The organism is Rhodococcus sp. P4_B6, assembly GCF_056402215.1.
In genome coordinates this window covers 1-41,716 of record NZ_JBFUHV010000107.1, presented here as the reverse complement: position 1 = coordinate 41,716, position 41,716 = coordinate 1, and the positions used below count along the sequence as shown (strand labels likewise).

Genomic DNA, 41,716 nt, shown 5'->3' with positions numbered 1-41,716 from the left:
CCGCAGGTCCGCGAACCACGACGTTCCGACCGTCACGAAGTGGGCGAGGATCGTCGGCAGCGACAACCAGTTGATGATCTTGTTCGAACCGGACAGCGCCGTCATCCAGCCGAGCCCGACACCGGCGACGGCCGATGCGGCGGCGAAGACGACCGCGAACACGGCGAATCCCGCGCCGGCGGTCTTCGCGAACGACGCGAGCGGCGACGCGGGTGTGCGCCCTTCCGCCTCGGCCTTCTCCTTCTCGTGGAGCATCCAGATCCACACCATGAAGGGCAGCGCGGCGCCTGCGGTCGCCTTGATCGCGACCGCCACCGCGACGAGCGCGATGCCGGCCAGATGGCGGCGCTCGAGGACGAGCGCGATGCCGGCGATCATCAGGCCGACCATCAGCAGTTCGTTGTGGACACCGCCGATGAGATGGACGAGGACCAGCGGATTGAGCACGGCGAGCCACAGCGCGATGGCCGGATTACCGCCGAGGTGCCGCGCGAGGTGCGGAACGCCCCAGACCATCAGCGCGAGCCCGGGCAGCATCGTCACGCGCAGCAGCATCGTCCCGGCGATCACGTTGTCGCCGGTGATCGCGGTGATGCCCTGACTGAGCAGCAGGAACAGCGGACCGTACGGCGCGGTGGTGGTGGTCCACACGTTGCTGACGTTGTCGAGGAGGATCCCGGGGTTGACCACCGGACCGACGGCGTAGGGGTCGAACCCGTCACGCAGCAGCGCGCCCTGCGCCAGGTAGGAGTACGCGTCCCGGCTGAACATCGGCACGGCCAGCAGCAGCGGCGCCGTCCACACCGGAACGACCATCCGTAACTGCCGGAGCGTGACGTCGCCGCCGAGCGTGGCGCGGCCCAGCCGCACCCACGCCGTGATCATCGCGACGACACCGATCCAGACGATGACGGTCGACAGGATCTGACCGTGACCGAACCGGAGCCACGACAGGTGCATCGCCTCGAGCAACGGGTCCTCGCGGCGGACGCTGCCCGCACCGAAACCACCGAACGTGATCATCACGGCGCCCACGAAACCGAGGAGCGCGGCATGCCCCTCCGGGCTGCGGAGGAAGTCGGCCGTGGACTGGGGCCACGACCGCTGCGGCGTGGTCGTCGCAGCGGCGACGGTCGCCTGCCGGGCAGAGGACGTCATGAGTGCAGATTCCTCCCCCGAGGTGAGTTCGGTTGCGGTCGGTGCGCTCGTCGTCGCGCGCATCGCATGGTCGAGGAACCAGTTTAATTGCTGCCGGCACCAGTTCTCGCCACGCCTCGCCCTATCCTCCCGCACTTCGTGCTTTCGAGTGCAATTGCGCACTTCGTGCCGTGACGGGCCCGGTGATGCGTGCGGCCGCGAGTTTCCCCGACAGCAGGACGGTCGGAACCCCGACACCGGGCACGGTCCCGGAACCGGCGAGGACGACGTTGTCGAGGCCCCCGACCAGGTTGGGGCGCCGGAACGGTCCCGTCTGCCGGAACACGTGCGCCGCCGCGAAGGGGCTGCCCGCCGCCATGCCCTTCCCGAGCCAGGTCAGCGGAGTGTCGACGTGGTCGATGGTGAAATGCTCCGCGATCCCGCTGTAGCCGCGCTTCTCGAGTTCGCGCAGCAGTTCGGTCACGTACGGGCCGGTCAGCGAGGACCACTCCAGTGGTGCGCTGTGCAGGTTGGGGCAGGGAGCCAGCACCGACAGCGGTTCCGAGGCGGTGCCCGCGCGGTCCACGGCGAGGCCCGGGTCCGACACGGCGGGCCGGGTGATCAGCAGCGACGGGTCGGTCATCAGCCGTCCGCGTCCCCGGCGTGCGGTGATCTCCGCGAACGTCCGCTTCCACGCGTGACCGAAGTCGATGGTGTGGTGCCGCTGGGCGGCCCACCCTGATGCGACCGCGGTGGGGACGGTCCCGTGCAGGACCACGGCGGACGGCGACACCCGCACCCGGCGGGGGGTCCGGCGGGTCACCGGGCGCAGCAGCGCGTCGACGACGGCCGTGTCGGCGGTGAGCACCAGCGCGTCGCAGTCGATGCGGTCACCCGTAGACGTGACGACGGCGCCGACGCGATCACCGGTTCGCTCGAGTGCCGCGACCTCGGTGCCGAACCGGATCTCCCCACCCGCGGTGGTGAGGGCGTCGGCGAGGGCGAGCGCGATCGAACGCATCCCGCCCCGGGGGAAGTAGACGCCGAGCGAGGTGTCCATGTGGGCGATCGCGCCGTACACCGCGAGGGCGTCGGCGGGGGCGACGCCGGCGTACAGCGCCTGGAACGTGAAGATCCGGCGCAGTCGCGGATCCGTGACGGTCCGGTCGACCCGGGCGCCGAGCCGGCCGAATCCGCCCAGCGCGGTGAGCCTCAGCAGATCCTTCGCGGCCTCACGGGACGAGACGAGATCCAGCGGCGAGTCGAAGTTCGCGTCCATGAAGCGGTGGTACTCGGCGTCGAAGATCCGGCCGAGCCAGCGCCGCAGCCGCAGGTACCGGGCCGATTCGTCCGGCCCGCACACCCGGCCGACCTCGGCGGCCATCGCGTCGGGATCGGAGTGGACGTCGAGCGAGGAACCGTCCGCGAAGCGCGCGTGATACGCCGGGGCCAGCCGTTCGAGGACCAGCGGCGGGCGGGTCGACGTGAAATTCGCGCCGACGGCGGCGAGGGCTTCACCGACTAGTTCGGGCATCGTGAGGACGGTCGCACCGTTGTCGATGTCGTAACCGGGACCGCGGTAGGTGCCGACCCGGCCGCCCGGTGACGACTCCCGTTCGAGGACGGTGACGCGGCGGCCCGATCCGGTGAGGTGCAGGGCGGCGGAGAGACCGGCGAGACCCGCGCCGACGACCACGACGTGATCGGTGCGGCCGGGAACCGTCCGGAGCGCGCGAGCCACCGCGGGCCTCAGTAGTCGCGGCGCGTCGCGGCGACGGCCATCTCGGTGAGCTGCTGCCTCGCCGCGGCGGTGGCGGTGCTCGTCTCCAGCGTGGACAACGCGTTCGCGACGAGATCCTCGATCTGCTTCTCCACGTCCGCGACCGCGCCGAGCGAGGTGATCGTGTTCCGGAGGGTGTCGACGTCCGAATCGGACAGATCGGTGCCGATGCCCTCGCGGAGCAGGGTGGCCGCCGCGGGGTCGCCCGCATCGGCGCGCTGCAGCGACATCGCGAACAGGACGGTGCGCTTGCCGGCCCGCAGGTCGTCGCCCGACGGCTTGCCGGTCACGGCCGGATCCCCGAACACGCCCAGCAGGTCGTCGCGGAGCTGGAAGGCGATACCGATGTCGGTGCCGAATCGGCGGTACGCCGAGACCAGGGTGTCGTCGGCGCCGGCGAGTGCCGCGCCGAGATGGAGCGGCCGCTCGATGGTGTACGCCGCGGTCTTGTACCGGTTGACCTTCATGGCGGCATCGATCGACTCGTCCGCCCGGGCCTCGTTGCTGATGTCGAGGAACTGCCCGCCGAGCACCTCGGTGCGCATCGCCGACCACACGGGGGAGATGCGGGCCGACGCGTCCGGGGTGATGCCCGATTCGCGGATCATGTCGTCGGCCCAGGCCAGGGCCAGATCGCCGAGGAGGATCGCGACGCCCTCGCCGAAGTGAGCGGAATCACCGCTCCACCCCCCGGCGCGGTGCTGTTCCGCGAACTCGACGTGGACGGTGGGGAACCCGCGGCGCGTCGTGGAGGCGTCGATGATGTCGTCGTGGACGAGGGCGCAGGCCTGCACCAGTTCCAGCGCGGAGCAGGCGCGGAGCACGGGCCCGGCCTCGGGGCCCCGGGCGTCGCCGCCCGCCCCGAGCCAGCCGGTCCACGCAAAGGCAGGACGGACCCGCTTGCCTCCGCGCAGAACGAAGTCCTCGAGCGTCGTCACGGCCTCGCGGTAGCCGCCGCCCACGGCGTCGACCAGGTCCTGCCGGCTGGTGAAGAAGTCGCGCAGCGCATTTTCGACCTCGGCCGCGAGGGCGGAGGGGCGCGTTCCAACGGACAGTGTTGCCTCCAGGATCGAAATTTCGCGTGCGCGCCGAGACCGGCGGCAGGCGTCGACACCACCATAGTGGGCGCTCGTCCGGGCGGCCGGTTGCCCGGATCCCGGGTGCCTGCGGAGACGCAGTGGGTGCATTGCGCCGGACACTACCTATGCTGGACGGGTGACATTCGATTCCGTCAGGGGGCGGGCCAGCGAAGGCTGGGTGACCCGCACCCCGTCCATCGTCGACCGGATCCGGTCGTCCGGCGACGGTCGGGTGCCCTTTTCCGTCGAGTTCTCGCCGCCGCGGGACGAGGCCGCCGAGGCCCGTCTGTGGCGCGCCGTCCGCGAGTTCGAGCGGATGGGTCCGGCCTTCGTCTCCATGACCTACGGTGCCGGCGGGTCGACGCGCGACCGCACGGTCCGCGTCACCGGACAGCTCGCCGAGGAGACCACACTCCTGCCGGTCGCGCACCTCACCGCCGTGTCCCACAGCGTCGACGAGCTGCGGTCGATGGTCGGCGCCTACGCCGACCGCGGAATCAGCAACATCCTGGTCCTGCGCGGCGATCCGCCCGGTGACCCGCTGGGCGAATGGGAGAAGCACCCCCAGGGCGTCGAGTACGCCGAGGAACTCGTCCGGCTCGTCCGCGACCTCGGTGACTTCCACGTCGGTGTGGCGTCGTTCCCGGAAGGCCACTACCGAGCGCCCGATCTCGCGCACGACACCCGGTACCTGGTGTCGAAGCTGCGGGCGGGCGCCGAGTACTCGATCACTCAGATGTTCTTCGACGTCGACGACTACCTGCGTCTGCGCGACCGGGTGACGGCGTACGACCCCGAGCAGGGCGCGAAGCCGATCATCCCCGAGATCATGCCGATCACGTCGCTGGGGTCGGTCCGCCGCATGCTCGAACTGTCGGGGTCGCGTCTACCGGCGCACCTCGAGAAGCGGCTGGCCACGGCCGCGGGCGACGGTCCGGAGGAGAACCGCGCCGCTGTGCGCGAGATCGGCATCGACCTCGCCACCGAGATGAGTGAACGTCTCATCGCGGAGGGTGCGCCCGGCCTGCACTTCATCACCCTCAACTTCGCGCGCGCCACCAGCGAGGTGCTCGCCCGGCTCGGCGACAAGGTCGGTTCGGGTGTGGCGGATCCGGCCCCGGTCACCCCGGCGCCGGTCAGCTGAGCGTCCGGCCCTTCCACCGGGTGCGCCCACGCCGATGACTGCGGTGTGACGACACGGTCAGCGCCGTCACCGCGGCGACGGACAGCGGGTGTGCGAGCGCGCCGGCCATGTCCGCGGTGGTGAGGCGGCCGCCGCGTTCGAGTGCCCGGGCACACAGCCGGGACGTCGTGGCCGCGAGATACCCCACCGCGCCCCACCGGCGGACGCGTCCGCGTCCCGCCGCGAGCGCGACCGGCGGCACCAGGTACGCCACGGTCGCGACACCGAGGACCGCGGCGGCGCCGAGGCGGGAGCCGAAGGCCGTCCACAGCCAGCGGTCGTAGCCGCGGCGCAGCGCTCCGGCGTCCTCGTACATCCGGCACGACGCCGACCGGCCGGCCACGACCAGCGTGGTCGCCCGCCCGCACCGGCGAAGCAGGCGTGCGATGTCGAGATCCTCGGTCACGCTGTCGGCGACGGCCCGGTGACCCCCGACGTCGCGGTACGCGGCGGCGTCGAAGACCATGAACTGCCCGCAGGCGACGGCGGTGGACGGGCGCCGCGAGCGGTTGGCGAGTCGGACGGGCAGCGTCGCCGCCCACGACCAGCCGAGCAGCGGCTGCACCAGGGCCTCGCCTGCCGACCCCGCCTGCTGGAACGGCCACGCGCAGACCAGGGCCGTGTCGGACGCGCGCAGGGCGGCGCAGGCGGCGGTCAGCGCGTCCGGGCGCAACCGCACATCGGCGTCGAGGAACACGAGGATCCCGGTGCCTGCCCGGCCCTGCGCGAAGGCGTGCTCGCTCACCCGGTGGCAGGCCGCGGRTTTACCCACCCACCCCGGCGGCGGTTCCGCGGTTCCCCGCACCACCGAGAACCGGGGGTCGCCGCCGGCCGCCGCCTCCGCGGCCCCGGCCGTCCCGTCCGTGGAGGCGTCGTCGTAGACGAACACCCGGAGATCGTCGACCCCGCGCTGTTCCCGCAGGTCGCGGATCAGGCCCGGCAACCGGTCGCGCTCGTCCCGGGCCGGGACGCAGACCGTGACGGGTTCGGTGACCGGGCGGGCCGGAGTAGGCAGGCGCGGTGCGAAGCGCAGGTTGGCGGCGGCGACGGCGAGACCGAACACCGAGACCAGGGAGCCGAACCGGACCACCCGCTCGATCGGCGCAGCGGTCACACCTCCGAGTGGTCCCGTCCGCGACGGCTGCCGAGCACCGGTTCCTTGTTGCGGGCCATCCACGCCAGCGCACCGACGATGACGGCGACACCCAGCGTCACACCGGCCATGATGCCCGCCCAGCCGGCGAAACTGCGGGTGCTGGGATCCGAATAGCGCACCTCGGCCCGGATCGTCGACGTGTCGCCGGCGGGCAACTTCCACGACACGATCGAATCGCCCTCACGGGTGCCGTTGGTGGTGGCGACGCGGGCCGGGAACGCGATCGTGAACTGCACGTCGGTGCCCTGAGCGGGGACCGAACTGAGATCGGCCTTCCCGTCGAGGGTCACGAGGTCGCCGGTCCGCTGGAGCGAGATCTGGAAACTTCCCGTGGCCTGCTCCGACATGGTGCCGAGCTGCTGCACGTCGCCGAACGTGAGGTCGCTGAAGAACGCCTGGCTGCCCACGTAGCCGTCCTTCTTGTACTCCTGGACACGCACCTTGTCCGACAGCGAGCCGGGGGGAGTGAGCTGGGGGCCCTTGTCCTGATCGTTCGCCGGCACGGCGGCGGCCACGATCTGGCCGGAGACCCGGTCGTCGGCGGACACGCCCATCGACACCTGAACCCGCAGGCATCCCGCGAGGAACGGTACGAGGAGAAGTCCGAGGACGGCGAGGGACGCGGCCCTCCGCGAGCGGGTCGAGGTCGGAACCGAAGGCAGCTGCACAGTCGTATCGTGCCAGGGGACCGGTTCGGTGTCAGGCGTGAGGGTGCGTGTCGCGGGCCCCGGGGCGCCGGACGCCCGGCCGCAGCAGCGAGACCAGCAGGGGAACTCCCAGGATTCCCATCGCGCACCACCCGTAGACCGCCGAATACCGCAACTCGGGGGCGTCCAGGAAGACGGAGTGGGCCAGCGCCGAACCCAGCCACGTCCACAGGAACAACCCGATCGGGACGCCGTCGCGGTGCCGGGTTCCCGTGCCGAAGCGGCGGTCGATCCGGTCGACCGCGACCGCCATCACCGTCGCGACGACGAACCACCCCGCGTAGTTCGTCAGCGGAATGTGCTCGACCCCGGGCAGGCCGGCGTCGGTAACGCACCAGCGCCACTGGCCGTCCGCGACCATCTGCGGGTCCAGATACAGGTCCCAGCCGACGACGCCGACGGTCGTCAGCGCGACCCGGACGGCCCGCCGGTGCGGGCCGCGGGCGAGCGCCGACGCCACACACCACACCGGGTAGAAGCCGGCGGTCCAGGCGAACGGCACCACCAGGGGCACCCCGGCGAGCGCGGGACCGAGCCGGTCGACGCTGTAGTCGTAGCAGCCGTAGGGAAAGCCGGTCGCCGTCCCGGCGACCTCGGAGACCAGACCCAGCCCGGCCGTCACGACCACGAGTCCCACCGCCCAGCGTCCGCCCCGGGTCACGGCCGCATGGGTGATCGAGGCGGCGGCGAGCAGGACGACGACGAACACGGTGACGACGTCGCGGACCCCGCCGTGCACCAGCGGGTAGAGGATCTGCGCCGCGATCGCCGCCCCCGCGAGAACGGCGGGAACGCGGGCGGTCATCGCCGGCGCCACACGCGGGCCAGACCCTTTCGGTCGTCGCGGAGCGCGATCCGGGCGGCGCTGCGGCCGCTCGCGCCGGACACCCCGCCACCCGGATGGGTCGAGGCCCCCGTCAGGTACAGGCGGTCCGCTCCCGGAACCCGGTGCCCCGACAACTCGGGAAGGGGACGCCACATCATCATCTGGTCCAGTGACATCTCCACGTGCATGACGTTGCCGCCGAGCAAACCCATCTCGTCTTCGAGGTCCTGCGGAGACTGCACGTGCCGGTCGAGGACGGACTCGCCGAAACCGGGTGCCAGCGCGTCCATCTCCGCCACGATCCGATCGGCCTCCGGCGCGGCGAGGTCCGTCCACCGCCTGCCGCCGGTCAGCCGGTACGGCTGCCACTGCGACCACAGGGTCACCTGGTGCCTGCCCTCGGGCGCGATGGTGGGATCGAGCCCGCTGAAGCTCATCCCCAGCACCGCGGGCCGCGGCGGGAGCTCCCCGGCGAGCGCCGCCCCGTGCGCGAGCCGCAGCTGGGCGCGATCCGAGACCAGCAGCTGGAGCCCGTGGGTGACGGTGTCGTCGGGCGCACTCGGATAGGCGGGGAGCGCGTCGGTCGCCAGCCGCACCACCATCCCGATCCCCGGGCCGACGCGGATCCGGCGACGCCACCGGGCGAGCGTCTGCGCGTCGTACCCGCCGCGTTCGAGCAGGCCGAGGGTGGTCAGCACGTGGCAGCCCGCGACCACCGCGCGGGAGCGGATCTCGCGGCCCGACGACGTCCGGGTCGTCCAGGTGCCGCCGTCGCGGCTCAGCGAGACCACCGACTCGCCGAGCGTGACCGTCCCGGCGTCCGACCGCAGCCGAGAGGCGAGCGCCGCGGTCAGGGCTCCGCTGCCGCCGACGGCCCGGCCGGGCGGAACGGTGTGCATCAAGGCCGCGAACCCGACCATCGGCGCCGTCCCCGGCTCCGACATCGGCGGACCGGACTGGGCGCCGAACCATGCGAGTGCCGCCTTGAGTCGTTCGTCGTCGAAATACTCGTCGAGCAGTGCGTCGCCGGAACCGAGGAACTGCCGGGAGAGGTCGCTGCCGCCGCCGCCCGTGTCGAGCCCCCAGAACGACGAGAGCAGCGCGGGCGCGGTCGGCGGATTCGAGAACGCGCGCATGACGCGGGCGCTGCGCGGACCCCACACGTCCACGAACCGGCGGTACGCGTCGGCGTCCGCGGCCCCACAGGACTCCTCGATGGACCGGCACGTCCCCTCGAGGCTGCGGCGGAACACGATCCCGGGCCGGTCCGTCCCCGCGGGGGCGGGGGCGAACGCCCACGGATCGCAGTCGAGGTACCGCAGGCCGTGCGCGCCGAGGTCGAGTTCCTCGACGATTCCCGTGTGCCGGACCATGATGTGCGCGGACGACCCACGGTCGACCTTGTATCCGGGGAAGCGTTCCACCGTGGACACCGCTCCGCCGAGCACGGTGTCGCGTTCGATCACCTCGACCGACCACCCGGACCGCGCGAGGTAGCACGCCGACACCAGCGCGTTGTGTCCCGACCCGACGACCACCGCGTCGATCACAGGGGAAGCCCGCGTCCCAGCACCGCGAACGGCCGGTTGTCCCCGGCGAATCGGAAGTGGCGCAGGACATCCCGGAAGCCGAGGCGGCGGTACAGCCGCCACGCGCGGTTGTCCTCGTCCGCCACTTCCGGGGTGGAGAGCAGCACTCCGCGTTCGGGTCTGCGTTCGAGGAGGCGCAGGAGCAGGGTCTCGCCGAGCCGGTGTCCCTGGGCGTCCGGGTGGACGTGGAGTTCGGTGAGTTCGAAGTAGTTGCCGAGGATCACGTCGATCTGGTCGCGGGTCCACCCGGTGTGGCGCAGACCGGAACGGACCTGCTGGTGCCACCACTGCTCGGGGGCCCCGCGGTAGCCGTAGGCGATGGCGACGAGGCGGGCGGCCGCGTCATCGGTGGATCCGTCACCGGCCGGGACGAGTGCGCCGACGCCGCGCCACCCCGACCGCTGGAGGTGCTCGTTCCACATCGGCGCCCGGTGGTATTCGGTGCCGTGGGGATAGCCCATGGCGGCGACGTAGATCGACAGCGCCTCGTGCAGGCGGTCGCGGAACTGGGCGGCCGAGAGTTCGACCACGCGCGGAGTCTGGTCAGCGTTCGGTTCGACCGGTCTCACCTTTCTCTTGACGACGTGTCGGTGGGTCCAGCTATATTGAATAGGTCGAACAGATGTTCGATGGCGGGGATCCGGCGATGCTCGAGGGAAGCGAGCATCGCCGGCCCCCGGACTTACGACCTGACTACGCCCGGCGGGGTGGTTGCACCGGGGTTTTGGAGGTGTTCGAAGTGATGACGAACCCGGTCACGGGACCGACCTCTGGGAACTCGCACCGGCGGGGTGACGTACGCAACCCGGCCACGAGGCGCGGTTCGGTGCTGCTCGATCGCGCCGACGCGCTCCTCGCCCAATCGGTGGGGGCAGGTGGCCCGGCGGATCGATTCCACAGCGCGTACCTGGCCGCGTTGCGCGGCGCGGGCGCGGTGCTGGCCGCCGCGGAGGGGCCTGCGGCGGGGAGCAAGAGGACACGAACACGTAACGCCTGGGTGCTCATGGCGCGCGCGGCGCCGGAGTTCGGGAATTGGGCCGACTACTTCGCCGGACACTCGGGCACCCGCGCCGCCATCGAGGCGGGAATGTCGCGAACCCTCACCGATCTCGAGGCCGACGAGTTCTTCGTCGAGGTCGGGCGCTTTCTCCAGGCCGTCGAAGAGCACATCGGACGTGGCGCAGGTCTCGATTTGCGGGCCTCCTGAGCGGCGGGCGCCCGGAAACGGCGGGAAAACGGTGAGGCGTCCGCGACATTGCGGTGCCCCGAACGTCGTTCGGTGCGGGAGTCCGTAAGGTTGGTGGGGAACTCGTACGTGGAGTAGGTGGTACGGGGATCGAACTGCTCGTATTATTAAATCTAGGTAGCCGCCAAAGTCGGTTACCCACCGTCTCGCACCGTGAGGCGGTGGCCAACACTCCAGTGCCGGGGGAGGTACCGTGCCACTCTCCGAGCACGAGCAGCGCATGCTCGACCAGATCGAGAGCGCTCTCTACGCCGAGGATCCCAAGTTCGCCTCCACTGTGCGAGGCGGTCGCATGCGTGCGGCATCGAGTCGTCGTCGATTGCAGGCGGTGGCCCTGTTCGTTCTGGGCCTTGTTCTGCTCATCGCCGGCGTCGCCCTTCCGATCAAGCCGGGCGGTTTCCCCGTCATCAGCCTGATCGGCTTCATCGTCATGTTCGGTGCCGGAGTCCTCCTCCTGTGGGGTGGAGGAAAGAGCAAGTCCGGACAGTCCTCGCGTGGTGGCTCGACCACGCAGGGTGAGACCGGCCGTGCCGAACGCGGTAAGCCCCGAAGCGGGCGCAAGAGTGGCGGATTTTCGTCGCGAATGTCCCCACCGCCGCCACTGCTGTCTCCGGGGCCGGCACCCGGTCGCCCGGCGCCCATTCGGCCCGGTCGTGCCCGGCAGGTGGGGCCAGTGAATGCTCCAGCCCACGAATCCCCACCCTCACCCACCCCGTTTMCCCACTTTCCCCCCTCGGGTCTGCGACAAGCCGTGGGGCAGGGGTAACGCACCAGTCCGGTGAGCTCTCACCTGGGCTTTTCCGGTGTTCCGCGCCGCTGTGTGCCGGGGCGCGATCGATGGTGCCCGTGGCGATGATCACGTCGGGAATCTTCCCCCACCCACTCCAATCTGCGTTGACCAGCAAGTATTGGGCAAATAGGGGGACAACACGCCGTTATCTGCCTTGTGGGTGGGGGAAAGTGGGGTACTGTGGTGCGCAGCGGGGAGCGAAGGTGAACCGCCCGGGCATACGGCGTTCGATTTCGAACGCGGTGGGAGGTGTCGAGTGTTTCTCGGTACCTACACGCCGAAGCTCGACGACAAGGGGCGGCTCACGTTGCCCGCAAAGTTCCGGGATGCGCTGGCGGGAGGGTTGATGGTCACCAAGGGTCAGGATCACAGCCTCGCGGTGTATCCCCGGGAAGAATTCACCGCTCTCGCACGCAAGGCCGCGGCCGCGTCGAGAAGCGATCCGGAGGCGCGAGCCTTCGTTCGCGGACTGGCGGCAGGTACCGACGAGCAGCACGCAGATGCCCAGGGGCGCATCACCCTCTCGGCAGATCACCGTCGTTACGCGGGTCTCTCCAAGGACTGCGTAGTGATCGGTTCGGTCGATTTCCTCGAAATCTGGGATGCGCAAGCCTGGCAGACCTATGTCGAGGCGAACGAGGAGAACTACTCGCAGGCAACAGGAGTCGCGCTCGGCGAAATCGTCTGAGCGTGAACACGTCCCGGCGAATGCCGCGAGGCCTCTGTCCGACGGAACCCTGACGCACTTCCCCAGCGCCAGGTTTTCATTTCGGGCAGGGACCTCGAAGCATTCGCCACGGCAACTGGCCGACACGAGAAGTTCGAGCAGTGAACCCCGGCACCGGGCTTGTTCACCCGCACCGCAGAGCAGGAGCCGGAGGGATCATGGTGGATCACGAGGGGGAAGATTCCTCGCCCGCCGATGGTTTCGGTCACATCCCGGTACTGCTTCACCGCGCAGACGAACTGCTGGGCCCCGCTCTCACCGCGAACGACCCGCAAGGCGGGGGCGCCGTGATGATCGACGCGACCCTCGGCCTCGGCGGGCATTCCGAGCACTTCCTGCGGACCTACCCCCAGCTGAGGCTCGTCGCCCTCGACCGTGATCCGCACGCACTGGAGATCGCCGGCGGCCGGCTCGCCCCGTTCGCGGACCGGATCACGTTCGTGCACACCCGCTACGACGGCATCGAGGATGCGCTCACCCAGGCGGGTCTCTCCGCGCGGGAGTCGGTGCACGGCATCCTCTTCGACCTCGGCGTCTCCTCGATGCAGCTCGACGAATCGGATCGCGGGTTCGCGTATTCGATCGACGCGCCCCTGGACATGCGGATGGACCCGACCACCGGCATCACCGCGGCCGAGGTCCTCAACACGTACAGCCACGGAGATCTCGCTCGCATCCTCAGCACGTACGGCGAGGAGCGCTTCGCGGGCAAGATCGCGTCCGAGGTGGTCCGGCAACGCGCGAAGGAGCCGTTCACGACCAGCGCACCGCTGGTCGAACTGCTGTACCGCACCATTCCTGCGGCGACCCGCCGTACCGGGGGACATCCGGCGAAGCGGACGTTCCAGGCCCTTCGAGTGGAGGTCAACGGCGAGCTCGATTCACTGCGCGCCGCGGTACCGGCTGCACTCGACGCGTTGACCGTCGGGGGACGCGTCGTGTTCATGTCGTACCAATCCCTGGAAGACCGGGTCGTCAAGCAGGAAATCACCCCCAGGTCCAAGTCGAAGAGCCCGGAGGGGCTTCCCGTCGAATTACCGGGGATGGGACCGGAGTTCCGGATCCTCACACGAGGGGCGGAGCGCGCGTCCGAGCAGGAAATCGAAGAGAACCCACGATCAGCCCCGGTGCGGTTGCGCGCTGCAGAAAGAATTGCCAGGAGGTCGGCGGCATGACGGTTCAGGTGAGTTCCACCGAGATTCGGCCCGCGCGGGCGGACAACCGGTCGGGCGCGGCTGAGCGGGCGTACAAGAAGCGCACCCAGCGCGCGGCCGTGCACAACGGATCCGCGATCGCCGTCTCCGGCAAGAACCGCACCGGCACGCTCACCGCCCGCATTCCGTTCGTGGCGACGATCCTCGTTCTGCTCGCGACGGGCCTGGCCGTCACACTGCTGCTCACGACCCGGTCCGCGGAGGACTCGTACCAGCTGAGCGCCGCCCGCGCGCACAACCAGTCGCTCGCGGAGGAGAAGGCGGCGCTCCAGCGTGACGTCGAGACCGCCAACTCCGCCCCGAAACTGGCGGAGGAAGCGGCCAAGCTCGGCATGGTCCCCGCGAACGACCCGGCTCGGCTCGTCGTCCACCCCGACGGCAGCGTCGAGGTCGTCGGAAAACCGGCCCCGGCGTCGGGTGCGCCCGTGCCTCCACTCGACGCGGCCGCCCCGAACACCCAGCGTGGCAACTCCGTGGCTACCGCCCCGAATCGAGGGAGCACCACGCAGTCTCCGCGCGCCACGCCGCAGCCCGGCAATGGCACGGAGATCCAGGCGCAAGGTGAACAATTGGTTCCCGTGATCCCTTCGGCCGCCGCACCGACGACTGCTCCACCCTCCGGTGGTCGCCGGTGAGTCGAAGCGCACCGAGAAATCGTCCCCGGCGCCCTGCGGGCGCCGGGAGCGCGTCATTTCCGTTCAGGCAACGGATCGGGCGCGGACTGATGTTCTTGGCGCTCGGCCTCGCCGCCGTGCAGCTTCTGTGGATCCAGGTCATCGACGCACCGCAACTGTCCGCGGAGGCGGCGAACCAGCGCACGACCACCGAGGTGGATCCGGCGCTGCGCGGGTCGATCACCGACCGCAACACCAATCCCATCGCCTTCACGATGGAAGCGAAGGCGCTGACGTTTCAGCCCACGCGGGTGCGCAAGGAACTCGAGGAGGCGAAGGCCAAGAGCGATACCGCCCCCGACGTCGATTCGCGACTCGACGCGATCGCGAAGGAGATCCACGACCGGCTCGGCGACGCCGCACCGGAGAAGGATCTGAAGGAGAAACTGCACGGCGACGAGACGTTCGTCTATCTGGCGCGCAGCGTCGACCCGAACATCGCCGCGCAGATCAGCGACAAGTTCCCGGAGGTCGGCCTCGAACGCCAGGACATCCGCGAGTACCCGGGCGGGTCCCTTGCCGCCAACCTCGTCGGCGCCACCGGCTGGGACGGTCACGGACTGCTCGGCCTCGAGGATTCGCTCGACTCCACCCTCGCCGGCACCGACGGCTCCCAGACGTACGACAGGGGCTCCGACGGCGCGGTGATTCCCGGCAGCTGGCGTGACAAGCAACCGGCGGTGGACGGATCGAGCGTCGAGCTCACCATCGACTCCGACCTGCAGTACTACGTACAGCAGCAGGTTCAGATGGCCAAGGACAAGTCCGGCGCGAAGGACGCGTCGGCGGTCGTGCTCGACTCCCACACCGGTGAGGTGCTCGCGATGTCGAACGACAGCACGTTCAATCCCGCGATCGGGGTCGGCAACAACCCGCGAACGGTGGAGATGGGCAACCTGCCGGTGAGCACGCCGTTCGAGCCGGGATCCGTCAACAAGATCGTCACCGCGGCGGCCGCGATCGAGTACGGGCTGACCTCACCCGACGAGGTTCTCGAGGTTCCCGGCAGCATTCAGATGTCGGGTGTGTCGGTGAAGGACGCGTGGGACCACGGGGTCGCGCCGTACACGGCCACGGGCGTGTTCGGTAAGTCCTCGAACGTGGGCACCCTGATGCTCGCCCAGCGCGTGGGGGAGGACCGTTACGCGGACATGCTGTCCAGGTTCGGTCTCGGCCAGCGCACCGACGTCGGGCTTCCCGGTGAGAGCGCGGGCAGCGTCCCCAGCCGGGACCAGTGGTCGGGGGGCACGTTCGCGAACCTTCCGATCGGACAGGGCCTGTCGATGACCCTGCTGCAGATGACCGGCATGTACCAGGCGATCGCCAACGACGGTGTCCGCATCCCGCCGCGCATCGTCAAGGCGACGGTCGACGCGTCCGGCAACCGGACCGAGACGGAGGCGCCGGAGGAGGTGACGGTCGTCAGCCCGCAGACCGCGGCCACCGTCCGCGACATGTTCCGGTCCGTCACCCAGAACGACACGGGCAACCAGCGCGGCACCGGGGTGCAGGCCGCCGTCGACGGGTACCAGATCAGCGGCAAGACGGGCACCGCCCAGCAGGTCGATCCCGCGTGCAAGTGCTACTCGAACTCGAACTACTGGATCACGTTCGCCGGGATCGCTCCGGCCGACAATCCGCGGTACGTCGTCGGAATCATGCTCAACGCGCCGACACGCAGTGCGGACGGCTCCGGTGGGCAGTCTGCTGCCCCGCTGTTCCACAACATCGCGTCCTGGATGTTGCAGCGCGACAGCGTGCCGATGTCCCCGGACCCCGGACGCAGGCTGGTGCTGCAGGCCGATTGAGCGAAGGTCGGCCGAATCGGGTTCCGGGAGCGCTCGCGGTAATCTGACACGTCGGCCGTTCAGTGGACACGCGCATTTGCCGTGAACGCAGGGAACTGCCGAGGTAGCACGCTGTATCGATCCGTGCACTACGCCGTTGTCCGTGAGAGTCGACATCCGAGAGGAGCCCGGTGCCTGTTCCGTCCCGCCCGCAGTCGGCGTCAGTGGAGGCGAAGGTCACAGACGGTCTTCGCCCCGCCCAGCCGGTCCGTACCACGGTGAGCGCTCTGGCCGCGCTCGCCGGAGCGAGGGTCGAGGCACCCACCGGAACCGCCGAGCACGTGATCGTCACCGGGGTGGATCTGCGCGCCCAGGGGATCATGGAGGGCGATCTGTTCGCAGCCCTTCCAGGGGCCCGCGCGCACGGCGCGGAGTTCGCCGCCGACGCTCTCGAACGCGGAGCCACCGCGATCCTCACCGACGAGGCCGGATTCGCGCTGGTGTCCGCACTGGGCACCGATGCTCCGGTGCTCGTCCACGACGACCCGCGCGGCGTGCTCGGTGAGCTATCGGCCACCATCTACGGTCGCCCCTCGGAGAAGATGCAGGTCATCGGCATCACGGGGACGTCGGGGAAGACCACCACCTCGTATCTCGTCGAAGGCGCCCTCAACGCGGCAGGCCGGACGACGGGTCTCGTGGGCACGATCGAGACCCGGATGAGCGGCCGCCGGGTGCCGAGCGCCCTGACGACCCCCGAGGCGCCGCAACTCCACGCGCTGTTCGCCGTGATGCTCGAGCAGGGGATCGACACCGTCGTCATGGAGGTGTCCAGCCACGCGCTGTCCCTCGGCCGCGTCGACGGAGTCCGCTTCGACGTGGGCGCGTTCACCAACCTCTCCCAGGACCACCTGGACTTCCACCGCGACTTCGAGGACTACTTCGCCGCCAAGGCGCGGCTCTTCGCGGCCGACTCGTCCGTGCACGCGCAGTACGCCGTCATCTGCGTCGACGACGTGTGGGGCCGGCGGATGGCCGAGGTCGCGCGCGGCGCCCACTCGATCGTGACGACGGTCGCGACGACGCCGGTGACCGACGGCGCGGTGTGGACGGCGGGCCCGGCGACGGTGTCGGCATCCGGCTCGCAGACGTTCGCGCTCACCACCGCCGAGGGCACGGCGCTCGACGTGGAACTCCGGCTGCCGGGGCAGTACAACGTCGCGAACGCTTCGCTCGCCGTCGCGTTGTGCGCCGCGCTGGGCGTCGATCCGCGCGACGCCGTCTCCGGTATCGCCGGGGTCGACGTGCCGGGCCGGGTGCAGCGGATCGACCGGGGGCAGGATTTTCTCGCCGTCGTCGACTACGCGCACAAGCCCGCCGCGGTGGAGGCCGTGATCGCGACGCTGCGCGAGCAGGTCCGCGGCCGCGTCGCCGTCGTCGTGGGTGCCGGGGGCGATCGCGACGCGGGTAAGCGGCCCCTGATGGGCGCCGCGGCCGCGCGGGGAGCCGACCTGCTGATCATCACGGACGACAACCCGCGTACCGAGGATCCGGCGAAGATCAGGGCCGCGATCCGCGAGGGCGCCCTCGGGGTGCCCGAGTCCGAGCGGGGACAGGTGTGGGAAGTAGCGGACCGAGCGAAGGCGATCGCCGACGCCGTCGGCTGGGCGCAGGCAGGCGACGTGGTTCTGGTCGCAGGCAAGGGACACGAGATCGGTCAGGAGATACACGGGGTGAAGTACCCATTTGACGACCGCGACGTACTGGGCGACGCGATCGAGCGACAGGTCGGAGGAACGCGATGATCCCGATGACACTCGCTCGGATCGCCGAGATCGTGGGAGGCGAACTGCACGATGTCGCCGACCCGTCGGCCGAGGTGACGGGAACGGTCGAATTCGACTCGCGCAAGGTCGCCRGCGGCGGATTGTTCCTCGCCCTGCCCGGCGCCCGCGTCGACGGACACGATCACGCGGCAGCGGCGATCGAGGCCGGCGCGGTCGCGGTCCTGGCCGCGCGCCCGGTCGGGGTCCCCGCCGTGGTGGTCACCCCGACGCCCGGGGCAGGCCCGAGCAAGGCGATGGCGCTCGAACACGACACCGACGGATCGGGCGCCGCCGTACTCGCGGCCCTCGCAAAGCTCGCGCGCGCATCCGTCGACGACCTCGCCGCGAAGGGGCTCACCGTCGTCGGCGTCACCGGCTCGGCAGGCAAGACGTCGACGAAGGATCTGCTCGCCGCCGTCCTGCGGCCCCTCGGTCCCGTCGTCGCGCCGCCCGGATCGTTCAACAATGAACTCGGCCACCCGTGGACCGCGCTGCGCGCGGACGCCGAAACGGGATTCCTGGTTCTGGAGATGTCGGCCCGGGACCGCGGCCACATCGCCTCTCTCGCAGCGATCGCGCCCCCGAAAATCGGGGTGGTCCTCAACGTGGGAACGGCGCACCTCGGCGAATTCGGTTCGCGGGACGCGATCGCCGCGGCCAAGGGCGAACTCCCGGAGTCGCTGCCCTCGGCGGAGGACGGTGGAGTCGCGATCCTCAACGCGGACGATCCGCTGGTGGTGGCCATGGCCCCGCGCACGTCGGCGCGGGTGGTGCTCGTCGGCCGCTCGGAATCCGCGCACGTGCGGGCCACCGACATCGTGCTCGACGAGAGGGCAAGGGCGCGTTTCACTCTCACGACGACGGCGGGCAGCGTTCCCGTCGAACTCGCCGTGCATGGTGAGCACCAGGTCGGAAACGCACTCGCAGCAGCCGCGGTGGCGCTCGAATGCGGTGCGCACCTCGACCAGATCGCGCAGGCGCTCTCCGGCGCCGCCGCCGTCTCGGGGCGCCGGATGGACGTCCGCGACCGGCCGGACGGTGTGACCGTCGTCAACGATTCGTACAACGCGAACCCCGACTCGATGCGGGCCGCCCTCAAAGCGCTGGTGTCGATGGCCAGGTCGGGCCGGGGAGCGGCGCGCCGGAGTTGGGCGGTGCTCGGAGAAATGGCCRAGCTGGGTCCAGAATCAGTGGTCGAACACGACGCCATCGGCAGATTCGCGGTCCGGCTCGATGTCAGCAGGCTGATCGTCGTCGGAACCGGAAGGCCCTCCCGTGCCATGCACCAGGGTGCGGTCATGGAAGGTTCGTGGGGTGAGGAGTCGATCCTCGTCCCCGACATCGCCGGTGCGGTCGCACTGCTCGAGAAGGAACTGGCGCCGGGAGATCTGGTGCTGGTCAAGGCGTCGCAGTCCATCGGATTGTGGGAGGTCGCGGACACGGTGTTGGCGGGAAGCACGGGACAGAAGGGTTCGGAGGCTACGCGGTGAGACAGATCCTCTTCGCGGCGGGCATCGCGCTCGCTGTCTCGATTCTGCTGACCCCCGTTCTCATCAAGGCCTTCTCCCGTCAGGGGTTCGGCCAGGAGATCCGCGTCGAAGGTCCGGCGAGTCACCAGTCGAAGCGCGGCACGCCGACGATGGGTGGCGTCGCCATCCTCGCCGGACTGTGGGCGGGCTACTGGGGTTCGCACATGATCGGCATCGGGTACGACGCGGACGGACCGTCGGCGTCGGGACTCCTCGTGCTCGGTCTCACGACGGCGCTCGGCGGCGTCGGGTTCCTCGACGACTTCATCAAGATCCGCAAGCAGCGCAACCTGGGGCTGAACAAGACGGCGAAACTCGTCGGACAGCTCATCGCGGCGGTGGCGTTCGGCATTCTCGCGCTGCAGTTCCGCGGTGCGAACGACCTCACCCCCGGCAGCGAGCACCTGTCCTATGTGCGCGACATCGCGACGGTCACGATGGGCTCCGTCGTATTCGTGGCGTTCTGCTACCTGCTGGTGAGCGCGTGGTCGAACGCGGTCAACCTCACCGACGGCCTCGACGGGCTCGCCGCCGGTTCCATGAGCCTGGTGCTCGGCGCATATGTGATCATTACGTTCTGGCAGTACCGCAACGCGTGCGAGACGAGCCCCGGCAAGGGCTGCTACGACGTCCGCGACCCGCTCGATCTGGCCCTGATCTGCGCGGCCGGCGCCGGTGCGTGCATCGGATTCCTCTGGTGGAACGCCGCGCCCGCCAAGATCTTCATGGGCGACACCGGTTCGCTGGCACTCGGCGGCATGCTCGCCGGACTGTCGATCACGACGCGCACCGAACTGCTGATGGTCGTGATCGGCGCGCTGTTCGTCGCCGAGGCGGCGTCGGTGGTGATCCAGGTCGCGGTGTTCCGGTCGAGCCGAAGACGCGTGTTCCGGATGGCCCCGTTCCACCACCACTTCGAACTCGCCGGGTGGGCGGAAACCACGGTGATCATCCGTTTCTGGTTGCTGGCCGCCATCGCCTCCGCGATCGGGCTCGCGCTGTTCTACAGCGAGTACCTGGCAGCGATCGGGGGCTGACGCCGTGACAGAGGAACACGGCGGGCTCGACTGGTTGCGGGGCCGCAGTGTCCTCGTCGCCGGTGCGGGTGTGTCCGGCCGCGCCACCATCGAACCTCTTCGTGACCTCGGGGCCCACGTCACCGTCACCGACTCGAACGTCGACGCCCTCGCCGAATGCGCACGGCTGGGGGCGGCGACCGTCCCGATCGACGATCTGCTCGCCGAGCGGGAGCGGGTCGCCGAGTTCGCGCTGGTCGTGACGAGTCCGGGTTTCCGCCCGGACGCGCCGCTGCTCTCGGTCGCCGCCGGGGACGGGGTGCCGATCTGGGGCGACATCGAATTCTCGTGGCACGTGGACCGGGCCGGGCTCTACGGCCCGCCGCGGCGGTGGCTGGTGGTCACCGGCACCAACGGCAAGACCACGACGACCTCCATGCTGCACTCCGTTCTCGAGGCGGCCGGGTTGCCGAGCCTGGCCTGCGGCAACATCGGGCTCCCGGTGCTCGACGCACTGCGGCAGACCGAACCGCGGGCGGACGTGCTGGCCGTCGAACTGTCGTCGTTCCAGCTGCACTGGGCGCCGTCGGTCCGGCCGATTGCGGGCGCGATCCTCAACATCGCCGAGGATCACCTGGACTGGCACGGCGGCATGCAGCCGTACATCGACGCGAAGGCCCGCGCCCTGACCGGTGAGGTCGCGGTGCTCGGTCTCGACGACGAAGTCGCGTCCTCTCTCTTCTCCTCGTCCCCCGCAGCGCGCACCCTGGGTTTCCGGCTGGGGGTGCCCGCGCCGGGCGAACTGGGCGTCGAGGACGGCTATCTCGTCGATCGCGCGTTCGCGGACGGCGAGCGGCTGGCCCCGGCCGACGGGATCACCCCACCCGGGCCCGCCGGACTGATGGATGCGCTGGCAGCGGCGGCTCTCGCCCGGGCGATCGGGGTTCCGCCTGCCGCCGTCGCAGCAGGCCTGGCCGCCCACGTGGTGGGCCCGCACCGGGCGGCGCACGTCGCCGACGTCGGGGGAGTGACGTTCGTCGACGACTCCAAGGCAACCAACCCGCACGCCGCCCGCCCGTCGATCCTCGCCCACGACCGGGTGGTGTGGATCGCCGGTGGTCTGCTGAAGGGTGCGCGGGTCGACGACCTCGTCCGGGAGGTGGCCGGCCGCCTTGCGGGTGCCGTCCTGCTGGGCCGCGATGCGAGGCAGATCGCAGAGTCGCTTGCGCGACACGCCCCCGAGGTTCCCGTGGTCACCGTGGAAACGGGAGACGATGCAGGTGTGAGTGCAGTCCCGCAGACCGCGATGCACCGGGTGGTGCTGCCGGCGGACACCGACAGCGACGCTGTGATGGGCGTCGTCGTGCGCGAGGCGGCTGCGCTGGCAACGGCAGGCGATGCCGTCGTCCTGGCGCCCGCGGCGGCGTCGCTCGACATGTTCGACAGTTACGGTCACCGGGGGCGCAGCTTCGCGGACGCCGTCGGCAGGCTCGACGAGTCGGACATCTCCAGGACGCCGCGATGACCTCCGCCGGAGCCCGCACCCGCCGCGTCCCCGAAGGACAGCGGTCCCCGGCCCGCACCGCCGCCGCACCCGGGGTGGCCAAGCGCGCACCGTCGAGTCCGCGCACGCGGGCGGCCCCTCCCCGCAGCCCGCGCACCCGGATCGGGGCGTGGCTGTCGCGGCCGCTGGCGTCGTTCCACCTCGTGGTCACCATCGCGTTTCTGCTGACGGTCCTCGGCCTGGTGATGGTGCTGTCGTCGTCGAGTGTCGAGGCCTACGCCTCCGACGGCTCGGCCTACACCCTCTTCACCCGGCAGGCGCTGTTCGCGGCTCTCGGACTCGGCCTGTTCTACGCGGCGCTGCAGATCCCCGTCCGGGTGATGCGCGCCCTGTCGTTCCCGGCGTTCGCGGTCACGATCATCCTGCTGGTCCTGGTCCTCATCCCCGGTATCGGCACCGTGTCCCAGGGCACCCGCGGCTGGTTCGTGGTCGCCGGATTCTCGTTGCAGCCCGCCGAGCTCACCAAGATCGCGCTGGCGGTGTGGGGTGCGCACATCCTGGCGTCGCGCCGCAGCGACATCTCCAGCGTCCGCGACATGCTGGTGCCGCTGGTTCCGGCCGCTCTCATCGCGTTCGTCCTGATCATCCTGCAGCCCGATCTCGGCACGACGGTCTCGCTGGCCATCATCCTGATGGCGCTGTTGTGGTTCGCGGGACTGCCGCTGAAGCTGTTCGTCGCCATCGTCGGCACCGGCGTCGCCGGAATCGTGATCCTCGCGCTCACCGCCGGCTACCGGTCCGCTCGCGTGCGTGAGTTCCTCAACCCCGGCTCCGACCCGCAGGGCATCGGATACCAGTCGCGGCAGGCGATGTACTCGCTCGCGGACGGCGGGATCCTCGGCCGCGGGCTCGGGCAGAGCCGCGCGAAGTGGAGCTACCTGCCGAACGCGCACAACGACTTCATCTTCGCGATCATCGGCGAGGAACTCGGATACCTCGGCGGCGCCGCGGTCCTCGGCCTGTTCGGGCTGTTCGTGTACACGGGCCTGCGCATCGCGGCCCGATCCGCCGACCCGTTCCTCCGGTTGCTCACCGGAACGGCGACCGTGTGGATCACCGGGCAGGCGTTCATCAACGTGGGATACGTGATCGGGCTGCTCCCCGTCACCGGGCTGCAGTTGCCGCTGGTGTCGGCGGGCGGAACGTCGACGGCCACCACACTGTTCATGTTCGGTCTCGTCGCCAACGCGGCGCGGCACGAACCGGAGGCGGTCGCGGCGCTGCACTCCGGGCAGGACGGCCCGTTCGGCCGTCTGCTGCGGCTCCGCAAACCGGAGGCGTATTCGCCGGTGCGCGCGGACGCGGCGCGCGCGGAGGCGGTGCGCCGGGCCGAGGCCCGTCGCCGTGCCGGTCGCGAGATGGCCCCGAGGACCCGCAGCATCACATACGAGAAGGGCCGCCCCGAACGCGGCAAGGGCCGCACCCCCGAACGCGGTGCACGTCAACAGCGAAGCTCGGGTGGCCGAGCAGGAGAGCGAGGATTTCGTAGGTGAACGGCGACAAGCCCACCCTGTCGGTGATCGTGGCCGGCGGTGGTACCGCCGGGCACATCGAACCGGCCCTGGCCGTGGCCGACGCGATCAAGGCGATCGACGACACCGCGGTGGTGACCGCTCTCGGCACGGCGCGTGGCCTCGAAACCACGCTGGTTCCCGAGCGGGGCTACCCGCTCGAACTCGTTCCGCCGGTGCCGCTGCCCCGTAAACCCACCCTCGACCTGCTGCGGCTGCCCGGGCGCGTGCGCGCGTCGGTGCGCCGTACCCGCGAGGTGCTCGACGCGACCAATGCCGACGTCGTCGTCGGTTTCGGCGGGTACGTCGCGCTGCCCGCGTACCTCGCGGCAGGCCCCGGCCTGCTCCGCCGCCGGCGCCGCATCCCGATCGTCGTGCACGAGGCGAACGCCAGCGCCGGGATCGCGAACAAGATCGGCGCCCGCCGCGCCGCCCGCGTCCTGGCCGCGGTCGCCGGTTCGGGCGTGTCGGCACGGGGGCGCTCGGACGCCGAGATCCTCGGTATCCCGGTGCGGGCGTCGATCACCGGTCTCGACCGGGCCGCGTTGCGCGCGGAGGCGCGTGCACACTTCGGCCTCCCCGCCGACGGCCCGGTGCTGCTGGTGTTCGGCGGTTCGCAGGGCGCGCGGTCGCTGAACGAGGCCGTGTCGGGTGCGGCCGAGTCGCTCGCGGCGGCCGGGGTGGCCGTCCTCCACGCGCACGGACCGAAGAACACCCTCGACGTTCCCGCGACCCCGGGCGGCCCGCCGTACGTGGCCGTTCCCTACCTGTCGCGGATGGACCTCGCCTATTCGGCGGCGGACGCCGTGATCTGCCGGTCGGGTGCGATGACGGTTGCCGAGGTGTCGGCGGTCGGCCTTCCCGCGGTGTACGTGCCGCTGCCACACGGCAACGGTGAGCAGGAACTGAACGCGCGGCCGGTCGTGGCCGCCGGAGGTGGAATGATTGTGGCCGACGGAGACCTGTCCGCCGGATTCGTCGCGGAGACCGTGATCCCCCTGCTGCGCGACCCCGCACAGCTCGAGGACATGGGACACCGCGCGGCCGGCGCGGGTCACCGCAGCGCAGCCGCCGAGGTTGCGCGCATCGTGATCGACGTGGCCGCGCAGACGAGGGGAACCCGATGACCGACCTGCCCGCGCAGTTGGAACGTGTCCACATGGTCGGGATCGGCGGCGCCGGAATGTCCGGAATCGCGAGGATCCTGCTGGCCAGGGGTGGACAGGTGTCCGGTTCGGACGCCAAGGAGAGCCGCGGCGTCCTCGCGTTGCGTGCCCGCGGCGCGCAGGTCCGCATCGGCCACGACGCCTCCGCACTCGACCTGCTGCCCGGCGGCCCGACCGTCGTGGTCACCACCCACGCCGCCATCCCCAAGGACAACCCGGAACTCGTGGAGGCGGCCCGGCGCGGGATTCCCGTGATCCTGCGGCCCGCGGTGCTGGCCTCGCTGATGCAGGGGCACCGCACCCTGCTGGTGTCGGGCACCCACGGCAAGACGTCGACCACGTCGATGCTGGTGGTGGCGCTGCAACACTGCGGGTACGATCCGTCGTTCGCGGTCGGCGGCGAACTCAACGAGGCCGGAACCAACGCCCACCACGGCAGCGGCGACGTGTTCGTCGCCGAGGCCGACGAGAGCGACGGTTCACTGCTCCAGTACGACCCGAACGTCGTCGTCGTCACCAACGTCGAGGCCGATCACCTCGACTACTTCGGAAGCCCCGAGGCCTACATCCAGGTATTCGACGATTTCGCGGCCCGGCTCTCGCACGGCGGGCTGCTCGTCGCCTGCCTCGACGATCCGGGGTCCGCGGCGCTCGCGCAGCGGGTGGCGGCACGGGGACTGCCCGGGGTGCGGGTGCTCGGCTACGGCAGCGCCGAGGATGCGGACGGGGCCTTCGCTCCGATCGACGGCGTCGAGGTCGGCGCGCGCCTGCTGAGTTTCGAGGCCAGGGACGTCGGCGGGGTACTGCAGTTCCAGCTGGCCGGGGAGCAGGCGCCGAGAACGATCCGGATGAATGTGCCCGGCAGGCACATGGCGCTCAATGCGCTGGCCGCGCTCCTCGCCGCCATGGAGGCGGGCGCCGACGTGGACGAAATCCTCGAGGGCATCGCCGGTTTCGGGGGAGTGCACCGCCGGTTCCAGTTCACCGGCCGCGAGCACGGGGTGCGTGTGTTCGACGACTACGCGCACCACCCGACCGAGGTGCGTGCCGTGCTCGGCGCCGCCGCCGATCTGGTGCGCCAGCCCCACGAGGCCGACCGCCGCGAATCCGAGGACTCGGTGCGCAGCGGCAAGGTCATCGTGGTCTTCCAGCCGCACCTGTATTCCCGCACAGCAACATTCGCCGAGGAATTCGGGCACGCACTGGACCTCGCCGACGAGGTCGTGGTCCTCGACGTGTACGGGGCGCGGGAAGAACCGCTCCCGGGCGTCAGCGGCGCCCTGGTCGCGCTGTCGGTGTCGAAGCCGGTGCACTACCAGCCGGACCTGTCGCAGGCGCCGCGTCAGGTCGCGGGACTCGCGTCCCCCGGTGACGTGGTGATCACCATGGGCGCCGGCGACGTGACGATGCTCGGGAACCAGATCCTCGACGCTCTGCGTGCGGCTCCGCACCACCACCCGTCGCGATGACGCGGGAGCGCCGCGGCCGGTCCGAGCGGCCGGACCGCCCTGTCCGCCGCGACGCCGCGCGCAGTCCGCAACCGGGCACGTCCGGCGCACGCGCCGCGGCGGGCGACCGGACGTCCTCGCGTCGGCGCAGCGCGATCGCCACCGACCCCGGCACGCGGCGCACCCGCGAATCGGCTTCGGCGGCACGGAAGTCCACGGCGGTGGAGACGCCGCGGCGTCCGTGGTACCGGCGGCCTGCGGTGATGGGTGTGGTCGGCGTCGTTGTGGTCGTGGCGCTCGGTCTCGTCGCGTGGTTCACGCCGCTGCTGTCGGTGCGGCAGACGGACGTCGCGGGGGCGACGTCGATTTCCGAGGAGCAGATTCGCCAGGCGCTGGCGGTGCCGCAGGGGCAGCCGCTGCTCCGGGTCGACACCGAGGGCGCGGCCCTGCGCGTCGCCGCGATCCCGAAGGTGGCGTCCGCCCGCGTGCAACGGGTGTACCCGTCCACCATCCGCGTCACGGTAACCGAGCGGGTGCCCGTCGTGTTCGTCGACAGCCCCGGCGGCACCCATCTCCTCGACGGGGAGGCCGTGGATTACGAGATCGCACCGCCGCCGCCCGGGGTGCCGCGACTGGTGACGGAGAAGCCGGGGTGGGGCGACCCGTCGACGGAGGCGGCGATCGAGGTGCTGGAGTCGATGCCGCCCCAGCTGCGCGGTCAGGTGGGACAGGTTGCGGCGAAGTCGATTTCGGATATCGCGGTGACACTGCTCGACGGCCGGATCGTGGTGTGGGGCGGCACGGAGAAGTCCGAGCGCAAGGCCGCGGTCACCCTGCCGCTGCTCACCCAGCCCGGGCAGACGTACGACGTGTCGAGTCCCGACCTGCCGACGGTGCGGTGAGGGGCCGTGACTCGGATGCGAAAGAGTTGCGGGCGAGTTCGTCAAATAACTCGGCGCGTCTCGGCGCGCCTAATGGCGTATCCGTATGACGGTGCATAGCGTTTCGCTCTAGTCGAGCAGCACTTGACATAACCGTAACCCTATGGTTGAGGTTGAGGCTTCAGACTGGGCTGATCTGTACGAAAGCGTGATACACACTCATGGAAGGCGAGAGCCGATGACGCCCCCGCACAACTACCTCGCCGTAATAAAGGTCGTCGGCATCGGCGGCGGCGGCGTGAACGCAGTCAACCGGATGATCGAGCAGGGACTCAAGGGAGTCGAGTTCATTGCCGTCAACACCGACGCGCAAGCACTGCTGATGAGTGACGCCGACGTCAAGCTCGACGTCGGCCGGGAACTCACCCGCGGGCTCGGCGCCGGCGCGGATCCCGAAGTCGGCCGCAAGGCCGCAGAAGATCACAAGGACGAGATCGAGGAAGTCCTCAAGGGCGCCGACATGGTGTTCGTGACCGCAGGCGAGGGCGGCGGCACCGGCACCGGTGGCGCACCGGTCGTGGCGAGTATCGCGCGCAAGCTCGGCGCCCTCACCGTCGGCGTCGTCACGCGCCCCTTCTCCTTCGAGGGCAAGCGCCGCGGCGGCCAGGCCGACACCGGCATCCAGTCGCTGCGCGAATCGTGCGACACCCTCATCGTGATCCCCAACGACCGCCTCCTGCAGCTCGGCGACGCCGCGGTCAGCCTCATGGACGCGTTCCGCAGCGCCGACGAGGTCCTGCTCAACGGTGTCCAGGGCATCACCGACCTCATCACCACCCCCGGACTGATCAACGTCGACTTCGCCGACGTCAAGGGAGTCATGTCCGGCGCGGGTAGCGCGCTGATGGGCATCGGATCCTCGCGCGGCGAGGGCCGGGCCATCAAGGCCGCGGAATCGGCGATCAACTCCCCGCTGCTCGAGGCGTCGATGGAGGGTGCGCGCGGCGTGCTGCTCTCGATCGCCGGTGGCAGCGACCTCGGTCTGTTCGAGATCAACGAGGCTGCGTCGCTGGTGCAGGAAGCCGCCCACATCGACGCCAACATCATCTTCGGCACCGTCATCGACGATTCCCTCGGCGACGAAGTGCGGGTCACCGTCATCGCCGCCGGGTTCGACGGCGGCACCCCCGCCCGCAGGCCGGTCGAGTCGGGTGCCGCCGGTCGCAGCGCCATCGGCGCCGGACGGGCGGGCGAGGTCGGACAGTCCGTCGAGCAGCAGAACAGCGAGCCGATGTCGGTGACCCGCGAGACGATCAGCTCGCACCAGAGCCCGAGCAGTCTGCCGCCGCTTCCCGGAAACGGGCAGTCCCGCGCGGTGCCGGTGTCCGACGAGGAGGGTGAAGACGAAGTCGACGTGCCCTCCTTCATGCGTCGTTGAGTTCGCCGACCGCCCCCGAGTTCAGGGTTCGCCGGGTCGTCACCACCCGCGCCGGAGGACACTCCGTCGCACCGTATGACACGTTCAACCTCGGTGATCACGTCGGCGACGATCCGGCCGCGGTGGAGGCGAACCGGCGCCGGCTCGCGGGCGAGATCGGCGTGCCGTTCGACCACCTGGTGTGGATGGAGCAGATCCACAGCCGCAACGTGACCGTCGTCGACGGGCCCACCGATACGCCGGTGCCCGCGACGGACGCGCTGGTGACGACGGTGCGGGGGCTCGCGCTCGCGACCCTCAGCGCCGACTGCGTCCCGGTGCTGCTGTCCGACGACGAGGCCGGGGTGATCGCCGCCGTCCACGCCGGCCGGATCGGCGCCCGCATCGGCATCGTTCCGCGGGTGCTCGACGTCATGGTGGAGCAGGGGGCGCGGATCGACCGGATCGGCGCGTTCCTGGGTCCGGCGGCGAGCGGCCGCCAGTACGAGGTGCCCGCGGCGATGCAGGCGGACGTCGAGAAGTTCCTTCCCGGCAGCGCCGTCCGCACTGCCAAGGGGACCCCCGGCCTGGACCTGCGGGCGGGTCTGCGGAAGCAACTGCTCGACGCGGGTGTCGCCGGAGTGGCGGAGGATCCGCGCTGCACCATCGAGGACCAGACGCTGTTCAGTCATCGCCGCCAGGCCCCGACCGGTCGGCTCGCGGCGGTGATCTGGATGGATACTGGGCAGGACAGCGTGTGACGACTGCCGGCGATGCCGGCGAGAGATTCGGTGTGGGAGTGGAAACGATGAGCAGGGTCGGGGACATCGAGGCTGCGCTCGGCGCCGTGCGCGCACGGCTCGACGCGGCGTGCCGGGACGCCGGTCGCGACCCGTCGGAGGTCTCGCTCCTGCCCGTCACGAAGTTCTTCCCCGAATCGGACGCGCGGATCCTGTACGACCTCGGCTGCCGTGAGTTCGGGGAGTCGCGAGAGCAGGAGGCCACCGCCAAGATCGCGGAGTTCCGCACCGCGGTGACGGACCCATCGGTGCGGTGGCACATGATCGGGCATCTCCAGCGCAACAAGGCGAAGGCGGTCGCGCACTGGGCGTATGCGATCCACTCGGTGGACAGCGAACGACTCGTCGGCGCCCTCGGCCGCGCGGCGGCCACCGCATTGGAGGCGGGGGAGCGGCCCGCGCCGCTGCGGGTGCTGCTGCAGGTCAGCCTGGACGGTGACCCGCAGCGTGGCGGCGCCGCGATCGCCGATCTCGATCGCCTTGCCGCGCAGGTGCAGTCGTCGCCGGGGCTCGAGTACCGCGGACTGATGGCGGTTCCGCCGATCGACGCCGACCCGGACGCGGCGTTCGAGGAACTGCACAACATACACGCGAGGTTGCAGCGCGACCATCCGGATGCGACGGAACTCTCGGCGGGCATGACGAATGATCTCGAGCACGCTGTCCGACACGGGTCCACCTGCGTGCGTGTCGGAACCGCGCTGTTGGGTTCGAGGCCTATAACCTCGAAATAGATCGCTCAGGTGATCGCCAACCCGTCCACACCGCTGCGACCGGTCGCAGTTGGATCCTGTCCGCCGCGCCAAGGAAGGTCGATCAATGAGCAGTCTGCACAAGTTCAAGGCTTACTTCGGCATGGTTCCCCTCGACGATTACGAGGACGAGTACCTGGACGAGCCGGAACCTGCGCGCAGGCCCGCTCGACCGGCGCGCGACAGTGGACGCGATCCGTACCTCGACCGTGACGACCGTGACTTCGCCGAACCGGCCTTCAGCAAGGCCGCCTACGCGCCCGGTCGCCGGGACGACCTCGACGACGACTTCGACCGGTACGAGAGCCCCCGGCACTCGTCCCGGGTCGAACCCGTGGCCGTCCGGTCGGCCCGTCCGAGCGCGAGCGGTGCTGTGCGCGGCAGCACCCGCGGCGCGCTCGCCGTCGACACGCGCTCCGACCGGGTCGAGAGCCGTCGCGGACCCCTCTTCGACGAAGGTGGCCCTCTGTCCAAGATCACCACGCTCCGTCCCCGCGACTACGGGGAGGCCCGCACGATCGGCGAGCGGTTCCGTGACGGCACCCCCGTCATCATGGACCTGGTCGAGATGAGCAACGCCGACGCCAAGCGCCTCGTGGATTTCGCCGCCGGCCTGGCGTTCGCACTGCGTGGTTCGTTCGACAAGGTGGCCACGAAGGTGTTCTTGCTCTCACCTGCAGACATCGACGTGTCCGCCGAGGAGCGCCGCCGCATCGCGGAAACCGGCTTCTACAGCCAGAAGTAAGCCGGGGAGCGGGGGAAACGACCATCGGGATCCGAACGTCCGACACGACGCGAGCCGCGACGGCTGTGGCGCAGAACGCCCTGGCCACGCGGCTCGTTTTGATCGGCCGGACATTCTCAGGCAGAGTGAAGGTGTGGCCTTGTTCTCGGTGATCTACTTGATACTGTTTGTCTTTTGGCTGCTACTCATCGGCAGAATCATTGTCGAGTTCGTACGGACCTTCGCACGAGACTGGCGGCCAACCGGCGTCGTGGTCGTCATTCTCGAAGCGATTTTTACGGTCACCGATCCACCGGTCAAACTGCTTCGGCGGTTGATCCCCCCGATCAATCTCGGTGGGGTGCGGTTGGATCTATCCATCATGGTCTTGCTGTTCATCGTCTTCATCCTGATGTCGATCGTTCAGGGACAAGCGCGTGCCGCGGGAGTGGTGTGACAGAATGGACCCCATTGATCCAGTCTTGTTTCACCGTTACGTAGACTGCGCTGTAACTGAATGCTTGCTAGACCGCCAAATGACGCGTGAAGGGATCCTTCCATGCCGCTGACTCCCGCTGATGTGCACAATGTCGCGTTCAGCAAGCCACCGATCGGTAAGCGGGGCTACAACGAAGACGAAGTCGATGCGTTTCTCGACCTCGTCGAGCAAGAGTTGTCGCGCCTGATCGAGGAGAACGCCGACCTTCGGCAGCGAGTAGGGGAGCTCGACAAGGAGCTCGCCGATGCGAAGAAGGCTCCCCGCTCCACGTCCGCAGCACCGACTCCCGCCCCCAAGGCGGAGCCGGCGCGCGTCGTCGAGCAGCCCAAGGCTCCGGCGCCCGCTCCGGCTCCGGCTGCCGCCGCTCCCGCCCAGGGCGCCGACGCTCACATGCAGGCCGCCAAGGTCCTGGGTCTCGCCCAGGAAATGGCAGACCGGCTGACGAGCGACGCGAAGACCGAGTCCGAGCAGCTGCTCGGCAACGCGCGCACCAACTCGGAGCAGCTGGTCGGCGACGCGCGGACCCGCTCCGAGACGATGATCTCGGACGCCCGCCAGAAGTCGGAAGCACTGATCACCGACGCTCAGACCCGTTCCGAGACCCAGCTGCGCCAGGCCAAGGAGAAGGCCGACGCGCTGCAGGCGGACGCGGAGAAGAAGCACACCGAGATCATGGCGACGATCAACCAGCAGCGTTCCGTGCTGGAGGGTCGAATCGAGCAGCTCAAGACGTTCGAGCGCGAATACCGTGTGCGCCTGAAGTCGTACCTGGAGTCGCAGCTCGAGGAACTGGAGCAGCGGGGATCCGCGGTTCCGGTGGACGGCGGTCAGGATTCGTTCGCGCAGGGTGGATCGCAGTCCAATTACAGCCAGTCCTACGCCAAGGGCAATAGCTGACTGAGCGCGCGGTAGTTGCCCAGCCAGCGGCCCGGATAGAGGTTGAGCCGTGCTGGTCGTGACACTCGCTTTTGCAGCGGTGGGGTTCGCTCTCCTTGTGGTGGCTCTCATGACAGGTTCGGTCGTGTGGGCCTGGGGATGCATCGTGGTATGTGTCGCCGGAGCGGTCCTGCTGCTCGTCAGCGCCCTCGCGGGTAAGAAGGCCGCGGTCGTGCCCCGGCAACCCGCGAGCGGCGTTCCCGGTGAACGCGGTCCCGCAGCCGATACGGGCGCGACACCCGGATCCGACGAGCCCGACTGAGTTGCCGTCCGGCGGTGGCGGCTAGACTGCATACAGCGAACAATTCAGTAACCGATTCGTGGCGACGATCCGGCCATCACCGGGGAGCCTTCGGAAGAACGGCCGGCACGCCGGCTCAGTAGAACCGAACGGGTGGGCCCGTCACAGCCCTGCACCGAGAGGCGCCCTCCGGGGTGCAAGCGGGGTGGTACCGCGGTGGTGACGCAGGAGGCGTCCCCGTCGTCCCCGTGCCGAGTACGTCAGGCACGAGGAGATCGCGGTGACCGACACCAGCAACGTGACCAGCAGCAACGAGTCGTACCCCAAGGTCGACTACGGCGTCTCCCAGGACGCCGGCGTCCGATTCCCCCAGATCGAGCAGCGGGTGCTGGCCGGCTGGGACGAGGACGACACCTTCCGGGCCTCGGTCGCCCAGCGCGAGGACGCCCCCGAGTTCGTGTTCTACGACGGCCCGCCGTTCGCGAACGGTCTCCCGCACTACGGCCACCTCCTGACGGGGTACGTCAAGGACCTGGTGCCGCGGTTCCAGACCATGCGCGGCAAGAAGGTCGAGCGCCGATTCGGCTGGGACTGTCACGGGCTGCCCGCCGAACTCGAGGCGGAGAAGCAACTCGGCATCAAGGACAAGTCCGAGATCGACGTCATGGGTCTCGAGAAGTTCAACGAGTACTGCAAGTCGTCGGTGCTGCGCTACACGGACGAGTGGCGCGACTACGTGACCCGTCAGGCCCGGTGGGTCGACTTCGACAACGACTACAAGACCCTGGACCTCGACTTCATGGAGTCGGTCATGTGGGCGTTCAAGGAACTGTTCGACAAGGGCCTGATCTACCAGGGCTTCCGCGTGCTGCCGTACAGCTGGTACGAGCAGACGCCACTGTCGAACCAGGAGACGCGGCTCGACGACGCCTACAAGATGCGCCAGGATCCCGCCGTCACGGTCGACATGCCGCTCCGCGGTGAGGGCCCGCTCGACGGCGCCAACGCCATCATCTGGACCACCACCCCGTGGACGCTGCCGTCCAACCTCGCCGTCGCAGTGCACCCGGACATCGACTACGTGCAGGTCGCGGGCGGCGACGGGAAGCGTTACGTGCTCGCGAAGGACCGGCTGGGGCATTATGCCCGCGAACTCGGCGAGGCTCCGGAGGTGCTGTCCGAGCACAAGGGTTCCGAGCTCGTCGGGCTCAGTTACGACCCGCCGTTCGACTTCTTCGCCGGCCACGACAACGCGCACGTGGTGCTGTCCGCCGACTACGTGACCACCGAGTCCGGTACCGGAATCGTGCACATGGCACCGGCTTTCGGTGAGGAGGACTACGACTACTGCGTCCGCAACGGCATCGAACTGGTGCAGCCGCTCGATCCGGGCGGCAAGTTCACGGCGATGGTGCCGCCGTACGAGGGTCTCCTGGTGTTCGACGCGAACCCGGTGATCATCAAGGACCTCAAGGCTGCTGGAAAGTTGCTGCGGCACGAGACGATCGAGCACTCGTACCCGCACAGCTGGCGCAGCGGGCAGCCGCTGATCTACATGGCGGTCCCGTCGTGGTTCGTCGCGGTCACCAAGTTCCGCGAGCGCATGGTGGAGCTGAACCAGGACATCACCTGGGTGCCCGAGCACATCCGCGACGGACAGTTCGGCAAGTGGCTCGAGGGTGCCCGCGACTGGAACATCAGCCGCAACCGGTACTGGGGCAGCCCGATTCCGGTGTGGGTGTCCGACGACCCGGCGTACCCGCGCACGGACGTGTACGGCTCCCTCGACGAACTCGAGCGTGACTTCGGGGTGCGGCCGACGGATCTGCACCGCCCGATGATCGACGATCTGGTGCGCCCGAACCCGGACGACCCGACCGGGAAGTCGATGATGCGGCGCGTTCCGGAGGTCCTCGACTGCTGGTTCGAGTCCGGGTCGATGCCGTACGCGCAGGTGCACTACCCATTCGAGAACCGGGAGTGGTTCATCGGGGCGAGCGGAGCGACGGGGGATGACACTGCGCATTTCCCGGGCGATTTCATCGTCGAGTACAACGGGCAGACCCGCGGCTGGTTCTATACGCTGCACGTCCTGGCGACGGCGCTGTTCGATCGGCCCGCGTTCAAGACCGTTGCGGCCCACGGCATCGTCCTGGGCGAGGACGGCCTGAAGATGAGCAAGTCCAAGGGCAACTACCCGGACGTGAAGGAGGTGTTCGAGCGCGACGGCTCCGACGCCATGCGCTGGTTCCTCATGTCTTCGCCGATCCTGCGCGGCGGAAACCTCGTCGTCACCGAGCAGGGCATCCGGGAGGGTGTCCGGCAGGCGCTGCTGCCGCTGTGGAACGCGTGGAGCTTCCTGCAGTTGTACGCGCCGACGTCCGGTGAGTGGCGCACGGATTCGACGAACGTCCTGGACCGGTACATCCTCGCGAAGCTGGCAGGCACCCGAGACGTCATCACCGACGCGCTCGAGACGAACGACATCGCCGGGGCGTGCGACGAATTGCGCACGTTCTGCGACGCGTTGACGAACTGGTATGTGCGGCGGTCGCGTTCGCGGTTCTGGGACGAGGACGCCGAGGCCGTCGACACGCTGCACACCGTGCTCGAGGTGGTCACCCGGCTTGCCGCCCCGTTGCTGCCGCTCATCAGTGAGGTGATCTGGCGGGGGCTGACCGGCGGACGGTCCGTGCATCTCGCGGACTGGCCGGCCCAGGGTGAACTGCCCGCGGATGCGGAGCTGGTGTCGGCGATGGACGAGGTGCGGTCGGTGTGCTCGACGGTGCTGGGTCTGCGCAAGGCGCAGAACCTGCGGGTGCGGCTGCCGCTGCCCGAGGTGACGGTCGCGTCCGAGGACGCGGAGCGGCTGCGCCCGTACCTCGGTCTCATCGCCGACGAGGTCAACGTCAAGAAGGTCGACCTCACCACCGACGTGGACGTGCACGGCCGCTTCGAGCTCGTCGTCAACGCGCGTGCCGCGGGGCCGCGGCTGGGCAAGGACGTGCAGACCGTCATCAAGGCCGTGAAGGCCGGTGACTGGTCGGAGAATTCGGACGGCGTCGTCGTCGCCGCGGGGATCGAATTGCTGCCGGAGGAGTACACGCAGCGGCTCGTCGCCGCCGAACCGGAATCCACGGCGGCCCTGCCCGACGGGGCCGGTCTGGTGGTCCTGGACTCGGCGGTCACCGAGGAACTCGAAGCCGAGGGCTGGGCGAAGGACCGGATCCGCGAGTTGCAGGACGCGCGCCGCGCGGCCGGGCTCGAGGTGTCGGATCGGATCACCGTCGTCCTCGACGTGCCCGCGGAACGGCGGGACTGGGCGCTCGCGCACCGGGAACTGATCGCGGGCGAGATCCTCGCCGTCGAGCTGGAACTGGCCGAAGCGCCGGGCGATGCCGTCGAACTCGGTGAGGGTGTGCGGGCGGCGATCACGAAGGCGTGACCTGTCGGACCGGGCGGGTATTTTGCACCAGGTGAGTCGTCGGTGGGTGCTGCACCTCGACATGGACGCGTTCTTCGCGTCCGTCGAGCAGCTCACCCGGCCGACGCTCCGCGGCCGCCCGGTTCTCGTCGGCGGTCTCGGCGGACGCGGTGTCGTCGCCGGGGCCAGCTACGAGGCGCGGGTGTTCGGCGCGCGGTCGGCCATGCCGATGCATCAGGCCCGGAGGCTGGTGGGCCCGGGTGCGGTGGTGCTGCCGCCGCGGGGCCGGCTGTACGGCATGCTCAGCAAGTCCGTGTTCGACGCGCTCCGCGGGCCGATGCCGGTGCTCGAGCAGCTGTCGATGGACGAGGCGTTCGGCGAACCCACCGAACTGGCCGGAGCGGATGCGGCCGCGGTGCAACGCTATTGCGAGGGTCTGCGGGCCCTGGTCCTCGGGGAGACGGGGCTCGTCGCGTCCATCGGGGCCGGGTCGGGGAAACAGGTGGCCAAGATCGCGTCCGGTCTCGCCAAACCCGACGGGATCACGGTGATTTCGCCGGACGAGCAGCACGCGGTGCTGGACGAGCTTCCGGTGCGGAAGCTGTGGGGCATCGGCCCGGTCGCGGAGGAGAAACTGAAGCGGCTCGGCATCGAGACCATCGGCGGTTTCGCGCGGACCCCCGAATCGGAGGTCGCGTCGATTCTGGGCACCACGATCGGACCGGGCCTGCACCGGTTGGCGCAGGGCATCGACAATCGGCCGGTCGCCGAGCGTGCCGAGTCCAAACAAGTCAGTGCGGAGACGACTTTCGCCACCGACATCGTCACGATGGCGGAACTGCGGGGCGCCGTCGAGTCGAGCGCGGCGTCCGCGTTCGTGCGCCTGCAGAAGGACGGCCGGGCCGCGCGCACGGTGGTGCTGAAGCTGAAGAAGTCGGACATGAGCATCGTGACGCGTTCGGTCACGCTGCCCTACGCGACACTCGACCGTCACATTCTGGTCGCGGCCGCGCAGCGTCAGGTGATCGACCCGATCGAACTCGGGCCGGTGCGTCTGGTCGGGGTGGGGTTCGCCGGACTGTCGACGGTGCGCCAGGGCTCGCTGTTCCCCGAACTGGACCTGGACGTGCCGGGATACCAGGAGTCGAAGATCACGGAGGCGGCCGGTGACGACGGCCTCTCCGAGCCCGTCCCGGCACCCGCCCGGGCGATCGACACCCGGTGGCATCCCGGTCTCGACGTGGCGCACCCGGACTTCGGCCACGGCTGGGTGCAGGGTGCCGGGCACGGTGTCGTGACCGTTCGATTCGAAACGCGCACAACGGGTCCGGGAAAGGCCCGCACCTTCAAGGAGGACGACGGGCAGCTCGAACCGGCCGATGTGGAAGGCTCGCTCGCGTGACCGGACCCGCCGCCCGAACGAGGGAGTGGAGACCGGCTCCACGAGAAGGTAGCCTCGGGCGCTGATGCCTACCCTTGGGTAATGTCGCCCGGGTAGCGAACGAGCTCAGATCGTCCGAGAACGAACACCGAGAATGAAGAGGTTATTGAGTTGAAGCTTCGTAAGATCACGGTTGCCGGAGTTGCAATCGCCGCAGCCCTCACGATGTCCGCGTGTGGCTCCGACGAGGGCGACACGGCGGCCAAGACCACGACGACGACTTCCGCAGCTGCCGAGACCTCGGAAGCCATCGAGGTGCCCACCGCGGCCGATCTCAACGCGCTTCTGGTGCAGGGCCTCGACCCGGCGACGCCGCTCGAGGTCAAGTCCGCGATGGTCGAGGGCTCGGAGCAGGATCCGGAGCTCATCAACCAGGTCGCCGCGGCCGCCAAGGCCAACAACGCCGAGGTCACCGTTCTCGACCCGGTCATCGACAACGGTGACGGCACCGCCAGCGGCCAGCTGCAGCTGACCGTCAACGGCCAGGTCCAGCAGGGTGGCGTTCCGGCCATCTTCGTTCCCGGCGAGAACGGAACGTGGAAGCTGTCGAAGATCACCGCATGCCAGATCGTGTCGCTCGCGCAGCTGACCTCGCCTGCATGCCCTGCCTGATTCCAGGCCGAACCGTGCGGTCCTGACGGATCGCCGCGTTCCCGCACCGATGCCGGTGTCCCCTCGGGGAAGCCGGCATCGGTCGTCTACGGGGACCGGCTCAGCCGGCGGGTGCGGGCGCGAGCTTCGCCACGGCGGTGCTCGTCAGGTCGTTCATGACGCCGGCGTCGATCGGGTCCTGTCCCGTCGCGACCAGTTGAGTGACGGTGCTGCCGACGACGACCACCACCACATCCGAGACGAGACTGACGCCCTCGCTGGTGGTGACGAGCCGGAACGCCGTCGACGCGTCGCCCGCGGGCTGCTGCTCGCGGCCCCCGATCCGGTACTGCACCTGCACGCCGTCGGCGTCCGTGCCGCTGTACTGGGTGCATCCCGGCAGCCGCTCCTGCACCGCGGCGAAGGCCTGGGACGCGTCCGCGCCGGTGGCGTAGCTCGCCGCGTCCTGGTCGATGGTCGCGAAGCCCGGGCCGGTGAACCAGCCGGACGCCGAGGCCGCCGCTCCCGCGCGCTGGTCCGCGACCGGTGACAGCACCGCGCCGCAGTCCGCGGGATCCGTGCTCGACTTGTCGGAATCCGCCGACTCCGACGCCGGCGGCAACCCCAGATCGTCCTCGGGATCGGGCACCGGGGTGAATCCGACGGGAAGGTCGCCGACGTCGAGGAGCGCCGCCTTCAGCGCGGCCTGATCGGCGAACGATGTACCCGCCGCGTCCTGCGCGGCGGTCACCACCGGACCGAGCGGCTCCAGCGCGGTGGCGTCGCCCGCGTCGCCGGACGCGTTCGACGAGCACGCCGACAGCGCGAGCACGGCCAGCAAGGAGCAGTAGGCGGCGACGGGTCCGCGGCGCATCAGGAACCCCACCGGACCGAGTTCGACGTGGTCTGGTGCAGGCGGGTGGCGCCGTCGGGGTCGCTGTACTGCTGGTCACCGCCCACGGTCACGGTCCCGGACACCGGCAGCGGCAGACCGAGGTCGACGGTCATGGTGCCCGAGCCCTGCATCACGTACTGGTCGACGTTCAGCGTGCCTGCCTCTCCGGGCAGTTCCCACACGGGCGACTTCGGCTTCTGGTCGATCGTGTAGTCGATGGTGAGGCGGTTGCCGTCCCGCGCGGTCAGGGTGGCCACGGTCGTCTGGTCGAGGGCGATGCCGCTCATCACCTGCTGGCGGATCGTCCACTGGGCGCCCACGCCGACCGGTTCCGCCGGAAACGGGACCGTGCGGTACACGGCCTGGTAGAAGGCCTGCTCGATCGCGGAGCGGGCGATGTCCTGGGACTCGGCGTCCGGTCGCAGGCGCAGCGCCGTGATCGCACCGGTGGGATCGACGGTGAAGYCGGCGCCGGAACCGGCACTGGCTTCGAGCGCGCTGCCGAGGCGGCCGTCGGGGCTGGTGACGTCGCCGAGCGTGAGGTCGACGGTGGTGCCGCCGTCCGCGTCCTCGGTCGCCCGGCCGACGGCGGCGGTGAGGGGGAGCGTCACCTGGGGGGAGGAGAAGTCCTGGGCGGGCTGGTCGTCGATCTGCTGGAACACCTGCGCGTCCGTGGTCAGCTGGACGTCCTGCGTGACTCCCGCCGGCGGTCTCCGCGAGATCACCTCCCGCGGTTCCTCGCCGGGCTGGATCAGTTCGACGGTGGTGGCGGAGATCGGGACGGTCACTTCGGCGGGAGTGGACGTGGACCCTGCGGGGGTCGACTCCGAGGAGTCGCCGTCACCTCCGCACCCGGCGGTCAGAGCGACCAGGGAGAGGGTTGCGGCGAGCAGGCAGAATCCGGGTCGCAGAGCTTTCGAGAACAGTGGCACGCCCCCAGGCTAGTGCGCGCGGGAGCGCGTGAACGGAGGCTTGCCTCCGTAGTGGATGATGAACGGGTGAGTCAAGACCCCACGGCAGAGAACGAGACCGACGCCGAAGACCGGAACGACGGTGACACGTCCGGCGCCGTAGCCCCCCGGCCGGCGAAGCATCAGCGCAGGCTGCTGCTGTTCGCGATCGCAGGGACGATCCTCGCGACCGACCTGCTGACGAAGATCCTCGCCGTCGCCAACATCGAGCCCGGCCGCCCGGTCTGGCTGATCGGGGACCTCGTCTCGCTGCGGCTCGTGCGCAACCCGGGCGCGGCGTTCTCCATGGCCACCGGCATGACGTGGCTGCTGACCCTCGTCGCCGTGGGTGTGGTGATCGGCGTCGTCCGGATCGGCCGGACGCTGCGGTCGCCGTGGTGGGCGCTCGGTCTCGGGCTGGTGCTCGGGGGCGCCCTCGGCAATCTCGTCGACCGGTTCTTCCGGGCCCCCGGAGTGATGCAGGGGCACGTCGTCGATTTCGTCTCCGTCGGCTGGTGGCCGGTGTTCAACGTGGCGGACTCCGCGATCGTGTGCGGTGCGATCCTGCTCGTCGTGCTCACGCTGGTGGGGCTGGAACCGGACGGAACACGTAAGGGGGTAGAGAAGTGAGGGAAACACGGTCGATGCCGGTCCCGGACGGGCTCGAAGCGATGCGGGTCGACGCCGGCCTCGCCCGGCTGCTCGGTCTGTCGCGCACCGCGGTCGCGCAGCTCACCGAGGAAGGTTCGGTGCTCGTCGACGGCGCGCCCGTCGGCAAGTCCGACCGGCTGTCCGCAGGCACCTGGCTGGAGGTGGAACTTCCCGAACCGCCGCGGCCGCTGACCATCGAGGCGGAACCCGTCGAGGGCATGGAGATCCTGTACGCGGACGACGACGTGGTCGCCGTCGACAAACCGGTCGGGGTCGCGGCCCACGCCAGCGTGGGGTGGACCGGTCCGACGGTGATCGGCGGCCTCGCCGCCGCGGGCTTCCGGATCTCGACGTCCGGTGCGCACGAGCGTCAGGGCATCGTGCACCGGCTGGACGTCGGCACGTCCGGAGTGATGGTGGTGGCCACGTCGGAGCGCGCCTACACACTCCTCAAGCGTGCGTTCAAGCAGCGGACCATCGACAAGCGGTACCACGCGCTGGTGCAGGGTCACCCGGATCCGAGCAGCGGAACCATCGACGCGCCGATCGGCAGGCACCGCAGCAACGACTGGAAGTTCGCCGTCACCGCCGACGGCAAGCCCAGCATCACCCACTACGACACGGTCGAGGCGTTCCAGGCGGCGAGCCTGCTCGACATCCACCTGGAGACGGGCCGGACCCATCAGATCCGCGTCCACTTCGCGGCGCTGCGGCACCCGTGCTGCGGCGACCTCACGTACGGGGCCGATCCGCGGCTGGCGGAGCGCCTCGGGCTGGAGCGCCAGTGGCTGCACGCCCGGTCGCTCGGTTTCGCGCATCCCGCGGACGGGCGGTGGGTCGAGATCACGTCCAAGTACCCGAAGGATCTCGAGGACGCTCTCGGGGTTCTGCGGGCGAGCTGAGGTGCGGCTCCCGCGCCCCGGCGGTGCCGCGGTGCCGGCAGTGCTCACCGTCGTCGTGCTGATCGCGGTGACGGTCGTGCTCGGGGCACTGAACCCCGTTCGGCGGGCGCCCGTGTCGACGGACACGCTGGGCCCGGACAACGGGGAAGCGGTGGCCGACTACCTGGCTCGGGCGGACCGATCGCTCGACGAGGCGGACGGTCGCCACGAGCACTGGGCGCTGGTCTCGTTCACGCGTCCGGTGACCACGGAGACCGTCCGGGGCGCTGCGTCCGGCACCCGGGTGTCGCAGGTGCTCTTCCGCGTGCCGCTCGACCGGGTGCAGACCCCCCTCGTGCCCGTGTCCGTCGCGGCAGGCGACGCGGCCCTCGCCCGGGCGAGCGTCCTGGCCGCCGGCCGCGTCCAGGCGATGACGGGCGAGACGGCGCGGCAGGCGCAGATCGCGGCGGTCTCGTCGGCGGAACTCGCCCGGAACTGCGCGTGTGTGATCGGCGTCGTCGTCCGCGGTGATCACGACGCGCTGGCCGCGCTGCGGTCCGAACCGGACGTCCGGGCGGTCGAGGCGCTCGGCGCCGACGCCGTGGCCGGGCGGTTCGCGGTGCGCCCGCTGCTGCCGGAGCAGGTCGAGACCGTCGCGCCCGGCCCCGACGACGGGGC

37 protein-coding genes and 1 pseudogene are annotated in these 41,716 nt (G+C 70.0%); 28 read left to right on the top strand and 10 right to left on the bottom strand.

The window, feature by feature from the left end:
- From AC1DWT_RS34270 to AC1DWT_RS34260, 3 genes are all read right to left on the bottom strand, one after another.
- Positions 1-1,158, bottom strand: a 1,158-nt coding sequence (locus AC1DWT_RS34270) for an alpha-(1->6)-mannopyranosyltransferase A (RefSeq protein WP_477924079.1), incomplete at its 3' end; no start/stop codon positions are given.
- Positions 1,159-1,279: 121 nt separating this feature from the next.
- Entirely contained in the window at positions 1,280-2,878 is a 1,599-nt protein-coding gene (gene crtI / locus AC1DWT_RS34265) for a phytoene desaturase family protein (protein ID WP_206012665.1), read from the bottom strand.
- A gap of 8 nt (positions 2,879-2,886) precedes the next feature.
- The gene (locus AC1DWT_RS34260; protein ID WP_206012664.1) at positions 2,887-4,104 is read right to left on the bottom strand and encodes a polyprenyl synthetase family protein; all 1,218 of its coding nucleotides are present in this window, start codon (positions 4,102-4,104) and stop codon (positions 2,887-2,889) included.
- A gap of 70 nt (positions 4,105-4,174) precedes the next feature.
- On the opposite strand from AC1DWT_RS34260, the gene metF reads away from it, so the two are divergent.
- Complete coding sequence (gene metF / locus AC1DWT_RS34255; protein ID WP_206015927.1) at positions 4,175-5,140, top strand: methylenetetrahydrofolate reductase [NAD(P)H]; 966 nt, start codon at positions 4,175-4,177, stop codon at positions 5,138-5,140.
- Here the strand turns inward: metF and AC1DWT_RS34250 are convergent.
- From AC1DWT_RS34250 to AC1DWT_RS34230, 5 genes are read right to left on the bottom strand one after another with little or no spacing between them, the layout of a single operon-like run.
- Positions 5,133-6,293: a glycosyltransferase family 2 protein gene (locus AC1DWT_RS34250; RefSeq protein ID WP_477924078.1), complete on the bottom strand. Its 1,161-nt coding sequence runs from the start codon at positions 6,291-6,293 to the stop codon at positions 5,133-5,135. The genes metF and AC1DWT_RS34250 overlap by 8 nt on opposite strands.
- Positions 6,290-7,003, bottom strand: a complete 714-nt coding sequence (locus AC1DWT_RS34245) for an LppM family (lipo)protein (RefSeq protein WP_072945383.1) — start codon at positions 7,001-7,003, stop codon at positions 6,290-6,292. Before AC1DWT_RS34245 ends, AC1DWT_RS34250 begins: the two co-directional genes overlap by 4 nt.
- Before the next feature lie 31 nt (positions 7,004-7,034).
- Positions 7,035-7,847 carry a carotenoid biosynthesis protein gene (locus AC1DWT_RS34240; RefSeq protein WP_206012662.1) on the bottom strand — a complete coding sequence of 271 codons (813 nt, stop codon included), beginning with the start codon at positions 7,845-7,847 and terminating at the stop codon, positions 7,035-7,037.
- Positions 7,844-9,418 carry a phytoene desaturase family protein gene (locus AC1DWT_RS34235; protein ID WP_072945381.1) on the bottom strand — a complete coding sequence of 525 codons (1,575 nt, stop codon included), beginning with the start codon at positions 9,416-9,418 and terminating at the stop codon, positions 7,844-7,846. The genes AC1DWT_RS34240 and AC1DWT_RS34235 overlap by 4 nt, the downstream gene beginning before the upstream one ends.
- Positions 9,415-10,026, bottom strand: a complete 612-nt coding sequence (locus tag AC1DWT_RS34230) for a GNAT family N-acetyltransferase (protein ID WP_072945379.1) — start codon at positions 10,024-10,026, stop codon at positions 9,415-9,417. The genes AC1DWT_RS34235 and AC1DWT_RS34230 overlap by 4 nt, the downstream gene beginning before the upstream one ends.
- A 173-nt stretch (positions 10,027-10,199) precedes the next feature.
- Between AC1DWT_RS34230 and AC1DWT_RS34225 the strand changes: the two genes are divergently transcribed.
- The 24 genes and pseudogenes from AC1DWT_RS34225 to AC1DWT_RS34110 all read left to right on the top strand — a co-directional run bounded on the left by AC1DWT_RS34225 (position 10,200) and on the right by AC1DWT_RS34110 (position 37,682).
- Entirely contained in the window at positions 10,200-10,664 is a 465-nt protein-coding gene (locus AC1DWT_RS34225) for an SAV_6107 family HEPN domain-containing protein (protein WP_241031272.1), read from the top strand.
- A gap of 232 nt (positions 10,665-10,896) precedes the next feature.
- Positions 10,897-11,289: pseudogene (locus AC1DWT_RS34220) on the top strand (DUF3040 domain-containing protein); the annotation flags it as partial.
- 460 nt (positions 11,290-11,749) lie between these two features.
- Positions 11,750-12,181 (top strand): division/cell wall cluster transcriptional repressor MraZ, encoded by a 432-nt coding sequence (gene mraZ / locus AC1DWT_RS34215; protein WP_005247637.1) that lies wholly within the window; start codon positions 11,750-11,752, stop codon positions 12,179-12,181.
- A gap of 197 nt (positions 12,182-12,378) precedes the next feature.
- Positions 12,379-13,395: a 16S rRNA (cytosine(1402)-N(4))-methyltransferase RsmH gene (rsmH, locus tag AC1DWT_RS34210; protein ID WP_072945375.1), complete on the top strand. Its 1,017-nt coding sequence runs from the start codon at positions 12,379-12,381 to the stop codon at positions 13,393-13,395.
- Complete coding sequence (gene ftsL / locus AC1DWT_RS34205; protein ID WP_072945373.1) at positions 13,392-14,069, top strand: cell division protein FtsL; 678 nt, start codon at positions 13,392-13,394, stop codon at positions 14,067-14,069. Before rsmH ends, ftsL begins: the two co-directional genes overlap by 4 nt.
- The gene (locus tag AC1DWT_RS34200; protein WP_095865242.1) at positions 14,066-15,916 is read left to right on the top strand and encodes a peptidoglycan D,D-transpeptidase FtsI family protein; all 1,851 of its coding nucleotides are present in this window, start codon (positions 14,066-14,068) and stop codon (positions 15,914-15,916) included. The genes ftsL and AC1DWT_RS34200 overlap by 4 nt, the downstream gene beginning before the upstream one ends.
- Positions 15,917-16,086: 170 nt before the next feature.
- The gene (locus AC1DWT_RS34195) at positions 16,087-17,700 is read left to right on the top strand and encodes a UDP-N-acetylmuramoyl-L-alanyl-D-glutamate--2,6-diaminopimelate ligase (protein ID WP_206012661.1); all 1,614 of its coding nucleotides are present in this window, start codon (positions 16,087-16,089) and stop codon (positions 17,698-17,700) included.
- A complete protein-coding gene (locus tag AC1DWT_RS34190; protein ID WP_477924074.1) occupies positions 17,697-19,211 on the top strand; it encodes a UDP-N-acetylmuramoyl-tripeptide--D-alanyl-D-alanine ligase in 1,515 nt (504 codons plus the stop codon). Before AC1DWT_RS34195 ends, AC1DWT_RS34190 begins: the two co-directional genes overlap by 4 nt.
- Positions 19,208-20,287: a phospho-N-acetylmuramoyl-pentapeptide-transferase gene (mraY, locus tag AC1DWT_RS34185; RefSeq protein WP_072945365.1), complete on the top strand. Its 1,080-nt coding sequence runs from the start codon at positions 19,208-19,210 to the stop codon at positions 20,285-20,287. The genes AC1DWT_RS34190 and mraY overlap by 4 nt, the downstream gene beginning before the upstream one ends.
- A gap of 4 nt (positions 20,288-20,291) precedes the next feature.
- Positions 20,292-21,791 (top strand): UDP-N-acetylmuramoyl-L-alanine--D-glutamate ligase, encoded by a 1,500-nt coding sequence (gene murD, locus AC1DWT_RS34180; RefSeq protein ID WP_206012660.1) that lies wholly within the window; start codon positions 20,292-20,294, stop codon positions 21,789-21,791.
- Positions 21,788-23,323, top strand: a complete 1,536-nt coding sequence (gene ftsW, locus AC1DWT_RS34175) for a putative lipid II flippase FtsW (RefSeq protein WP_072945361.1) — start codon at positions 21,788-21,790, stop codon at positions 23,321-23,323. The genes murD and ftsW overlap by 4 nt, the downstream gene beginning before the upstream one ends.
- Complete coding sequence (gene murG / locus AC1DWT_RS34170) at positions 23,320-24,468, top strand: undecaprenyldiphospho-muramoylpentapeptide beta-N-acetylglucosaminyltransferase (RefSeq protein WP_206012659.1); 1,149 nt, start codon at positions 23,320-23,322, stop codon at positions 24,466-24,468. The genes ftsW and murG overlap by 4 nt, the downstream gene beginning before the upstream one ends.
- Entirely contained in the window at positions 24,465-25,976 is a 1,512-nt protein-coding gene (gene murC, locus AC1DWT_RS34165; protein WP_072945358.1) for a UDP-N-acetylmuramate--L-alanine ligase, read from the top strand. The genes murG and murC overlap by 4 nt, the downstream gene beginning before the upstream one ends.
- Positions 25,973-26,857 (top strand): cell division protein FtsQ/DivIB, encoded by an 885-nt coding sequence (locus AC1DWT_RS34160; RefSeq protein WP_241031271.1) that lies wholly within the window; start codon positions 25,973-25,975, stop codon positions 26,855-26,857. The genes murC and AC1DWT_RS34160 overlap by 4 nt, the downstream gene beginning before the upstream one ends.
- A 217-nt stretch (positions 26,858-27,074) precedes the next feature.
- Positions 27,075-28,274: a cell division protein FtsZ gene (gene ftsZ, locus AC1DWT_RS34155; protein ID WP_072945355.1), complete on the top strand. Its 1,200-nt coding sequence runs from the start codon at positions 27,075-27,077 to the stop codon at positions 28,272-28,274.
- Positions 28,271-29,014, top strand: coding sequence for a peptidoglycan editing factor PgeF (gene pgeF / locus AC1DWT_RS34150; RefSeq protein WP_072945353.1), 744 nt, complete (start codon positions 28,271-28,273; stop codon positions 29,012-29,014). The genes ftsZ and pgeF overlap by 4 nt, the downstream gene beginning before the upstream one ends.
- A gap of 47 nt (positions 29,015-29,061) precedes the next feature.
- Positions 29,062-29,787 (top strand): YggS family pyridoxal phosphate-dependent enzyme, encoded by a 726-nt coding sequence (locus AC1DWT_RS34145; protein ID WP_179377869.1) that lies wholly within the window; start codon positions 29,062-29,064, stop codon positions 29,785-29,787.
- An 85-nt stretch (positions 29,788-29,872) separates the two neighbouring features.
- Positions 29,873-30,550, top strand: coding sequence for a cell division protein SepF (locus AC1DWT_RS34140; RefSeq protein WP_072945350.1), 678 nt, complete (start codon positions 29,873-29,875; stop codon positions 30,548-30,550).
- Between the two features lie 133 nt (positions 30,551-30,683).
- Positions 30,684-30,986 carry a YggT family protein gene (locus AC1DWT_RS34135; RefSeq protein WP_072945348.1) on the top strand — a complete coding sequence of 101 codons (303 nt, stop codon included), beginning with the start codon at positions 30,684-30,686 and terminating at the stop codon, positions 30,984-30,986.
- Positions 30,987-31,088: 102 nt separating this feature from the next.
- A complete protein-coding gene (wag31, locus tag AC1DWT_RS34130; protein WP_206012658.1) occupies positions 31,089-31,925 on the top strand; it encodes a DivIVA-like cell division protein Wag31 in 837 nt (278 codons plus the stop codon).
- A 49-nt stretch (positions 31,926-31,974) separates the two neighbouring features.
- Positions 31,975-32,226: a hypothetical protein gene (locus AC1DWT_RS34125; protein ID WP_206012657.1), complete on the top strand. Its 252-nt coding sequence runs from the start codon at positions 31,975-31,977 to the stop codon at positions 32,224-32,226.
- Positions 32,227-32,485: 259 nt separating this feature from the next.
- The gene (gene ileS, locus AC1DWT_RS34120) at positions 32,486-35,650 is read left to right on the top strand and encodes an isoleucine--tRNA ligase (RefSeq protein WP_095865245.1); all 3,165 of its coding nucleotides are present in this window, start codon (positions 32,486-32,488) and stop codon (positions 35,648-35,650) included.
- A gap of 31 nt (positions 35,651-35,681) precedes the next feature.
- Complete coding sequence (locus AC1DWT_RS34115) at positions 35,682-37,031, top strand: DNA polymerase IV (RefSeq protein WP_455566914.1); 1,350 nt, start codon at positions 35,682-35,684, stop codon at positions 37,029-37,031.
- Positions 37,032-37,181: 150 nt separating this feature from the next.
- On the top strand, positions 37,182-37,682 hold the full coding sequence (locus tag AC1DWT_RS34110) for a WKL family lipoprotein (protein WP_012688046.1): 501 nt from the start codon (positions 37,182-37,184) through the stop codon (positions 37,680-37,682).
- 100 nt (positions 37,683-37,782) lie between these two features.
- Here the strand turns inward: AC1DWT_RS34110 and AC1DWT_RS34105 are convergent, their stop codons facing one another.
- Together AC1DWT_RS34105 and AC1DWT_RS34100 are read right to left on the bottom strand one after the other, a co-directional pair.
- On the bottom strand, positions 37,783-38,535 hold the full coding sequence (locus AC1DWT_RS34105) for a sensor domain-containing protein (protein WP_206012656.1): 753 nt from the start codon (positions 38,533-38,535) through the stop codon (positions 37,783-37,785).
- Entirely contained in the window at positions 38,535-39,488 is a 954-nt protein-coding gene (locus tag AC1DWT_RS34100; protein WP_477924065.1) for a hypothetical protein, read from the bottom strand. The genes AC1DWT_RS34105 and AC1DWT_RS34100 overlap by 1 nt, the downstream gene beginning before the upstream one ends.
- A 51-nt stretch (positions 39,489-39,539) precedes the next feature.
- On the opposite strand from AC1DWT_RS34100, the gene lspA reads away from it, so the two are divergent.
- The 3 genes from lspA to AC1DWT_RS34085 all read left to right on the top strand — a co-directional run.
- Positions 39,540-40,136 (top strand): signal peptidase II, encoded by a 597-nt coding sequence (gene lspA, locus AC1DWT_RS34095; RefSeq protein ID WP_174705524.1) that lies wholly within the window; start codon positions 39,540-39,542, stop codon positions 40,134-40,136.
- The gene (locus AC1DWT_RS34090) at positions 40,133-41,059 is read left to right on the top strand and encodes an RluA family pseudouridine synthase (RefSeq protein WP_005260233.1); all 927 of its coding nucleotides are present in this window, start codon (positions 40,133-40,135) and stop codon (positions 41,057-41,059) included. The genes lspA and AC1DWT_RS34090 overlap by 4 nt, the downstream gene beginning before the upstream one ends.
- A gap of 1 nt (position 41,060) precedes the next feature.
- Positions 41,061-41,716: hypothetical protein (locus tag AC1DWT_RS34085; protein ID WP_477924062.1), on the top strand; the 656-nt coding region annotated here is incomplete at its 3' end.

Bases quoted from the DNA above. Each gene is read 5' to 3' on its own strand.
- AC1DWT_RS34260 (WP_206012664.1), bottom strand. From the start codon at position 4,104: ATGCACCCACTGCGTCTCCGCAGGCACCCGGGATCCGGGCAACCGGCC.
- AC1DWT_RS34240 (WP_206012662.1), bottom strand. From the start codon at position 7,847: ATGACCGCCCGCGTTCCCGCCGTTCTCGCGGGGGCGGCGATCGCGGCG.
- AC1DWT_RS34225 (WP_241031272.1), top strand. From the start codon at position 10,200: ATGACGAACCCGGTCACGGGACCGACCTCTGGGAACTCGCACCGGCGG.
- rsmH (WP_072945375.1), top strand. From the start codon at position 12,379: ATGGTGGATCACGAGGGGGAAGATTCCTCGCCCGCCGATGGTTTCGGT.
- ftsL (WP_072945373.1), top strand. From the start codon at position 13,392: ATGACGGTTCAGGTGAGTTCCACCGAGATTCGGCCCGCGCGGGCGGAC.
- ftsW (WP_072945361.1), top strand. From the start codon at position 21,788: ATGACCTCCGCCGGAGCCCGCACCCGCCGCGTCCCCGAAGGACAGCGG.
- murC (WP_072945358.1), top strand. From the start codon at position 24,465: ATGACCGACCTGCCCGCGCAGTTGGAACGTGTCCACATGGTCGGGATC.
- AC1DWT_RS34160 (WP_241031271.1), top strand. From the start codon at position 25,973: ATGACGCGGGAGCGCCGCGGCCGGTCCGAGCGGCCGGACCGCCCTGTC.
- ftsZ (WP_072945355.1), top strand. From the start codon at position 27,075: ATGACGCCCCCGCACAACTACCTCGCCGTAATAAAGGTCGTCGGCATC.
- AC1DWT_RS34145 (WP_179377869.1), top strand. From the start codon at position 29,062: ATGAGCAGGGTCGGGGACATCGAGGCTGCGCTCGGCGCCGTGCGCGCA.
- AC1DWT_RS34140 (WP_072945350.1), top strand. From the start codon at position 29,873: ATGAGCAGTCTGCACAAGTTCAAGGCTTACTTCGGCATGGTTCCCCTC.
- wag31 (WP_206012658.1), top strand. From the start codon at position 31,089: ATGCCGCTGACTCCCGCTGATGTGCACAATGTCGCGTTCAGCAAGCCA.
- AC1DWT_RS34105 (WP_206012656.1), bottom strand. From the start codon at position 38,535: ATGCGCCGCGGACCCGTCGCCGCCTACTGCTCCTTGCTGGCCGTGCTC.